This window comes from Streptomyces mutabilis, from assembly GCF_014649815.1.
GTDB lineage: Bacteria > Actinomycetota > Actinomycetes > Streptomycetales > Streptomycetaceae > Streptomyces > Streptomyces mutabilis.
In genome coordinates this window covers 1-56135 of the sequence record NZ_BMTT01000005.1, presented here as the reverse complement: position 1 = coordinate 56135, position 56135 = coordinate 1, and the positions used below count along the sequence as shown (strand labels likewise).

The following is a 56135-nucleotide window of genomic DNA, read 5'->3' as shown; positions in this document are numbered from 1 at the left end:
GTCGCACGACGGGGCGCCCTCGGTGGTGCTGGTCGACGCCCCGCCCGGACCGCTGCGGCCACCGCGCCGCACCTGGTGCTTCTGGGAGACGGGCCCCGGCCGCTACGACGCGGCGGCGACGGCGTCGTGGGAGTGGCTGCGGGTGCGCGGCCGGAACGGGGCGGTCGTGCGGCGACACATCGCGCCGGCGCGCTACAAGATGATCCGTTCGGACGACTTCGAGGCACTGGTGGGGCGGGACCTCGTGGACCGGCCGGGGCTGCGGCGTCTGGAGGGCACCGTCGGCGCGCCGACCACGCTGCATGACGGGACCGTCCGCGTCCCGGCCACGGACACCGACGGGACGCTGATCGACCTGCGCGCCCGCTGGGTCTTCGACTCCCGCCCGCCCGGACGTCTGCCGCCCGCCCGTTCCCTGCTCCTCCAGCACTTCCGCGGCTGGTTCGTCCGCGCCGAACGGCCGGTCTTCGACCCGTCGGTGGTCGATCTGATGGACTTCCGCACCGGGCAGCCGGGGCGCGGCCTGTCCTTCGGTTACGTCCTGCCGACCGGGCGGCACACCGCGCTGGTCGAGTACACCGAGTTCGGGCCGGCTCCGCTGCCCTCCGAGGCGTACGACCGGGCCCTGGAGGACTACACGCGCCGGGTCCTGCGCACCGGTGACGTGGAGGTCCTGTCCACGGAGCAGGGGGTGATCCCGATGACCGACGCCGTCTTCGAGCGGCGGGTGGGGGGCTCCGGCTCCGTCTTCCGGATCGGGGGTGCGGGCGGGGCGACGCGCGCGTCCACCGGTTACACGTTCGCCGCCGTGCAGCGGCAGTGCGACGCCGTCGCCCGTGCCGTGCTCGCGGGCCGCCGCCCGGAGCCGCCGCCCCCGCACCGGGCGCGGGCCCGGCTGATGGACGCGGTGCTGCTGCGGGCGCTGGACACCGGCCGGGTGGACGGGCCGGACCTGTTCTTCCGGCTCTTCGAGCGCGTACCCGCCGGGCGACTGCTGCGCTTCCTCGACGGACGGTCCCGGCTGTTCGAGGACCTCGCGGTCGGGGTGCGCACTCCCGTGCTGCCGATGCTGCGGACGGCGGCCGAACTGCCGTGGCTGCCGCGCCGCCCCTTGTCCTTCCGCTGACCACGTCCGTCGATAGATGCCGAGAGATCCGGGAGCGCCACATGTCCTTGCTGCGCGACACCGCGCTGGCCGACGCCTTCGACCACGGTTCCGGCCGCTACGACCGTCTGGTCTCGCTCAACCCGGGCTACCACGCCCAGTTGCGCCGCTCCGCCCGCCGGCTCGGTCTCCCGGACGGCGGCGCCGGCCGTCGTGTGCTGGACCTCGGCTGCGGTACGGGCGCTTCGACCGCGGCGCTGGCCGCGGCCTTCCCCGTCGCGGAGATCGTCGGGGTCGACGCCTCCGCGGGCATGCTGGAGCGGGCCCGGGCCAAGCACTGGCCGTCGGGGGTGCGTTTCGTGCACGCCCCCGCGGAGGAACTGCGACGTGCCGGGGTGCACGGCCCGTTCGACGCGGTCCTCGCCGCCTACCTCTTCCGGAACCTCACCGATCCCGACACCGTCCTGCGCACGGTGCGCGGGCTGCTGGTGCCCGGCGGCAGACTGGCGGTCCACGAGTACGCGCTCGGCGGGCGGCGCGCGGACCGGCTGATGTGGGACGCGGTGTGCCGGGGGGTCATCCTGCCGCTCGGCACGGTTACGGGCGATCGAACGCTGTACCGGCACCTGTGGCGCAGCGTCGCGGAGTTCGACACGGTGCCCGCCTTCGGCGCGCGGCTGGGCCGGGCCGGGTTCGAGGACGTGCGGGTACTGCCGCTGCCCGGCTGGCAGACGGGCATCACCCACACCTTCGTCGGCCGCCGGGCCGCCGGGGAGACGGACGGTGCGCGGTGAGCCGGCGCGGCGGGGCGCGGCCCCCGGGCCGGGACCGGCGGGCGTGGGCCGTGCCGCCCCGGCCGGGGCGGGAGCGGGTGGGTGGTGATCCGCCGTCCGTGGCGGTGGTCGGCGGGGGCATCGCTGGGCTGGCGGCGGCGACCGTCCTGGCGGAGCGCGGGGTGCGGGTGGTGCTGCACGAACGCGAGCCCGTGCTGGGCGGACGGGTCTCCGGATGGCCGATCACCCTGCCCGACGGCACGCCCGCCACGATGAGCCGTGGCTTCCACGCCTTCTTCCGCCAGTACTACAACCTGCGGGGCCTGCTGCGCCGCTGCGATCCGGCCCTGGGCATGCTGACGGGACTGCCGGACTACCCGCTGCAGCACCGCAGCGGACTGCGCGACGGGTTCCGCCGGGTGCCGCGCACTCCCCCGCTGAGCGCTCTCGGCTTCGTCGCGCTGAGCCCCAGCTTCGGGCTGCGCGACCTGCTGGCCATGCGGCCCGCCGCGGCCTTTCCCCTCCTGGACGTGAGCACGCGCGGCGTCCACGAACGTCTGGACGACGTCAGCGCCCACGACTTCCTCGACGCTCTGGGCTTCCCCGCCGCCGCCCGGCACCTGGCCTTCGAGGTGTTCTCCCGCAGCTTCTTCGCCGACCCGCGGGAACTGTCGGCTGCGGAGATGGCGCTGATGTTCCACATCTACTTCCTCGGCTCCAGCGAGGGGCTGCTGTTCGACGTCCCGCGCGAGCCGTTCCCCGAGGCCCTGTGGGATCCGCTGGCCGGGCACCTGACGCGGCTCGGGACCGAGGTGCGCACGGACACGCCCGTACGGTCCGTGCGGCCCGGGCCGTCCGGCGGTCACCTGGTGGTCGACGACGCCGGTGCCCGGCCGTACGACGCCGTGGTGCTCGCCCTGGACACCGGCGGTCTGCGCGGGCTGGTGGACCGCTCGCCGGGGTTGCGCGACACCGCCTGGCGGGACCGGGTGGCGCGGCTGCGGAACGCCCCGCCGTTCCTGGTGTCCCGGCTGTGGCTGGACCGTCCGGTCGCGTCCGGCCGACCCGGTTTCCTCGGCACCAGCGGCTACGGCTCGCTGGACAACGTCAGCGTGCTCTGCCGGTGGGACGGCGAGGCGGCCCGCTGGGCGGCGCGCACCGGCGGATCCGTCGTCGAGCTCCACGCCTACGCCGTGCCGGCCACGGCCGTCCGGGAGGTCGAGGAGAAGCGCGTCGTCGACCAGTTGCACCAGGTGTATCCCGAGACCCGTCAGGCGCGCGTCCTGGCCGCCCGGCACGAGTGGCGGGACGACTGCCCGTTGTTCCCCGTCGGCGGCTACCGCGACCGTCCGACGGTGCGCACCCCCGACCCGTCCGTCGTGGTCGCCGGGGACCTGGTCCGTACGGGCCTGCCCGTGGCCCTGATGGAACGCGCCGCCACCTCCGGGTTCCTCGCGGCCAACGCCCTGCTGGAACGGTGGGGGGTACGCGGCGAGACGCTGTGGACGGTGCCCGACCGGGGCCGGTCGGCGCTGCTGCGGACCCTGGCACGACGGTACGGGCCGCCGCACTGACACCCGCGGCACGCACGACGCGGGCACCTGGTGCCGTACGAGCCGAAGCACTCGCGGTTCCGTGCGGCGGCTAGGCCCCCCTGCCCTCCGCCTCCTGGTCCGCCCGCCCGCCCGCACCGAGCGGACCGGTCTGATCCATGGCCCCCTCGCTCTCCAACCGGGGCAGGTGGCGCCGGGCGACCCGCATGACCACGGGCGGCAGTGCCGCACGCCCCGCCTGGGCCAAACGCAGCCTGCGGGGCACGTACACGGCGGTGCGGCGGCGTTCCACGGCGCGGACCACCCGGTCGGCGACCGCGTCGGCGGGGAGGACACCGCGGACCGGAGCCGGCAGGTGCGCGCGCAGTTCGGGCAGGACCGCGTACCGGTCCGCGTCGCGGATCATGTCGGTGTCTATCCAGTTGAGGTAGGCGATGCCCACGGCGATTCCGTGGTGGGCGGTCTCGGCACGCAGCGCGTGGGTGAACGCCTCCACGCCCGCCTTCGAGGCGCAGTAGGCGCTCATCATGGGCGCGGCGCCCAGGGTGGCCAGCGAGGCGATCTGCAGGTGGTAACCGGCGGTGCGGCGCAGGTCCGGGAGGAAGGCGCGGGCCGTGTGCGCGCTGCCGGTCAGGTTGACCTCGACGACGCGGCGCCACTCGGCCGGGTCCGACGTGGCGAACGGTCCGGCCAGCGCGATGCCTGCGTTCGCGACGACGGCCGACGGCGGTCCGAGGCGCCTGCGCACCTCACGGGCCGCCTCGTCCAGCGCGGCGGGATCGGTGACGTCGGCCTCGACGGCGAGCGCCGGGCTCGGCAGGGCCGCCGCCAGGGCGTCCAGGAGCGGCTTCTCGTGGCCGAGCAGGGCGAGCCGGGCGCCCCGCAGGGCGCAGGCGTGGGCGAGGGCGGCGCCCAGTCCGCGTGCGGCGCCGGTCACCACGACGGTGCGGTCGCGCAGGGGAGAGTCCGTCACCGGTCGGCCCCTTTCTCCGGGTACTGGGGGCGGGTCACTTCTTGTCGCCGGCCCGGTCGCGGCGGGTGAGGGCGCGCTGCACCCGCGTCAGGTCGGCGAACCGGTGCCGGCGCAGGGCGGCGCGGGCCGCGTTGGCACCCGGCGCCCCGTGCACTCCGCCGCCCGGGTGGGCGCCCGCGGAGGCCAGGAAGAGACCGGCCACCGGGGTCTCGGGGCGCCCCGCGCCGGGCACGGGCCGGAAGAAGAGTTGCTGGTGCATGGCGGTGGTGCCGCCGTTGATCGCGCCGCCCTCCAGGTTGGCGTCCATGGCCTGCAGCGTCGGCGGGGCCAGAACCCGGCGGGCCCGGATCAGCGCGCGGAAGCCGGGCGCGAAGCGTTCCACCTGGCGCTCGACCCGGTCGGCCATGAGTTCTTGGTCCTTGGCGTCCCAGCTGCCGGTGATGCCCTCGTCGCCCGCGTCGGCCCGGATGTCGTGGGGGACGTGGGTGTAGGCCCAGGCGGACTCGGTGCCGCTCGGTGAGCGGGACGGGTCGGTGGTCGTCATCTGCCCGAACAGTGAGAAGGGACGGTCGGGGACCTGCCGCATGGCGATCTGGGCGGCGAACCGGGTCAGCTCGTCGAGGCCGTCGGCCAGGTGCACGGTGCCGGCCCGAGCCGCGTCCTCGCACCTCCAGGGCACGGGACCGTCCAGCGCCCAGTCCACCTTGAAGGTGGCGAAGTCCCACTGGAAGCGGCGCAGATCGGCGAGGACCTGGGCGGGCACATGCTCGGGGGCGACGAGATCGCCGTAGAGCGCGGGCACCGACACGTCCGCCAGGACCGCGCGGCGTGCGGCGACCGTCTCGCCGCCGGCCGTGCGGACGCCCACCGCGCGGCGGTCGCGGACCACGACCCGCTCGACGCGCTGTCCGCACCGCACGGTGCCGCCGCGGGCACGCAGCCGGTGGACCAGGGCGGCGGTGAGCGCGCCCGCGCCGCCGACCGGCACCGGGAAGCCGTAGGTCTGGCCGAGCATCGACATCAACCAGCCGAAGCCGCCGCTCCCGGCCGCCTCGGGGGCGAGGTCGGCGTGCAGCGCGTTGCCGGCCAGGAGCAGCTTGCCGCCCTCGCCGCGGAACTCCTCCTCGCCCAGCCGGCGCACCGGCAGCACCAGGCTGCGGGAAAGCCGGAGGCCGCCCCCGGCACGCAGCCGCAGGGCAAGCCGGGCGACGGCGCGGATCGGGGGGAAGGGCGTGAAGAGGGCGTCGAGGATGTCGGCCCGGTAGCGGTCCCACACCTCGTGCAGCCGGTCCCAGGCGGCGCCGTCACCGGGCGCGAAGGCGTCGAGCGAGGCGGCGGTGGTGCCGGCGTCACGGTCGAGGACGGCGCAGGTGCCGTCGGTCAGGGGGTGGGCGAGCACGTGCGGGGCGTGGGCCCAGCGCAGTCCGTGGTCGTGCAGCCGCAGTCCGGCGAGGACCGGGGAGGCGACGGCGAGCGGGTAGAAGGAGCTGAACAGGTCGCTGACGAAGGCGGGGGCGACCTCGCGGTCGTGGCGCACCGCGCCGCCCGGCTCGGGCTGCTCCTCGAGGACCTCGACGCTCCAGCCGGCGTCGGCCAGCAGGTTGGCCGCCACCAGCCCATTGGGGCCCGACCCGATGACCACGGCGTCAGGCACGGCCGGTTCCCGTTTCGAACCGCACCGACCCGCCCGTGTCCGCCGGGTCCGGCCGGCTTCCGTCGCCCGACTCGCAGAGTTTCGCGAGCCTGGCGAGCATCGCGCGGTGCCGCACCTGTATCAGGGCCTCGACGCCCACGTTGTGCACGAAGCCGCCGGGCCCGCGCAACGGGTGTTCGTCCACGATCACCAGGCACTGCTCGCCCCAGGAGCGCAGCTCGATGGCGATGCGGGCGGTGCCGATCCGGCCCGCCTTGGCCTCGATCTCCAGCTCGGAGCCCGCTACACAGCGCCTGACCACGGATTCGTTGTTCAGCCGCACCGGACCGAGCCGGACCTCGTAGGCGATCGTCGCGCCGACCTGCGGCCACTGCCCGGAGGTGGGGGTGACGTCGGAGGGCCCCACCACCCACTCGACGTACCGGTTGCCGTCCGCGAGGACGTCCCACACCGCCTGCGGGCTCGCCTGGATCAACCGATGCCGCACCGCCATGCGTGCCTCCCACGCCCGAAGCCGTCACTGCAAGGACGCAGCATTGAGTGCCCAGCCCTGCGCAGCCCAACCCGGGGGGGCGTGGCACGCGGCCGGACCAGCCGGGACCGCGGCACCGCGAAGGCGGGACCGGGACCGTTCACCTCGCGGTCGCCCGCAGGTCCCGGCGGGCTCTTCCGTCCCTCCACACCGTCTCCTAGCCTTGCCCCGCCCGAAGATCGTCCCGCGCCGCGGTCCCCCGCGGTGCCCCGGGTCCCTGTCCCGACTCGAAAGGCGACTTTCCCTATGCGTCGTCCTGACGTACGCGCACTGAGGCGTCTCGGCACCAGATCGGCCGCGGCCGTGATCGCCACCCTCCTGGCCGTGGGGGCCGCCCCGCTCCCGGCCGGTGCGGCGGACCGGTCCCCGGTCCGGCCGTCCTCGTTCGTCGACCCCCTGATCGGCTCGGCGAACGGCGGCAACACCTACCCCGGCGCCACCCTCCCCTTCGGCATGATCGCCTGGTCGCCCACCAGCACGGCGGGCGACCAGACCAACACGGCGGCGGCCAACGGCTACTCGTACGACACCACCCGCATCCGCGGACTGAGCCTGACCCACGTCAACGGGGCCGGCTGTCACCCCGGAGCCGCCGGCGACGTACCGATCATGCCGTTCGTCGGCGACGTCACCTCGTCCCCCTCGGCGGACACCGAGGACCAGGTGTACGCCTCGGACTTCAGCCACTCCGACGAGAAGGCAGTTCCCGGCCGCTACACCGTCGGCCTCGCCTCCGGCGCCGCCGCCGACCTGGCCGTCAGTGAGCGGGCCGGCGTGGCCGACTTCAGCTTCCCCGAGGACGAGCCGGCCAACCTGCTCTTCCGGGTCTCCAACTCGCTCAACGGCAGCGAGAACGCGCACGTCGACATCGACGCCGCCCACCGCAAGGTGACCGGCTGGGTGCACACGGGCGCCTTCTGCGGCCGACGGGCCAACGGCGGGGAGAACAACCGCAAGAGCTATTACAAGCTGTACTTCAGCGCCTCCTTCGACCGTGCCTTCACCGAGGTCGGCACCTGGAAGGACGACACGCTCTCCCCCGGCTCGACGAGCGCGTCCGGCGGCGAGGGCTACGCGACCGGCGCGGAGCGCGCGGGCCGGGGCTCCGGCGGCTGGGTCGGCTTCGACACCTCCTCCGACAACGATGTCCGGATGCGGATCGGCATCTCCTACGTCAGTGTCGCGGGCGCCGAGGCCAACCTGCGCGACGAGGTCCCGCCGCGCGCGAGCGTCGACCAAGTGGCGCGGGCGGGCTCCCGGGCCTGGGACCGCGAGCTGAACTCCGTGCGGGTGCAGGGCAGTACGCCGGAGCGCCGCACCGCCTTCTACACGGCGCTCTACCACTCCTTCATGCAGCCCAGCCTGATCAGCGACACCGACGGCCGGTACGTCGGCATGGACCAAGCCGTCCATCGCGTGGGGCGCGGCCAACGAGCGCAGTACAGCAACTTCTCGGGCTGGGACCAGTACCGGGCCCACGTCCAACTGCTCGCACTGCTCAAGCCGAAGGTGGCGGGGGACTTCGCCCAGTCGCTGTACAACTTCGCCCGGCAGAACGGCGGGGTGTGGGACCGCTGGATCCACGTCAGCGGCGCCACCCACGTGATGACCGGCGACCCGTCCGCGGCGACGCTGGCCACTTTCTACGCGATGGGCGTACGCGACTTCGACTACGAGGGCGCCTTCGACTCCCTGGTCCGGCAGGCCACCGTGCCGCACCCCGACGGGCTGTCCGAAGCGGGCTGCCCGGGCCAGTGCGAGGGGCAGCGGCCCAACCTGGAGCAGTACCTGGCCTCGCACTACGCGGCTCAGGACGCCTGCCACTGCTGGGGCGGCGCCGCCGAGACGCTGGAGGCCGCGGTGGCCGACTCGGCGCTCGCCGAGTGGGCGCGGCTGTTGGGCCGCGAGAAGGAGGCCGAGGTCTTCGCCGACCGTGCCGGGTGGTGGCGTAACGTCTTCAACCCGGACGCCACGCCCGAGGGCGGTTACGTCCAGGCGCGCAACCTCGACGGCTCCTGGGTGACGCCGTTCGGCCCGGGAACGGGCACCGGCTTCGCACAGGGCACCAGCGCCACTTACACGTGGATGGTGCCCCAGGACGTGCGGGGGCTGGCGGCGGCCATGGGCGGCCGAGACGTCGCGGCGGCCCGGCTGGACGGCTTCTTCCACAGGCCGGACGGTTCCTGGTCGGTGGGCGGCGGCGACGCCCTGCGCTACGACCCGACCAACGAGCCCGGCATCCATGCCCCGTGGCTGTACAACGCGCTCGGGCAGCCGTGGAAGACGCAGGCGACGGTGCGGCAGATCGTCGACACGGTGTACGGCACCGGGCCGTCCGGGCTCCCCGGCAACGACGACCTGGGCACCATGTCCGCCTGGTACGTCTTCGCCTGCCTCGGCCTGTATCCGCGCACGCCGGGCAGCGCCGATCTGCTCCTGGGCGCCCCGGTGTTCACCGAGGCGGTGCTCGACCGGCCGGGAGGCACCGACATCACGGTGACGGCGCCCGGAGCCGACGCCGAGCACCGTTACGTGGACTCCGTACGTCTGAACGGGCGCGCGCACGAGGCTTCGTGGACGGGCGCACGGCTGACGCTGCGCGGTGGCACGCTCGGGTTCGGACTGGCGGAGCGGCCCGACACGCGGTGGGGCACCGACCCGGCGGATCTGCCGAAGTGAGCCGGTGCCGGCCGGCACCCGCGGGAGCGCGCGGAGCCGGCCGGCCTTCCGCACGAAGCTCTCCCGGAAAGGCCTGCATTGGCATGGACCTGATCTTCCGTCCTGGCTAAGCTCGAAGCGACCTCGAAGAGAGCGCTCTCAGAACCGCGGTTGTTCCACCCAACAGTTCCACCCCCACCTTGCTGGAACGACGAAGGGCAACTCCCGTGAGACGCAGCAGACTCAGGCATCTCGGCCTGGCCACCCTCCTCGTGCTCGGCGGCCTCACCGCGACCGGCACGCTGCCGGCCTCGGCGGCCGGCACCACCACCGGCTCCGCCGACGAACAGGCTGCTTCCGCCGGTCTCCTGGACGCCATGCAGCGGGACTTCGGCCTCACCCGGGCCGAGGCCGAGGACCGGCTAGCGGCTGAACGCCGCGCCACCGACCTCGCGCCCACGGCACGCCGGGCCGCCGGGGACGCGTTCGGCGGCTCCTGGTTCGACGCCCGACGAGCGCGACTGACCGTGGCGGTCACCTCGGACGCGTCGCCCACGACGGTCCGGGCGGTGGCCGCCACCGGTGCGCGGGTGCGCACCGTCGAGCACAGCGCGCGGCAGCTCGACGCGGCCAAGAACCGTATCGACCGCATCGACGCCCCCGCGGGCGTCAGCAGCTGGCACGTCGACCCGGCCGCCAACTCGGTGATCGTGGACGTGGTCAGGAGCGAACGCGGCGACAACGATGTCCGACGCTTCCTGGAACGGGCCCGCGAGGCCGGCCCGGTCACGGTGCGCACGGTGACCTCGGCGCCGAGCACCTTCGCGGCCGGCACGGTCGGCGGAGACCCGTACTACACCGGCAACGTCCGCTGCTCCATCGGCTTCTCGGTGCACGGCGGATTCGTCACCGCCGGGCACTGCGGCGGGGCGGGCGCGGCGGTGCGCGGCTGGGACGGCTCGCACGTCGGGACGTTCCAGGGCTCCTCCTTCCCGGGCAACGACTACGCCTGGGTCAGCGTGGGCAGCGGCTGGTGGACGGTGCCGGTGGTCCTCGGCTGGGGCACGGTCTCCGACCAACTGGTGCGCGGCTCGAACGAGGCGCCCGTGGGCGCCTCGATCTGCCGCTCCGGCTCCACCACCCACTGGCACTGCGGCACCGTGCTGGCGAAGAACGAGACGGTCAACTACAGCCAGGGCGCCGTGCACCAGATGACGAAGACCAGTGTCTGCGCCGAGGGCGGTGACTCGGGCGGCTCCTTCATCAGCGGCGACCAGGCGCAGGGCGTCACGTCGGGCGGTTGGGGCAACTGCGCCAGCGGCGGGGAGACGTGGTTCCAGCCCGTCAACGAGATCCTGAACCGCTACGGGCTGACCCTGCACACGGCCTGACCCCCGGGAGCGGCAGGAGGCCTCACCGGGTGACCGGCGGGCGGGCGGCGGGTCGGCGGCGGAGCACTTCGCCGTTGACCCGCCGGTCCCGCGTCTTCCCGGCGGGCTCCGTCCGCCGGGCGCCGGTCGCTCACGGGCCGGCCGCGGCTCAGAAGTCCCCCGGCCCGGCAGCCCCGCCCGGCGCCTCGGGGCCGCTCGCCGTCGTCACTCGGCGGTAGGCGGCCCGAGCGTGCACCAGGCGGGCCAGCGCCGTGCCGGCGAGGGCCGCGCCGAGCAGGCAGGCCAGCCAGAACGCGTCCCGCCGGCCGCCCCAGGTGAGGGTGCCGGCCGGCGGGATGGCGAAGCCGTTGAGGGACAGCCAGCACAGGAGAGCCGTTCCGGGAGCGGCCGTGAACCGGGCGCACAGCCCGAGCAGCGCCGCCAGCAGCGTGAGCAGGAGCAGGACGAGTCCCGGACGGCCGTACCCCACGGTGCCGTTGACGAGCGCCACCAGGGCGAGGGCGCCGCCGAAGGCTCCCGCCCACACCAGCGGAGCGGCGACCGGCCGGGGAACGGGTCTGGGGCCGCTGCCGAAGGGCACCCACTCGATCATCTGACGGCTCCTTCCGGTCCCGGACGGCTCCGACCACGGCATCGGACACCGACCCTGCGGGCAGATTGTTCCACCGGGCGGTGAGTGACGCGGTGGTCTGAGTGACGACCCGGCCCCACCCGCCCGTCCGTACCGCCCGGGCTTCGGCACGGAGCACGCCGGCAACTCGATGCTCGCCCCGCGGCCGCTGGAGCTCTCGGTGACGATCGCGGAGGATGAAATGCCGAGCACGCCTGCGAGCACCAACGCCCCCGCACACCCCAGCCGAGGACGGCCCCGAAGCCGAGCCCTGCGCCGGCGTTCAGCAGCAGATCACCCCGTCCGGTACGACCCCCGTACGCCGTCCGCCCCGCCGCGGGATGCGACGGGGCGGACGGTTCGCGGACGGTCCGTCAGCACGGCGTGGTTGCCATGAGCTTCTCGAAGGAAGCCATGCAGTCCGGGCAGTGACGTGCCCGTTCGCCGTCGGATGCCTCGATACGTTCGCGGAGCTTTTCTCCGCACAGGGTGGCCGCTGCCTTTTTGGCCATCACGTGCCACACCAACGCTCCGCCCGCCTTCTCCGGGCCCACGCACATTTCGTACATGATCGGCCTCCCAGCCTGGACGCCGCTGACACACTCCAGGAGACACCGGATCGGCCCGCACCAGTAGCGAGCGGGGGCCATTCGGGTGACGGCCGCTTCGCCCCTCCGAGGTGGTGACACACCCGGACGGATAGAAACGATCAGCCAATCGGCCCCAACCGGGTGGGTGTGTGACGTGGCGTCGACGCAGGCGGCCGACGGTCGGCTGCTGTGGTCGGATGGCGACACAGACCGAACCGATCGCTCCGGTCCCGGCTGCGGGACGCCGCCACAAGGGGCGGGTGATCATCTCCTGGCTCACCACGACCGATCACAAGCGCATCGGCCACCTCTACCTCATCACGTCGTTCGCGTTCTTCCTGATCGCGGGGGTGCTGGCGATGCTGATCCGGGCGGAGCTGGCCCGTCCCGGGCTGCAGCTGGTCTCCAACGAGCAGTACAACCAGGCCTTCACGATGCACGGCACGATCATGCTGCTGCTCTTCGCCACCCCGACCTTCGCCGGATTCGCCAACGCCGTCATGCCGTTGCAGATCGGTTCCCCGGACGTGGCCTTCCCACGGTTGAACATGCTGTCGTACTGGCTCTTCCTCTTCGGCGGCCTGATCGTCCTGGCGAGCTTCCTCACCCCACAGGGCGCCGCCGACTTCGGCTGGACCGCCTACACACCGCTGAGCGGGCCCCTGCACTCCCCCCATCTCGGCGGTGACCTGTGGATCACGGGGCTGGCGCTGTCCGGCTTCGGCACCATCCTGGGAGCGGTCAACTTCATCACCACCATCATCTGCATGCGTGCGCCGGGACTGACCGTCTTCCGCATGTCGATCTTCGTCTGGAACGTCCTGCTGACCTCGGTCCTGGTGCTGCTGGCTTTCCCGGTACTGGCAGCGGCACTGCTGGTGCTGGAGGCGGACCGGCACTTCGGAGCACACGTGTTCGACGCCGCGAACGGCGGGGCGATCCTGTGGCAGCACCTGTTCTGGTTCTTCGGCCATCCCGAGGTGTACATCCTCGCGCTGCCGTTCTTCGGGGTGGTCACCGAAATCATCCCCGTCTTCGCCCGCAAGCCGGTCTTCGGTTACATGGGGCTGGTCGGTGCGACCATCGCCATCGCGGGACTGTCGGCCACGGTGTGGGCGCACCACATGTTCGCCACCGGTGCCGTGCTGTTGCCGTTCTTCTCGTTCCTGACGTATCTCATCGCCGTCCCCACGGGTGTGAAGTTCTTCAACTGGATCGGCACCATGTGGCGCGGGTCGCTGTCCTTCGAGCCGCCGATGCTGTGGGCGGCCGGGTTCCTGGTGACCTTCCTGTTCGGCGGCCTGACCGGGGTGATCCTCGGCTCACCGCCGCTGGACTGGCACGTCACCGACTCCTACTTCGTCGTCGCGCACTTCCACTACGTCCTGTTCGGCACGATCGTGTTCGCGATGTTCGGCGGCTTCAGCTTCTGGTGGCCGAAGATGACGGGCCGGATGCTCGACCACCGGTTGGAGAAGGCGCACTTCTGGACGCTGTTCGTGGGTTTCCACACGACGTTCCTGGTGCAGCACTGGCTCGGTGTGGAGGGCATGCCGCGCCGGTACGCGGACTATCTGGCCGTAGACGGTTTCACGGCCCTCAACACCGTCTCCTCCGTCGGCGCCTTCCTGCTGGGGCTGTCGACGCTGCCGTTCCTCTACAACGTCTGGAAGACCGCCAGGTACGGGCGGCCGGTCGGGGTCGACGACCCCTGGGGGTACGGGCGTTCACTGGAGTGGGCCACGTCCTGTCCCCCACCGCGCCACAACTTCCACGCGCTGCCGCGCGTGCGCTCCGAGTCGCCGGCCTTCGACCTGAACCACCCCGAGCTGGTCCGGATCGACCAGGCCGAGCAGACGGGGCGGCGCGACGCGGTGGAGCCGGGCGGAGGAGACAAGGGCGACCGCTCTTGACGGACCGTGTCAGGGCGCCCGTACGCCGGTGACGGCGAAGCCGCTGCGCGGCCGGGTCGGGATGCGGCGCAACGGGATGCGCAGGTCCTGCTCGGGGACCGTGTACTCCAGGCGGGCGAGTCGCACCGCCAGCGCCTCCAGCAGGCCCACGGTGATGCGCTCGCCGGGGCAGCGGTGGCCGGTGGCCGGGTCGCCGCCGCCCTGCGGGATCAGTTCGTCGGGGTCGGGGGGCCGGTGCAGGAACCGCTCGGGCCGGAAGACGTACGGGTCGCCCCAGAGCTCCTCGTCGTGGTTCTGGCCGTAGACGTCGAGCAGCAGGATCCCGCCGGGCGGGACGGACTCGCCGTGCCAGGTGAGCTCGGTGACGGTCCGTCCGCCGAGGAACGGGGCGAACGGGTAGAAGCGCCGGACCTCGTGCGCGAACGCGGTGGCGTACGCGCCGTCGCCGGCGCGCAGCCGCTCGCGGTGGGCAGGCCACCGGTGCAGGGCGTGGGCGGAGAAGGCCACGAACCAGCTGACGGCTGCCGTGGGGCGCAGCATGTTGAGCAGTTCCACCGCGGCGGTGCGGGCATCCAACGGGCCGGCCGGGGTGTCGCGGTGCCGGGAAATCCTTTCGAGCACCGAGCCCTCGGGGGCGGCGACCGCCTTGGACCGTACGTCCTCGATGAGGCGGGCCATCCGAGTCTCCTGCCGCGACCGGGCCCGGCGGGCCCGCAGATGGCGCGGTCCCGGGGTGGCGAAGCCGTCGACCATCGCGATCAGGTCCCGGGCGAGTTGCTCCGCGTCGACTGCCTCCCGCGGGAGCCCGGCCCAACGGCAGACCCCGCGGGTGAGCACCACGCCGGCCTCGTCGAACAGCACGACACGGGGGCGTTCGCTCCAGTCGTGCACGGCCTCGTCCCAGGCAGCGGTGACGTGCTCGGTGAGGCCGGTGACCCGGTCGGGGTCGAGCAGCGGCAGGAACAGTTCCTTGCGGGCACGGTGGGCGTCCCCGTCGAGGGTATGCACCGCGCCTTGTCCGAACAGGGTGTCCAGCACGGGAGCGGGAATCGCGCCGTGACGGTGGACGTGTGCCTCGTCGTAGAAGAAGCGCACGGCGTCCGGACCGCGCACGGCCAGCGCGGGCCTGCCGAGCAACCGGGTGCGCACCACGGAGTCGGCGCTGTCGCGCATCCGGTCGGGCAGCCAGGCGTACCCCTCGGTGAGCAGCGGCAGGGTGCGGTCCATGAACGGGCGGCGATGTGCGTCCATGGCCGGCGAGTGCCCTGGGCGGCGGCGGGGACACCCGGGGGGCGGGGCGGTGGTGCGGGTGGACGGGCTCGTATCGGCTCGGGGGTGGGCCGATCGCTCGTCGCGGAACGGCATGTGGCGGGCCCGGCGGTGGCCTGCTCATGCCGGGCGGTCGGGTGAGGGGCCACAGGAGGGGTACTCCGTCCTCCCACGAGGAGCCCGGCGCTCGGGCGGTCCGGGCGCCGCGTCCGTGACCGCAGCCACGCAGCCCCGCGGCCCCTCAGCCCCGGACAGAAATCGGACCAGTGCCATGTCCCCGTCCACGCCTGCGTCCCCGGCCCAGACCCCGGACGACTCCCTGCGGATCCACTTCATCGGCAACGCGACCGTACTCCTCCGGTACCGCGAGCTGAGTCTGCTCACCGATCCGAACTTCCTCCACCGCGGCGAGCGCGCCCACCTCGGCTACGGGCTGGTGAGCCGCCGCCTGACCGAGCCCGCGCTGAACCTGGGCGACTTGCCGCGGCTCGACGCCGTGGTGCTGTCACACCTGCACGGCGACCACTGGGACCGCAGGGCCCGGCGCCTGCTGTCCCGGTCGCTGCCGATCGTCACCACCCCGCACGCCTCCCGCCGACTGCAGGGCGTGCACGGGTTCCACCGGTCCGTGGGGCTGCGCACCTGGCAGGAGGAGACCGTGCGGCACGCGGACGCGCAGGTACGCATCACCTCACTGCCCGGACGGCACGCCGGGCATCCGGTACTGCGGCGCCTGCTGCCGCCGGTGATGGGCAGCCTCCTGGAGTTCGGCCCGGCCGCCGGTCCCCCGCGGCACCGGCTGTACGTCTCCGGCGACACCCTGCTCTTCGACGGCCTGGACGAGATCGCCCGGCGCTTCCCTGGTATCGATCTGGCCGTGCTGCACCTGGGCGGGACGACCCTGCCGGGCGGCTTCGTGGTGACCATGGACGGGCGCCAGGGCGCGGAACTCGCCCGGCGTCTCGGCCCCCGCCTGATCCTGCCGGTGCATTACGACGACTACACCGTCTTCCGTTCGCCGCTCGACGCGTTCCTGGCCGAGGCCGACCGTAAGGGGCTCGCCGACCGGCTCGTGCACTGCCGGCACGGTCAGCGGGCCGTACTGCGTCCGGACGGCGGACCGCCCGTCGTGACGTGACGGGCGGTCCGCCGGCGGGATCGTTCAGTGGAGCTTGTCGACGGCCGTGACCGTGGTCGCCCGGAAGTCGGGCACCTGCGCGTGCGCGAAGGTGCCCGTCTGGCCCCACTTCACGACCGTCACGGTCCCGCCGTCCCGCCCGACCGAGAACAGGTTGATGTCGGAGGCTCCCCACTCGGCGACCGTGTGGACGCCGTAGACGTGCGCGCCCTCCTCCACGACCAGCCGGCCGTAGTACTTCTGCGTGGCGGTGATGTCGGGGTACTGCTCCATCACCGTCCGCGCGCAGCCGGCCAGGTCCGCACGCAGCAGGGCGGCGAGTTCCCTGGCCGCTGCGCGCTTCGCTCGACCACCGTCACCTGCAGGGCACCCGTGTCGTACTCGGTCCGGTACCGGCGGTGGGACGCGGTGGACGGCAGAGCCTCGCCGACGCACATCGGCAGCGGGTCCGGCTGCCCGGCGGTCACCGGGCCGGCGTACCAGTCCGAGGAGGGGTGCGGCGGCAGTTAGGCCGGCTCCAGGAACGCGGGCGGGGCGGAGGGCGGTGCCGCGGCGGTCGCCCGGACCGCGGCCACGCCGAGGGCGGCGCGGGCCGCTCGGGCACGGACGTGCATGCTTGATTCCCCCATGTCGGTTCGTCGGTGTCGGTGTCGGTGTCGGTGTCGGCTGAGCCTTCCCGGTACGACCCGACCTGACCGCCATGGGTTGCCCTCGTCAGCCGGCCGCGTTGTCGGTGCGTATCCGCACCTGCTCCTCCAGACGCCGCAGGCTCCCGTCCAGGGCCTCGACCACCGCACGTTGCCCCGGGTCGTGGCCCTCGTCGAAGAACGACAGGTGCACCGTCACCTCACTGGCCCCGCTGTCCAGACCGGCGACCTGCAGCCAGCCGGCGTAGCTGCCCTGCTTGCGGGTGCCCCATTCGAGCCTCATCTGCTCGGGCCGGGCGCTCAGCAGCGCGGAGGTGTCCTGGTCGGTACGGTCTTCGTGCACGGTGACGGCCGGCGGTTCCTCCGGCTCCACGTGCAGGTCCCGGGGCAGCCATGTGTCCAACTGCCCGACGTTCGCAGCTTGATCGAACACGTGTTCCGGCTGGGCGGGCATGGTGCGGGAGCGCTCGTACTCGGTCATGTGGCACCACTCCTCGGCGTTCGGGGTCCTACGACGTGCCGCGTGCCCCCTCTGCCCGGACCGAAGCGCCGCCCGGGCGACCGGCACGGCGGGCGGGCCGGGGCGCGCGGTGCCAGACTGCTGGCAACGTGCCCCGTACCGGCGGGTTTCTCGACGAGGGGAGACGAGGTGTCCACGTCAGAGGCGAGCGAAGCACTGCTGCGGGAGTTCCTCGCCGATCCTGCCCATCTGACACTCGACCTGGCCACCGCCGTGACCCGATGCGCCAAGGCGCTGGACCTGCAGCACGCCGTGGTCTACCTCGTCGACCTGCAACAGCGGTATCTCGTGCCGCAGACGGATGTGGCGCCTCCCATCCCCGTCGACGGTTCGCTCGCCGGCTGGGCCTACCGGACGCAGGCGCTGCGCGTAGAGGAGTCCGACACGGGCGGCGTCACGGCGTGGCTGCCCCTGCTCGACGGCGCCGAACGACTCGGCGTGCTGGGGGTGCACTCGTCGGCGCTCACCACCGCCACGCTGATCCGGAGCCGGGCGCTGGCCTCGCTGCTGGCCATGATGATCACGTCCAAGAGGGCCTTCGAGGACTCGTTCGTCCGGCACACGCGCACCGAGCCGATGCACCTCACCTCCGAGATGCTCCGTGCCTTCCTGCCGCCCCGCACCATCGGCAACGCGCACGTGGTGTCGACGGCCGTGCTGGAACCCGCGTACGAGCTCGGCGGCGACGCCTTCGACCACTCGCTCACCCAGACGACACTGCACGTGTCGGTCATCGACGCCATGGGGCACGACCTCGCATCCGGACTGACCAGCGCGGTGGCGCTGGCCGCCTGCCGCAACGCCCGGCGCAACGGGGCCGACCTGCCCGCGCTCGTGCGCCGTGTCGACGAAGCGCTGGCCGGGTGGCTGCCGGAGCAGTACTGCACCGCGGTCCTCGCCCAGCTGGAGTTCGAGACCGGACTGCTGCGGTGGAACAACTGCGGCCACCCCGCTCCGCTGCTGATCCGCGGTGACCAGTTGCTCGTCGACGCCCTGGAGCGGGAGGCCGACCCTCCGATGGGCGCGCCGGCCCAGTTGTCCGCCGAGCCGCGCCGGACCCACGAGATGCGGCTGGAGCCCGGTGACCGGGTCCTGATGTACACCGACGGGATCACCGAGGCGCGCACCCGGGAGGAGAAGCTGTTCGGGCTCGAACGGTTCGCCGACTACGTCATCCGGGCCACGGCCGGCGGCGAGCTGGCCCCGGAGACGCTGCGGCGGCTGATCCACTCGATCCTGGACTCGCAGTCCGGCGGGCAACTGCGGGACGACGCGACGATCCTGATGTTCGAGTGGCGGCCGCCGGACCGCTGACGTGCCGCGGCGCAGTGGTCCGGGGGGTCAGATCCGGTGCCCCCGCGCGCGCAGCCAGTCGTGCACGGTGTCCTTGTCGGCCGGGGTGATCCGTACGGGGCCTGCCACGTAGGGGCCCTCGTCCTCGGTGAATCCGGTGTCCGTGATCCTCGCCGTGACCCACGTGGCCAGGTCCTGGGCGGCCCGCTCGGACAGAGCTCCCCGGTCCCAGCCCGCGCGGGCCTCACGGGCCGCGGCACGGTCGTGGTGTTCGGTCTCCGCGAGCCACGCCGCCACCAGCCGTTCCACGGTCCGGCGGTCGTCGGATGCGGTCCGCCGCTGCGTCTGCTTGTCGTTCATGCCGCCCGGGTGCCCGCATTCGCCCAGCCGCCACAGCTCCGGGCACGGTCGTCGTGTCGGCGGTACCGCGCCGGGTACCCGCACCGACAGGGGACGACCGGCCGGGCCCGTACCGGCGCGGCGGTCCGTCCGGTCCGGCCCGCGAGGCAGCAGCCCGGAAAGGGGACAGCAATGACGCAGCCCGCCGACGACCACGCTCTCGACCGGCGCGCCGGCGTTTCCGAGCTCCGTCCGACGGTGGGGGACCCCGGACCGGTCCCCCCGCACGATGTCCACCCCGAAGACCTCCCGCTCGACCGCAACCAGGCGATCCTGCAGGCGGCCAAGCAGGTGGGCGCGATCCTCAAGCGCAACGAGCACCCGTTCGCGCTGGCGGGCAGCGTCGCCGTCTACGCACACGGCGGCACCCAGAACCTCCAGCACGACGTCGACTTCTGCGTCCGTCCCGACGACGCGACCGCCGTCGCCGAGACCCTGCGGGAAGCGGGCCTGACGGTGTACACGCCGCCCGAGGACTGGCTGCTGAAGGCGAACTGCCTGGGTCAGCAGGTCGACCTCATCTTCGAGCTGGCCCACCAACCCGTCACGACGGAGCTGCTGGCCCGGGCCCAGGACCTCTCGGTCGACTCGGTGCTCATGCCGGTGCTGGCACCGACCGATCTGCTGCGCGGTCTGCTGGCGGCCTTCTCCGAGCACCACTGCGACTTCGGGGCGGTGCTGCCGATCGCCCGTACGCTGCGGGAGAAGATCGACTGGGACGAGTTGCGCCGCGACTGCGGTGACGCCCCGATGCCCGCCGCGTTCTTCTTCATTCTCGAACGGCTGGAGATCATCTCCCCGGCCGCCCCCGCGGCCACCGCCTCGAAGGAGGAGCAGCGATGAGCGACCCCGTAGGCCACCAGGGCCCCGCGGCGAGCGGCCCCGCCTCCGCGGCCGGGCACGCCGGACGCCCCGAGAACGTCGAGTACCGCGTGGCCCACCTGCACGACCGGCTCGCCGCGGAGGAGCTGGGCGAACTCGGCGTACGTGCCGAGATCCGGGCCGGGGCGATCGCGCTCACGGGCACGGTGCCCTCGGCGCAGTGCCGCGAGAGCGTCCTGCGGATCGCCCGCGAGGAGCTCGCAGGACTCACCGTGCACACCGACATCGTGGTGGCGGATACCACCCGTCCCGACCATGCGGAGGAGCTGTGATGATCCGCGTCGCCGCCGTCGGAGACATCCACATGGGGCCCGACAGCGAGGGGCTGCTGCGGCCCGCGTTCGAGACCCTGCCCGACTGCGCCGACCTGCTGCTGCTCGCCGGGGACCTCACGCGGCACGGCTCCCCCGAGGAGACTCGGGTGGTGGCACGGGAGGTGCGCGGCCTGCCGGTGCCGGTGGTGGCCGTCCTCGGCAACCACGACCACCACGACGAACAGCCCGAGAAGGTCACCGCCATCCTCCGGGAGGCCGGGGTGACCGTCTTGGAGGGCGAGGCCACGGTTGTGGAGTGCGCCGGGGGCCGAGTGGGGATCGCCGGGACCAAGGGGTTCGGCGGCGGGTTCGTCGGGCGCAACGCCGGCGAGTTCGGGGAGCCGGTGATGAAGGAGTTCGTGCGCACCACCCGCCGCTCGGCGGACAGTCTGCACGCCGCGCTGAAGGAGCTGGAGGAGGAGGGCTGCGCGGCGCGGGTGGCGCTGACCCACTTCTCCCCCGTCGCCGACACGCTCGCCGGGGAGCCGCCGGAGATCCATCCGTTCCTCGGCAGCTACCTGCTGGCCGAGGCGATCGACACGGCCGGCGCCGACCTGGCCGTCCACGGCCACGCCCATCTGGGCACCGAGCACGGGATGACGGCGGGCGGCGTACGGGTGCGCAACGTGGCCCAGCCGGTCATCCGCCGGGCCTTCAGCGTCTACCGGCTGGGCTCGGCCTGACCACCACGTGCCCCGCTCCCGTCGCCGCCGTCCTCGTCAGGACCGTTCCGGTTCCTGCGTCGTACGCCCGAGGCAGGTGACGTCGGCGGGGTCGAGTCCCGCCGCCTCGATCACGTGGAAGCCCAGGCGGTCGTAGAAGGCCCTGGCGGGTGTGTTGGCCGTGGCCATGACCAGGTGCACGGCCGGGACCCCGCGTTCGCGCAGCGCCCGCCAGAACGTCCGCATCAGCGCCCGGCCGTGTCCGCGGCCCTGCCACTCGGGCAGCAGGTCGATGTGCAGGTGAGCCGGGTAGGCGGCGAGTTCGGGGACGATCATCCGCTCCGGGTCGTGCAGCAGTCCGGCCATGACCTCGTCCGGTGTGCCGGGCGGGCCCGCGGGCGCCGGGTATCGGTCGGCGACACGCGGCAGCCACTTGGCGCGGAACTCCTCGGCGAAGCGCGGGGTGTCGGCCGTACCGAGGATGTAGCCGACCGCGCGTCCCGTCCCGTCGTCCAGCACGAAGGCCAGGTCCGGGTCCAGGTGGACGTAGGGGGCGGCGAAGATGGCGGGCAGGACGGTGGGGTCGGCGTACACCGGCCGGCTGTCCCGGCCGTTGTGCGCGGTGCGGATACAGATGTCGTCCAGGGCCGGGGCGTCGGCCGGACGGTACGGGCGTACGGCGGCAGTCGGGGTCACCGCAGCATCCTGCCCGATTGGGAGCGCTCTCACACGTGATTCGCTTCGATCGGCGGCACCCGGGTACCCGCCAGCCGGCAGTGTGGCGAACGTTGGCGGGAGGCCGGTAGATGGAGGACGCGACGGACCGGATCGCGCAGCCGTGGGGCGACAGGACGCCCTACGGACGGCACGACACCTGGCCGGCCCGGGTGGACACGTTCCTCAAGGCGGGGGTGGAACCCGGGGCGGTGGAGCGCTGGGTGCAGTCGGCGTCGATCCTGCACTCCGACGGCGACGCCATGGACATCGCGGTGGCCGACGGCCGGATGGTGGGCGTGCGTGGCCGCGACGTGGACCGGGTCAACCGGGGCCGTCTCGGTCCGAAGGACCTGTTCGGGTGGCAGGCGAACGCCTCCCGGGACCGGCTGACCCGGCCACTGGTCCGGCGCGACGGGCGACTGGTGGAGACGGACTGGGACACCGCGATGGACTTGGTGGCCGCCCGCTCGCGCGAGCTGCTCGAGGAGCGGGGCCCGGGTTCGATCGGCTTCTACACGTCCGGTCAGCTGTTCCTGGAGGAGTACTACACGCTCGCGGTCCTGGCCCGGGCCGGCATCGGTACCAACCACCTTGACGGCAACACCAGGCTGTGCACGTCGACGGCGGCGGAGGCGCTGAAGGAAACCTTCGGCTGCGACGGACAGCCCGGCAGCTACGACGACTTCGACCACGCCGACGTGGTCGCGCTGTTCGGCCACAACATCGCCGAGACCCAGCCCGTGCAGTGGATGCGGCTGCTGGACCGGCTGGAGGGGGCCGATCCGCCGCGCCTGCTGTGCGTGGACCCCCGGCCCACACAGGTCGCCCGGCACGCCGCCGTGCACCTCGCGCCGCGCGGCGGCACCAACGTCGCGCTGCTCAACGCCCTGCTGCACGAGACGATTCGGCACGACCGCGTCGACCGGGACTTCATCGCCGCGCACACCGTCGGCTTCGAGGAGCTGGCCGAGCGGGTCGCCGACTGCACGCCCAAGTGGGCGGCGGACATCTGCGACGTGCCGGCCGCCCGGATCGAGGAGGCCGCCGAACTGGTCGGCACCACCGACGCGTTGGTCTCCACCGTCCTCCAGGGCGTCTACCAGTCCCACCAGGCCACCGCGGCAGCGGTCCAGATCAACAACCTGCACCTGATCCGGGGCATGCTGGGCCGCCCGGGCGCCGGACTGCTCCAGATGAACGGCCAGCCCACCGCCCAGAACACGCGTGAGTGCGGCGCCAACGGCGACCTGCCGGGCTTCCGCAACTGGCAGAACGATTCCCACGTCGCCGACCTCGCGAAAGTGTGGAACGTCGAACCCGAGAAGATCCCGCACTACGCGCCGCCCACGCACGCGATGCAAATGTACCGGTACGCCGAGCAGGGCTCGATCCGCATGCTGTGGATCAGCGGCACCAACCCCGCCGTCTCGCTGCCCGAACTCTCCCGGATCCGCTCGATCCTGACGCAGAAGCGGCTGTTCACGGTGGTGCAGGACCTGTTCCTCACGGAGACGGCGCAGTTGGCCGACGTGGTGCTGCCGGCCGCCACCTGGGGCGAGAAGACCGGCGCGCTCACCAACGCCGACCGCACGGTGCACCTGTCCGAGAAGGCCGTCGAACCGCCCGGCGAGGCCAGGCCCGACCTCGACATCTTCTTGGATTACGCCCGGCGCATGGACTTCCGGGACAAGGACGGGGGCCGGCTGATCACCTGGGACGACCCCGAGTCGGCGTTCGAGGCGTGGAAGCACTGCAGCGCCGGCCGCCCCTGCGACTACACCGGCCTGACCTACGCCAAGCTGCGCGGCACCAGCGGCATCCAGTGGCCGTGCGTCGAGTCGGCCCCCGAGGGCACCGCCCGGCTCTACGCGGACGGCATCAGCTGGGCGCACCCGGACCTGTGCGAGAGCTACGGCAAGGACCTCGAGACCGGGGCGTCGCAGGAGGTCGTGGAGTACCGCTCCCTCAACCCTGACGGCAAGGCGATGCTGAAGGCAGCCGCCTACCGGCCGCCGCACGACGAGCCGGACGAGGAGTACCCGTTCCAGCTGACCACGGGCCGGACGGTCTACCACTTCCACACCCGTACGAAAACCGGACGGGCGCCGCAGCTCCGAGACGCCGCCCCGGACGTGTGGGTGGAGATCTCCACCGCGGACGCGGACCGGCTCGGCCTCGGCGAGGGCGACCTGGTCGAGGTCACCGGCAGGCGCGGTGCCCTACGCGGGCGGCTGCGGGTGACCGGTATCCGGCCCGGGCTGCTCTTCGTACCGTTCCACTACGGCTACTGGGACACCGGGAACGGGACGGGACCGGGACCGGACACGCCCGGGCGTGCCGCGAACGAGGCGACCGTCACCGACTGGGACCCGGTCTCCAAACAACCCCTCTTCAAGACGGCCACCGCGTCGCTCACCCTCGTCGAGCGCGGTGACGGCCGCCCGTCCCCGGCGCCGACCACCACCGCGTCGGCACCCGCCACCGTCGGCGCCGCACACCCCACCGCGGGCGGGGAGGCGGCACACACGACGCAGTCGCCGACAAAGTTCCCGCACGGCCGCGAGGAAGGCGCCCGGTGAACGGCATCACCCTGACCCTGCGCACGCTGCACCGCGGCGAGCGGCGCCTGGCGCACGACCTGATGACCGTCGCCGAGCGGCACCGCACCGAGCACGAGGTCCACCACGTCGCCACCGACCTCGCCGCCTGGTCCCGCGAACACGTCCGCCGTGTGGCCGAGGTCGCCGCGCACCATGGCGTGAAGCTCGGTGATCCGCCGGGCACCTCCCCGGACGGCTTCTTCGCGACGCTGCGCGAGGAGGCGTCGGCCGCGGTGGTGCACCGGCCCGAGCCCGGCCTGCTGCTCCTGCGCGACCTGCGCGAGCTGCACGTCGCCGCCGCGGAGAACTCGCTTCACTGGGAGATGCTCGCGCAGGCCGCGCAGGCCTCCGAGGACAGCGAGCTGCTGGGGCTCGCCTCCGCCTGCCATCCGCGGACACTGCGCCAGATGCGCTGGACCAACACCATGATCAAGATCTTGTCGCCGCAGATCCTGAACAGCCTGTGACCTGCGCCGGCACCTGGCGACGCGGCGCCCGCCCGCGCCCCGCGGAACCGGGCGCCGAATGGCGCCACCCGCCCCGGCCACCCGATGATCCCAGTGGGGCACCACACCCCCCTCCACCCCTGGCATTGCTCCGGTACCTCTTGGAGAGAGCGTCATGAGTCTTCTGCGTATCGCCGGCCGCCCGCTGCTCGCCTCGATGTTCGTCGCGGGCGGTCTGCAGTCCCTGCGGCGGCCCGAGGACCTGGCCCCAATCGCCGAGCCGATCGTGCGGCCGGTGACCGACCGCGTGCCCGTACTGCCGGACCGCACCGAACAACTCGTACGGCTCAACGGCGCCGTCCACGTCGTGGGCGGGCTCATGCTCGGCCTCGGCCGCCGTCCGCGCCTGGCCGCGCTGGCCCTCGCCGCGACGCTGGTCCCCACCACACTGGCGGCGCACCGCTACTGGGACGCGGAGGACCCCTCCGAACGCGCCCAGCAGCGTATCCACTTCCTGAAGAACCTGTCCATGATGGGCGGGCTGCTGATCGCGGCCGACGACACCGGCAGCGCCCCCTCGCTGCTGTGGCGCGGCCGGCACGCCGCCCAGGACCTGCGCCACGACGCCCACCTGGTGCGGCGTTCGGTCCCGGCCACGGCGCGTCCGGCGGCGACGGCGGCCGGCGTCAGGGCGAAGCTGAGCGCCTGCGCCGGGCGTTAGCCCACCGCCGCCGGGGGGACCCGACGCTCGTGGCGCGCCGGTCCCGGCCGCCACGACCTGGCTGGAGGTGAAACATGGGACACGGTGGAAACGTCATCGACGAGCTGACGACCGATCACCGTGAGGTCGAGGAGCTCTTCGGCAAGATCGAGGCGCTGCCGTCCGGACACAAGGACCGCAAGCTGTACGCCGAACAGGCGACGATCGAGCTGATCCGGCACTCGGTGGCGGAGGAGGCCTACCTCTACCCCGCCGTCCGTGAGCACGTGGCGGACGGGAACGCCCTCGCGGACAAGGAACTCGAAGATCACGCCGAGGCCGAGCAGATCATGAAGGACCTGGAGGGCTGCGCGGCGGACGACGCCGAGTTCGACCGGTTGATCGGCATGCTGATGAGCGAGATCCGTGAGCACGTCGCCGACGAGGAGGGCAACCTCTTCCCCCGGCTCCGCGAAGCGTGCCCCGCGGACGCCCTGAACGAGTTGGGCGACAAGGTCCGGCAGGCGAAGAAGACGGCGCCGACACGACCGCACCCGTCCGCCCCGGACAAGCCGCCGATGAACAAGCTGCTCGCACCCGGTGCGGGCATGGTCGACCGGGTGCGGGACGCCATGTCGGGTCGGGGCAAGTCCGGCTGACCGCGTCACCAGCGCCTACGAGGGCCCGTCGCCGTGGCGACGGGCCCTCGCGCACGCGATCAGTGGACGACACCCGGCAACCCCCGCACAGCCCGGGGCAGGTCCTGGGACGGGGCGGAGACCACCGGGGTGCCGACGGCGGTGGCCAGCCGGGCGGGTCCGCCGGACCCGGTGACGAGCGCGTCGGCGGCGCGCAGCACCCCCGCGAACGACCGCGGGTCGGTACGTCCCCCGAGGTCGACGCCCGTCTCGCCGGCGACCCGGCGGGTCAGCGCGGTCTCGTCCGGTCCGCCGGTGACGACGACGCGGTGCCCGGCGTCGGCGAGGTGCGCGGCCGCCGCCGCACCGCACTCGGCGTCCCAGGCACGGCGGAGGTCCCCCGCTCCCGGGTGGACGACGACGTACGGGCCGTTCCCGGTCAGTCCGGCGGTGTCGGGGGCCGGCCGCACGCGCAGTGCGCCGTCGTCGCCGCGCCGCAGCCCGAACCCCATCGCCGCGGCGGCGTCGAGGGCGGCCTCCTCCTCGGGGCGGCCGGCCGGGCCCACGGTGGCACCGATACGGCGCACTCGCGCCGCGCGCAGGAGGCTCATCGCGGACGAGGGAGCATGCCGCCCGCGAGCGAGGACGAGCGCGACGTCGTACGACTCCTCGCGCAGCCGGCGCACCAGGCCGTCGGTGTCGGCGCCGCCCGGTTCCGAGGGCGGGTCCCACTCCACGACGTCGTCGACGTGCGGCAGCAGCCGGGCGGCGGGCGCTCCGCGGGGGCCGCACAGCATGGTCACGCGGGTGGCCCGGGTGGCCACCGCGCGGACCGCCGGGCCCGCCAGGAGGACGTCGCCGAGTCCGCCGGGGCGGGCGACGAGCGCCTTCACGCCCACCACTCCCCCGTGCGCTCGGCCGGTGCCGCCGGGACCGGATCGGGTTGCTCCGCGAGGGCGGCGACGGTGCGTTCCAGGCCGTCCTGCCAGGTCACGCTCGGCAGCCAGCCGAAAATCTCGCGGGCGAAGCCGGTGACCGGCCGGGACTCCGCCGGTGGCACCCCCTCGACGAACTCCAGCGTCGATCCCGAGCCGGTCAGCTCGATCACCCGGCGGGCGATCTCCACCTCCGTGGGCTCCTCGTCGCCACCGATGTCCACGGGCCGTACCGACCGGCCGGCCGCGACCAGCAGCACGCCGTCGACCATGTCGTCGACGTAGCACAGCGGGTGCGTCAGGGCGCCGTCCCCGGTGACGGTGACCGGCCGGCCGGCGAGGGCCTGCTCGATGAAGGCGGCCGGCGTGCCCCCGTCGTCCGTCCGCATGCCGGGCCCGTAGCCGGTGAAGAGGCGGACGATCCCGGCGTTCGAACCGTGGGCGGCCGCGTGCGCGGCGACCAGGGCCTCGGAGAACCGGACGGCCTCGGCACGGGCCGTGTGCGGACCGACCGGATCGCCACCGTCACCGACAGGCGCCGGGGGCGAGGAGGCCAGCAGGAACCGGGCGCCGTCCCGCTCCGCGACGGCCAGCGCGGCCCGGGTCCCGAGGCTGCCGGTGTCGAGGATCTCCACGGGCCGCTCGGGCCAGGACGCCGGGGAGGTCCCCGGGCCCGCCAGGTGCAGGACCAGGTCGTAGGGGCCGGTGAGCAGATCGGCGCAGCCCTCTTGCGAGACGTCGTGTTCCAGGAAGCGGAAGCCGGGGCGGCCGGCGAGGTGGGCCACCTTCTCGGCGCGCCCGGTGGAGAGGTTGTCGAGGCAGTCGACTTCGACTCCCGAATCGAGCAGGCAGGTGCACAGATGTGACCCGAGGAACCCCGCGCCGCCGGTCACCAGGACTCGGTGCCAGGGCGGCCGGGCCTGCTCCCGCGGGCTGAACGCCGCCATCGGCATCATGAGGACGACCTTCCTTCCTCCGCAAGCGCTGACGAGCGTGCCCCGGGTGCCCCACCGAGCAGCTTTCATGCTCTGACGCCAGCCCGCGGCCCCTCCCGTACGGCCCGGACGTTGTGGCCACCGTCACGCCGGCCCGCATCCGTCGGCCCGGGCGGCCCGGCCCTGTGATCAAACCCACTCACGCCCCCAAGTCCCCTTCGGGACACCGGGACTTCGGTACTACTTTTCCTGGTACCGGAGATGGGTCGGCAAGGACTCACCGGAGCCTTCTGCCACGATGGTCGGCGCCGTCATCCGGCTCAGTGGAGCGGCCGCGCAGTGCAGCCGGCTTCTCGCTCCCGTCCTTTCCCCTTCCGGGTCCCCGACCCGTCTTCGAGTGGCGCACTGTGTCTTCTTCCCCTGCCTCCGCCCCGCCGGCCTCCCCGCCGCCTCCCACCCCCGCACCGTCCCGTTCGCCGTGGCGGTCACTGAGGTACCGCAGCATGCGCTGGTGGTCGGTCGCGAACTTCGTCTCGAACGCCGGTACGTGGATGCAGCTCACGGTGCAGAACCTGCTGGTCCTGCAGATCACCGGGTCGGCCGCCGCGACGGGTCTGTCCATGTCCGTCCAGGCCGCGCCGGCGCTGCTGATCAGCGTGTTCGGAGGTGCGGCCGTCGACCGCTTGCCGCGGAAGCTGACCGCCGCGGTCAGCCAGGCGATGCTCGGCGCGATCGCGTTCGTGACGGCGCTCATGGTGGCGCTCGACCGGCTGGACGTGACCTCCTTGATGGTGCTGGCCGCCGTCACAGGTGTCATCGCCACCGTCGACGGCCCGGCGTGCTCGCTGCTCGGCAACGACCTGGTCCCGGCCGAGGACGTGCCCTCCGCGATCGGGGTGGGCGCGCTGGTCCACCAGGCGGGCCGTCTCACGGGCGCCGCGCTGGCGGGGGTGACCGTTGGTTTTCTGGGCACGGCCGCCGCCTACGCCGCCAATGGCTTGTCGTTTCTGTTCGTCGCCTCGGTCATTCCCTTCCTGCGCCCTGCACGGGGCGCGGTCAAGCAGGTGGCGGCCGTGCGCCGCGAGGGCATGGGCGTGCGCGAGGGACTGGCCTTCTTCGCCCGCCGTCCCCGGCTGCTGGCGCTGGCCGGTGTCACGGGGGTCAGCGCGGTCTTCGGGCGCAACTACCAGCTGACCCTGGCGGTGCTCGTCACCGGGCCGCTCGCGGGCGGCGCCGGGTCGTTCGGCACGGTCTCCACGGTGCTGGCCGCCGGTGGCATCGTCGGCGCGGTCCTGGGGGCCCGGCTGCGGCGGCCCTCGGTGCGGGTCGTGGGCGCGCTGGCCGCGGTGGGCGGACTGCTGCAGGTGGTGGCCGGCCTGTCGCCGTCGCTGGCCGTCCTCCTGGTGATGGTGCTGCCCATGGCCGTTGTGGAGTCCGTCTCCGACACGGCCGGTACGGCGGTCCTCCAGACCGACCCTCCCGCGTCGATGCGGGGCCGGGTCCTCGGGGTGTGGGGCAGCATCGGCACGGTGTGGGGCCTGGGCGGCCCGCCGGCGCTGGGCCTGCTGATGGAACTGGCCGGCGCGCGCGGCGCCCTCATCGCGGGCGGCCTCATCATCGCCGGCACGATCGGCGCGGGGCACGTGCTGCGGGCTCGTCTGCCCGCAGGGGCGGTGCCCGTGCGGGGCGACAAGGAGGCGCCGGCACGGGCGGCGCTGGGGACGGCGGCCTGAGTCTCGCGGGGCGTGAGCCGAGCAGGGCCTTCTCGCGTCACGTGGGCCGAACAGCCCTCCCCGCGGCACGCAGGCCGAACCGGCACTTCCCACAGCGCGCAAGCCGAGCAGGCACCGGGGGAGGCACGGCGGGCCGCCGCGGGCACCGCACCCCGCCGCCCGTCAGGCGACGAGCGCCTGCCCCGGGCCCAGCCGAGCGACGAGTTCGGCGTGGTGCAGTTCGGCCACGGGCGCGACCAGGTCGGGGTGGCGCAGCAACGCCGCCGCCCGCCGGTCGCGGTCGTCGGGAGTGAGCAGGCGGCGGAACTCGACGGGCGTACCGCCCTCGGCCAGCGCGGCCACCGCGCGGGCGGCGAGTTGCGGGTCGGTCAGCAGGCAGGCGGCCCAGCTCACGACGACCTCGTCCACCCAGCTCCGCCAGGCCGCCTCCTCAACGTCCACGCTCCCCGCGCCGTCCGCGCCGGTGATCCAGTCGAGGCGGGCTGAACCCCCCGGACCGGACACGCCCATCAGGCCGACGTCCATCGCGGTCGGGTAGCGGAGTCGGGCGGCCACCGTCACCGCCTGCCGTGCCTGCGCCTCGGACAGGGCACAGGCCAGCGCCCCACCCGACGCCGGGTAGGCGCGGGTGAGCCACTGGGCGGTCGCCGCGATGACGGGAGAGAGATCTGCGTGCACTGCCGGGCCGTCCGAACTGCTCGTCGAGGGAGGACAGGGGAACGGCGAGAACCGTAGCCCGCGGCGCACCGAACGGAACATGGCCCGGCTCTCGTCCACGGCGTGGCCTCGGCCACATCCACCGGCCGGAAACCCGGGACCCGTGCCGCCGAGCCGAGCGCGCTCAGGACCGGAGCACGGGTGCTTCCGTCTCCTTCCTCGACAGCGCCTGGCGCGACGGTGCCGCTCACCAGGCCACGCTGGGGATCGCGGGACGGCGTACCGCTTCCGCGGCGTCCCGCAGGTGCAGGGCGACGGTGATCAGGGCGCGCAGGGCCGACGGGCGCAGGCTCTGCGCGCTCTCGGCCGCCAGCACCAGCAGACAGCCCGCTGCCTGCTCGACGACCGGGACCGAGAAGGCGAAATCGTCGCCGTCGGCCCCGCGGAAGGCGCGCCAGGGCGTCGCGGCCCCGTCGATGGCCTTGTGGACCGCCTGCTCGAGGTGGTGGGCGGCCTGTTCGCACACGGGGGCGGGCAGGGTGATGGTGCGATGGAACGCTGAACTGGTCATAATCCCACTGCTCCCCCGTGCCCGAGGCCTTCGATCGGCGTACCGGGCGATTTTCACCGGGTCGGCCGCAGTGGGCGCCGTGTGGCTAGTCTGTCGGCCGTGTACCCCGCCACCTCGCCCTCGGCCGCCGCGGCCCAGTTCACCGGCCGTTCGGTGACCGGTGAACGCCAGTTGTCCGGTTCGCTCACCGAGGTCGCCCTCGACGACGGGCGCACGGTGGTGGTCAAGCGCGGCGACAGTGCGGAGGCGGCGCGGGCCGAGGCCGCGGGGCTGCGCTGGCTGGCCGGCTCCGGCACGGTCCGGATCCCGGTGGTGCACGGTGACGACGAGCACTGGCTGGTCACCGACCGTGTGGCGCGGGGCCGGGCGAGTGCGGAGGCGGCGGCCCGTTTCGGCCGGGACCTGGCCGCCCTGCACGCCGCCGGGGCGCCGGCGTTCGGGGCGGCGCCGCCCGGCGGGCCCGAGGACGCGTACATCGGTCCCGCACCGATGCGCAACGAGCCTGGGGACGACTGGCCGCGCTGGTACGCCGAGCACCGTGTGCTGCCGTATCTGCGGTGCGCGGTGGACTCGGGCACCGTCCGGTCGGCCGAGGCGGCGGACGTCGAGCGGGTCTGCGAGCTGCTGCCCGCCCTGGCGGGGCCGGGCGAGCCGCCGGCCAGGCTGCACGGTGACCTGTGGAACGGGAACGTGCTGTGGGGTGCCGACGGGCAGGTGCACCTGATCGACCCGGCGGCGCACGGCGGGCACCGGGAGACCGACCTGGCGATGCTGCGCCTCTTCGGCTGCCCGCACCTGGAGCTGATCCTGGCGGCCTACGAGGAGGCGGCACCGCTCGCCGACGGCTGGGCCGACCGAGTGGGCGTGCACCAGCTCTTCCCGCTGCTGGTGCACGCCGTGCTGTTCGGACGCGGTCACGCCGAGCAGGCCCTCACGGCGGCCCGGGCGGCACTCCGGCGTGCCCGGTGAGGGTCACCGCGTGACGACGTGCCGCTCGTTCGGGACGCAGTGGGTCATCGTCAGGCCCTCGACGTCGCGCGGCGGATTCTTGCCGAGGTTGGCCAGCCGTTCGCGGTCCTCGTCGGTGAGGTCCTGGCTCGCCAGCGGTTCCAGGTGCTTCACGTCCTGCGGGCTGATGCCGATGCCCTCGCCGACCCGCAGACCGAGGTCGTTCTCGACCAGCAGGAAGTGCCACACCATGCGCTCCTGCACCGGCCGGTCGCACTGGGAGAGCAGGTTGACGAAGTTCGCCACCAAGTCGTCGCGCTCCCACTCCTCCAGCAGCAGGTAGCGCTGCCCGGCCTGCATGTAGTCGTTGGTGCGCGGGATGCGCTTGCGGGTGAGCCGCCCCTGGATCTCGGGTCCCTGCTCGTCGTGCGTGGGGTACTCGGCCTCGCGCAGGCCGCCGGTGATGGACGGCTCGTAGTTGACGATCGGGTTCTCGCCGCCGCCGTCCTGGTGGTAGGCCATCAGTCCGTCGCGCTGGTTGGTGCGCACATCGGCGTTCTTGGCCTGGTTGACGGGCAGCTGGAGGTAGTTCGGGCCGACCCGGTAGCGCTGGGTGTCGCTGTACGAGAAGGTGCGGCCGACCAGCATCTTGTCGTCGGAGAAGTCGAGACCGTCGACGAGGACGCCGGTGCCGAAGGAGATCTGCTCGTTCTCGGCGAAGTAGTTGTCCGGCATCCGGTCGAGCACCATCCGGCCGACCGGCTTCGCCGGGAACTCCTGCTCCGGCCAGGTCTTGGTGTCGTCGAGCGGGTCGAAGTCCAGCTCCGGGTGGTCGTGGTCGTCCATCATCTGGACGAGCAGTTCCCACTCGGGGTAGTCGCCGCGCGTGACGGCGTCGTAGAGGTCCTTGGTGGCGTGGCCGAGGTCGTGGGCCTGGACGTTGGCCGCGTCCTCCTCGGTCATGCTGCGGACGCCCTGCTTGGGCATCCAGTGGTACTTGACGAGCTTGGTCTCCCCCGCCGCGTTGACCCACTTGTAGGTGTTGACGCCGAAGCCCTGCTGGTGGCGGTAGTCCGCCGGGATGCCGCGCGGACTGAACAGGTTGATCAGCATGTGCATGGACTCCGGCGTCTGCGACATGAAGTCGAAGATGCGCCGGGGCTGCTGCGTGAAGGTCACGGGGTCCGGCTTGAGGGCGTGGATGACGTCCGGGAACTTGATCGCGTCGCGGATGAAGAAGACGGCGAGGTTGTTGCCGACGAGGTCCCAGTTGCCGTCCTCGGTGTAGAACTTCACCGCGAAGCCTCGGGGGTCGCGGGCCGTCTCGGCGGAGTCGCGTCCGCCGATGACGGTGGAGAACCGCACGGCGAGGTCGGTGCGCTTGCCCCGCTCCTGGAACAGCTTGGCCCGGGTGTAGCGGTCGATGGGCTCGTCGCCCCATGCCCCGTACGCTTCGAAGTAGCCGTAGGCGGTCACTCCGCGGGCGTGCACGACCCGCTCGGGGATGCGCTCGCGGTCGAAGTGGCTGATCTTCTCCAGGAACTGGTAGTTCTCCAGCGTGGCGGGGCCGCGCGCGCCGACCGTGCGCTGGTTCTGGTTGTCGTAGACGGGGTGCCCTTGTCGGTTGGTGAGCACCTTGCGGTCGTCGCCGGGGGCGGGTCCCTGGCTCGATACGTCCGTCATGTTCGTGGGCTCCTTCGACTCGTGGCCGCCCTCGGACGCGGCCCTGAGCTGCGAGGCGGCCGTAAGCCGCGCACATGGGCGCCCCGGGTACCCCACCCCGGAGCGTCCGACACATGCCGGTCACCCGTTTCGCGGCAGTCCGCACGCCGGGGCCCGGCCACCCGGCTCATCGGGTGCCCGGGCCCCGGCGGATGGCGGGGCTGGTCAGCCGGCGTTGAGACGCGCGCGCAGCAGCCCCTTGCCCAGTTCGGCGCCCTTGCGGCTGTCCGCCTGCGCCTTGCGGAACAGTTCCGCGACCTCGGTGTCCTTGTTGCGCTCGGCGTCCTGGATGTACGTCTCCAGGCGCAGCGCGTTGTTCAGGCACGACTCGACGTACCAGATCAGGTTGTAGTCCTTGTCCTGCGTGCCGGTCACGCCGCCGGTCTCCGTGCCGCTGGTCATGCGGTCCTCCTCCTCGAGGTGTTCGGTCCGAACTGCGGGCCGGGTACCCGTGGCGCCGCGTGGCACACGACCCCGGAACAGCGTCCGACGCACCAGTCAACATGTCCCATTGGGTCACATGTCCCGATGGGACATTTTCGGGTGTACGCTCGGAGGCATGACGGCAACGAAGCCCTCCCCCGCCTCCGGCGACCGGCGGCAGCGCAAGGCGCTGCGGACCCGCGACGCGCTCGCCACCGCCGCCTGCGACCTGATCCTGGAGCGCGGATCGGCCGCGACCACGGTGGAGGCCATCGCCGAGCGCGCCGACGTCACGCGCCGCACGTTCAGCCGGCACTTCGCCGGCAAGGAGGACGCCGCACTCGACTTCGTCCGCCGGGACGGCGACCGCATCAACGCGTTGCTGCGGTCCCGGCCCGCCGACGAGCCGCCCCTGCTCGCCTACCGCAGGGCGGTGCGCGACTGGTTGACCGACCCGGGCGACCCGGCCTGGCACGTCCGTCCCAGGATGCGCCGGCTGTTGGCCCTGGCCGACAGCGAGCCCGACCTGTTCGCCGCCTACCAGCGGATCCGGGTCGACGCCCAGGAGGAGTCGATCCGCATCGTCGCCGACCGGCTCGGCACCGACGACGCGCGGGACATACGCCCGGCAGCCCTCGTCGACGCCGCCGCCGGAGTCCTGATCGCCGCCATGCGTCTGTGGGCGCGCGGCGACGAGCGGGACTCGGGAGCCGCAGACCTCGCCGCCCTCGTGGAGCGGGCCTACGACGCCCTGACTACGGAGGCCGCGGCCGCGACCCCCGACAGCACCACCGAAGAGTGAGAACCACACCATGAGCACCACCAGCACCACCCCCACCGCCGACGCCGCCGAGTTCACCGGCCGCACCGCCCTCGTCACCGGCGCGGCCTCCGGAATCGGCCTGGCCACCGCCCGCCGCCTCGGCGCCGGCGGCGCGAACGTCGTCGTCGCCGACTACAACGCCGAGGGCGCCGAGAAGGCCGCAGCCGAGCTGGCGGCGGCGGGCATCCGCGCGGCGGCCGTCGAGCTGGACGTGACCCGTCCGGAGTCCGTCGAGGCCGCCGTGAAGTTCGCCGTCGACACCTACGGCGGCCTGGACCTCGCCGTGAACAACGCCGGGATCGGCGGCCCGAGCGCCCCGACCGGCGAGTACGACGTGGACGCGTACAACCGCGTCGTACGCACCAACCTCGACGGCGTCTTCCACTCGATGCGCTACGAACTGCCCGCCATGGAGGCGGCCGGCGACGGCGGCGCCATCGTCAACGTCGCCTCCATCCTCGGCTCGGTCGGCTTCGCCGGCTCCCCCGCCTACGTCGCCGCCAAGCACGGCGTGGTCGGGCTGACGAAGGCCGCGGCCGCCGAATACGCCGCCAAGGGCATCCGGGTCAACGCGGTCGGCCCCGGCTTCATCGACACCCCGCTGCTGAAGACCATGGACGAGGCCGCCTACAACGGTCTGGTCGCCCTGCACCCGGCCGGCCGGCTCGGACGCTCCGAGGAGGTGGCCGAGCTGATCGCCTTCCTGCTGTCGGACCGGGCGTCGTTCGTCGCCGGCAGCTACCACCTGGTCGACGGCGCCTACACCGCCGTCTGAGGTCATTCACCCACCCGGGGGAGGAACGAAGGAGTACGACCATGAAGGCACTTCAGTACCGCACCATCGGGGCCCCGCCCGAGGTGGTCACGGTCCGCGACCCCGAGCCCGGCCCCGGCCAAGTGCTGCTGGAGGTCACCGCCGCCGGCGTCTGCCACTCCGACATCGCGGTGATGGGCTGGCCCGCGGAGGGCTTCCCGTACGAGCTGCCGCTGACCCTCGGCCACGAGGGCGTCGGCACGGTGGCCGCGCTCGGCGACGGGGTGACCGGACTGAACGAGAGCGACGCGGTCGCCGTGTACGGCCCCTGGGGCTGCGGCGCCTGCGCCAAGTGCGCCGAGGGCAAGGAGAACTACTGCCTGCGCGCCGGCGAGCTGGGCATCCACCCGCCGGGGCTCGGGCGTCCCGGGTCCATGGCCGAGTACCTGCTCGTCGACGACCCCCGGCACCTGGTCCCGCTGGACGGACTGGACCCGGTCGCGGCGGTGCCGCTGACCGACGCCGGGCTGACGCCGTACCACGCCGTCAAGCGGTCGCTGCCCAAGCTGGTCCCCGGGTCGACCGCGGTGGTCATCGGCGCCGGCGGCCTCGGTCACGTCGCCATCCAGTTGCTGCGCGCGCTGACCTCCGCCCGGGTCGTCGCCCTCGACGTCAGCGAGGACAAGCTGCGTCTCGCCCGCGAGGTGGGCGCCCACGAGGCGGTGCTGTCGGACGAGAAGGCGGCGGACGCGGTGCGTGAACTCACCGGCGGTCTCGGCGCCGAGGCCGTGTTCGACTTCGTCGGTGCGGCGCCGACCGTCAGGACCGCGGGCGCCGTCGCGGCCGTGGAGGGCGATGTCACCCTGGTCGGCATCGGCGGCGGATCGATCCCCGTCGGCTTCGGCCTGCTGCCCTTCGAGGTGTCCGTCAGCGCCCCCTACTGGGGCAGCCGCGGCGAGCTGATCGAAGTGCTGAACCTGGCCCGCTCGGGTGCCGTGTCCGTGCACACCGAGACGTACTCCCTGGACGACGCACCGCTCGCGTACGAGCGGCTCCACGGAGGCAAGGTCAACGGCCGCGCGGTGATCCTGCCCCACGGCTGACCGCCGGACGTCCCGGACCACGGGGCGCGACCGGTCCCCCGTTCCGGTCGGCCCCCCGCGGCCCGTTGAACCTACGTGGACGGCTCCGCCGTTGTGAATCGTGCCGGTGCCCGCTGCCGGACCATCCGGACTCACCCGTGCACAGGTGAGTCCGGATGGTCCGTTTTCATCCTGTGCAGCGCGGGCTGGTCGAGGTCCCCCGCCACCAGGTGGGCGAGCACGACCTCGTACAGGTCGCTGCCGGCGGCGAGCAGTTCACGTTCGAGGACGGGCTCGGCGCTGCGGACGTGCTCGCGCACCGTCTGTGCGTGCACGCCGAGCGTCTGGGCGGCCCGCTCGGCGTTGCCGCCGACGGCGATCCAGGTGCGCAGCGTGCGCCGCAGGTTGCGGGTGTCCGGCTCCAGGCGGCCCAGCAGGTCCCCGGCCCAGGCACGCAGCGCGGGTCCGGCGAGCAGATCGGTGAGTCGGGCGGTGCCGACACGTCCGGCGTCGCCGTCGGCACGGACCTGGTCGGCGGCGGTCTGGGCGTTCACGGCGAGGTGGACGGCGGCGCGCACGGTCAGGTCGGTGAAGTCGGTGCGCAGCAGTGCCTCGACCCGGTCCATCCGGGCGCGGACCGTGTTGCGGCTGACGCCGAGGATCTTCGCGGTGTTGACGGCGGTGAACTCCAAGCCGAGCCGGGTGGTGGCGAGCAGTTCGGCACGGGTGTGGTGCGGCAGCGCGTCCAGGGGGCGCAGCAGGTGGGCCGTCCAGCCGTACAGGGCCGCCGGGTCCATCAGGCGTTCCGGGCGGGTGCGCTCGGCGTACACGGCCGCCTTCTGGGGCCGGAAGCGGGCCACGGCCAGGGCGCTCACGGCCTGGCCGTACGCCGTGGCGGTGCGGGCGAGGCTCTGCGGCGCGCTGCCGCCGAGGAAGACGCCGGGGATGCGGCCGACGAGCGAGCGCAGCTGCTGCCCGGCCGCGTCGCGGGGCGTCAGGACGATCACGTGACCGTCCATCGCCGGGCAGCGCACGACCAGCGCCCGGTCCCCCGTGACCGACAGGCATTCCTCGGCGAGACGGTCGCGCTCCCCCGGGTCGCTCTCGACGACGTACACGCACGCCACGTCGGTGTCGAGGAGACCCGGCCACAGTCCGGCGGCCACGCGGCGGGCGGAGACGGTGTCCTCCACCATCAGCAGTTGCAGGATCGCCAGGCGCAGGTCGGCGGTGGCGCGCCGCAGCCGGTGGCCGGCGGCGGTCGACTCGTGGCCGGCCAGCAGTAGTTCCAGGACCTGGGCGGTGTGCGTGACGATGTCAGAGGTCCGGCGGTCGAAGGGCGCGTCGCGGGTCACCGCGAGGACGGCGGGCGAGGCCGGATGGACCCGGTCCACGCGCACGAGCCGCAGATGGCGGCCCCGGTCTTCCAGGGCGGCGGTGGCGATCCGGCCCGAGGTGATGTCGGCCGCCAGTGACTCGTCCGGGCCGGTGCGGGTGCCGGCCAGCAGGCGGCCTGTGCCGTCCTGCAACGACACGGTCGCGTGCGCGGCCGAGGCCAGCCAGGTCACCACCCTGTGCACGTCGCGTCCGGCCGGCCGCAGGTGATCGAGCAGTTCCGCCGCCCAGTCGGCGTGCGCACCGGCTCCCGCCGTCCGCTGCCGCGTCCCGTCCTCTCGGCCCGCCACGTCGGCCTTCTCCTCGTCCTCGCCTCGACCCCGGCTCGAGTGCGGACGGTACCGCATGGCCCCCCGCGCGCACGGTGCCCCGGCCGGAGCGTGCCGTCGCCAGGGTCCCGCGTCGGTGCCACAGACCGGGCCTGCCGGTCGGTGCGCGCCGGCGGGCATAAGCTCGGTGAATGGCGAAGTACTTCGACGTGCACCCCGACAACCCCCAGCCGCGCAGCATCGCCCAGGTCGCCGACAGCGTCCGTTCCGGCGCGCTGATCGCGTACCCCACGGACTCCTGTTACGCGCTCGGCTGCCGGCTGGGCAGCCGTGACGGCACCGACCGCATCCGGTCGATCCGGCAACTGGACAATCGGCACCACTTCACGCTGGTCTGCCAGGACTTCGCGCAGCTCGGCCAGTTCGTGCAGATCGACAACGATGTGTTCCGGGCGATCAAGGCGTCCACGCCCGGCAGTTACACGTTCATCCTGCCCGCGACGCGGGAGGTGCCGCGCATGCTCCAGCACCCCAAGAAGAAGACCGTGGGCGTGCGCATCCCCGACCACGTCGTCGCCCAGGCCCTGCTCGCCGAACTCGGCGAGCCGCTGCTGTCCAGCACGCTGCTGCTGCCCGGTGAGGACGAGCCGATGACGCAGGGCTGGGAGATCAAGGACCGGCTCGACCACGTGCTGGACGCGGTGATCGACTCGGGCGACTGCGGCACCGAGCCGACCACGGTCGTCGACTTCTCCGGCGGTGAGGTGGAGATCGTGCGGCGGGGCGCGGGCGACACGGACCGGTTCGAGTAGCGGGTCGCCTGCCGTGCGGGGGCAGGGCGTCCCCCCGGGTCCGGCGTGCCAGGATGGCCATGATCCGCCGGTGCGGCCGGCGGGTCTCCCGCGAGCATCCGAACGAGAGGCAGCCCGCCGTGACCGCCGTACAGGGAACCGCCGTCGACATCCCCACCGAGGACGGCACCGCCGACGCCTACCTGACGCACCCCGCCGACGGTGGAGCACGTCCCGCGGTGCTGCTCTACATGGACGCCTTCGGGCTGCGCCCGCGGCTGCGGCAGATGGCCGACCGGCTGGCCGGCGCCGGGTACACCGTCCTGGTGCCGAACGTCTTCTACCGGAACGGGCGGGCGCCGGTCGTGCGGTTGCCCGAGTTCATCGACCCGGCGGCGCGGCCGGAGCTCTTCCGGCTCCTCGGACCGGCCTTCGAGGCGCTCACGCCCGACCGGGCGACGCGGGACGCGGACGCCTACCTGCGGTGGCTGGAGCGGTGTCCGGCGGCGGCCGACGGACCGGTCGCCCTGTCGGGGTACTGCATGGGTGCGGGTCTCGCCCTGCGCACGGCCGGCGCCCATCCGGGCCGGGTCGCCGCGGCGGCCGGCTTCCACGGCGCCAACCTGGCGACCGAGGCGCCGGACAGTCCGCACCTGGTGGCCGGCCGGATCACCGCCGAGGTGTACTTCGGCCACGCGGACCAGGACCGGGGCATGCCCGCCGAGCAGCAGGAGCGCCTGGCCGCGGCCCTGCACGAGGCCGGCGTCCGGCACCGCTGCGAGGTGTACGAGGGAGCCCACCACGGATACACGCAGGCCGACACCGCGGCGTACGACCCGGCGGCGACCGAGCGGCACTGGGATGCGTTGCTCGACCTGCTGAAGCGCACGTTCTGACCCGCTTCCTCTCGTAGCGGCCCCCGGGGGCGGGAAGCGGCGGGCCTCCTCTCCTCGGGCCGCCCCGGCGGCCGTCGTCGCCGTACCGGCGGCGGGCAGGCGGTCGGAACGAGACCCCGACCGCTCCTCCTTCCGGGAGGGCCTGCTGCGCCGCCACCATGGCAACCGGGGCAGGAGGTCGGCCCGCCGGTCGAGGACGGCGGGGCCGTCCCGCTCGCCTGCCGGGTGACCGTCCCGCTCGGCCGACGGTTCACCAGCGTCCCGGCTCGCTGCCGACGATCGCCTCGGAGGGGGAGCCGTCGACCCCGGCCGGTACGTCACCGGCGAGCATGACGCGGTGCATGGTCCGGGAATGGCCGAGGTGGACGTTGTCGCTCGGGGCCAGGTGGATGGTGGCCCGGTTGTCCCAGAACGCGACGCTGCCCGGCTCCCAGCGGAAGCGGACGGTGTACTCGGGCCGGGTCGCCTGCTCCAGCAGCAGCTTCAGGACCGCCGCGCTCTCGGGGCGGGAGAGGCCGGCGATCTGCTCGACGTAGTAGCCGTTGACGAACAGAACCCGCTCCCCCGTCTCCGGGTGGACGCGGACCAGCGGGTGCACGGTCGCCGTCTGGTGGTCCAGCAGGTGCCGGACGTAGGCGTCGTCGCCCGGCCGGGGCTGGTAGCCGACGCCGAGGCGGTGCTCGGCGCGCAGTCCGTCGGCGAACGCGCGCATCGGGGCGGACAGTCCGGCGTAGGCGGCGGCGAGGTTCGACCAGGTGGTGTCGCCGCCGTACGGCGGGACGGTCTCGGCGCGCAGGATCGTGAAGGCCGGCGGGTCGACGCGGGCGCCGTGGTCGCAGTGCCAGCCGCGCAGCAGGGTGTGCCGGCGCCGCCGCAGCCACTCCTCGTGGTCCATCCCGAACCGCCCGCCCAGCTCCAGTCGGTCGGCGGTCGTCTCGATCTCCGGGTGGCCGGCCGGCGAGGCCGTGCCGCGCCGGGGAAGCACGACCGGCTCGCCGAAGTGCCGCGCGAACGCGACGAGTCCGGCGTGCTCGAGGCGCTGGCCGCGGAAGAACACCACCTTCCAGCGCAGCACCGCCGCCCGGATCGCCGCGACCCGCGCCGCGTCGAGGCCGGCGGCCAGGTCGACGCCGTGGATCTCGGCGCCGATGTGCCCGGCCGCCGGTGCCACCCCGATCCCGGCCGCGTCCGCCGCCGTGCGTGCCGCCGTATCCCTGTCCGTCGTCATGCGCGCTCCCGTGGTCGGTCGTCCGTGTCGGCTCCGGGACTGATCGTGGCAGACGGACGGGCCGCGCCCGCCCCGTCCGGTTGATCACCACCGCCCGGCTGGGCGAGGCTGGACGGGCAGCACACCGCCGCGCAGATTCGAGGAAGGTCCCACGGTGATCAGTATCCCGACGCACACGCTCAACGACGGCACCGCGCTCCCCGCTCTGGGCCTCGGCACCTGGCCGATGACGGACGACGAGGCCCGGCGGGCGGTCCGCGAGTCCCTGGAGACGGGCTACCGCCTGATCGACACGGCGACCAACTACCGCAACGAGACCGGCGTCGGCCGTGGCGTGGCCGACAGCGGCGTCCCGCGCGAGGAGATCGTGGTGACGACCAAGCTGCCTGGCCGGCACCACGGTTACGAGGAGACGCTCGCCTCCTTCGAGGAGTCCCGTGCGCGGCTCGGCCTGGAGTACGTCGACCTGTACCTGATCCACTGGCCGCTGCCCCGGGTCGACAAGTACGCCGACTCCTGGAAGGCCATGGTCAAGCTGCGTGAGGACGGACTCGTGCGCTCGATCGGCGTCTCCAACTTCACCGCCGGGCACATCGAACGGCTGGAGGAGGAGACCGGCGTCCTGCCCTCCGTCAACCAGATCGAGCTGCACCCGCTCTTCCCGCAGGAGGAGCTGCGCGCCTTCCACGAGCGCAAAGGCATCCGCACGGAGAGCTGGAGCCCCCTGGGCCGCGGCAGCGACCTGCTGGACGATCCCGCCGTGGCGGCGGTCGCCGACGCCCACGACGTGACGCCCGCCCAGGCGGTCCTGCGCTGGCACACGCAGCTCGGCGCGGTGCCGATCCCCAAGTCCGCCGACCCCGCGCGTCAGCGGGCGAACCTGGACGTCTTCGGTTTCGAGCTGGACGACGCGCAGATGCGCGCGATCGCGGACCGCGCGCACCGTCGGATCGGTGGCGACCCGGAGGCGCACGAGGAGTTCTGACCGGCTACCCGGATCCGTCGGCGCGGATCCCCCGGGGAGGATTCGCAGGTGGGCACCCCGCGGGACGGCGGTTCACTCGGCGGGAAGCGACTGTTCCGCCCAGATCGTCTTGCCGGTGGTGGTCTGGCGGCTTCCCCAGCGCTCGGTGAGCTGGGCGACCAGGAGCAGGCCCCGGCCGCCCTCGTCGTAGGCGTGGGCCCTGCGCAGGTGCGGTGAGGTGGAGCTGCCGTCGGAGACCTCGCAGATGAGGGCGCCGTCGCGGATGAGGCGGAGCTGGATGGGCGGATCACCGTACCGGATGGCGTTGGTGACGAGTTCACTGACGACGAGTTCCATGACGAACGCCGTCTCGTCGAGTCCCCACGCCGCCAGCTGTTCGGTGGCGGACCGCCTCACGGCGGCGACGTGCGCGGGATCCGGGAGGATGTCCCAGGTGCGGATCTGGTGTGCGCCCAGCGCACGGGTGCGGGCCAGCAGCAGCGCCACGTCGTCGCTGGGCTCCTCCGGCAGGACGGCCTTGAGCACGGTGTCGCACAGGGCCTCCAGCGAGGCGGCCGGCGCGGTCAGCGCGTGGCGCAGTTCCGCGGTGGCGTGGTCGAGGTCGCGGTCGCGGTCCTCGATCAGGCCGTCGGTGTAGAGGGCGACGACGGAGCCCTCGGGCAGCTCCAGCTCGGTCGCCTCGAAGGGCAGCCCGCCGACGCCGAGCGGGGGCCCGGCGGTCATCGGGAACATGCGGGTGGTGCCGTCGGGCAGGACGACGGCCGGCGCGGGGTGGCCCGCGCCGGCCGCGGTGAGGCGGCGGCTGACCGGGTCGTAGACGGCGTAGAGGCAGGTGGCGCCCAGTTCCGCGACCTCGTTCCCGGTGTCGCCGGCCACGAGGTGGGTGACGAGGTCGTCGAGGTGGGTGAGGAGCTCGTCGGGCGGCAGGTCGACGTCGGCCAGGGTACGGACGGCCGTGCAGAGGCGGCCCATGGTCGCCGTGGACGGGATGCCGTGACCGACGACATCGCCGACGACGAGGGCGACCCGGCTGCCGGACAGCGGGATCACGTCGAACCAGTCACCGCCGATGCCGGCCGCGGAGGCGGAGGGCAGGTAGCGGTGGGCCACCTCGACCGCCGCGGGTCCGGGCAGGCCCCTGGGCAGCAGGCTGTGCTGGAGGGCCAGCGCGGTGGCACGCTCGCGGGCGAAGCGGCGGGCGTTGTCGATGCAGACGGCCGCCCGGCTGGCGAGTTCCTGGGCGAGGACGATGTCGTCGTCGACGTACGGTTCCTGGGGTGCTACGCGAACGGCCACCGCGACTCCCAGGGTGGTGCCGCGGGCCATCAGCGGCACGGCCAGGGCGGAGCGGACGCGTTCCCGGTAGGGGCGGTTGTGCGGGGCCTGTTGGTTGCGGACCCGCATCCACCGGTCGAAGTCGGGGTCCCCCGGTCCGGACAGCACCGGCCGCCCCTGGGCCAGCGCCCTGGCGGGTGCCGAGTACGGCGGGTAGACGTCGGTCTCACCCAGGTGCACGGAGGCCCGGGGGCTCCCCTCGTTCGCGGCGTCGTGGGCGACGCGGCGCAGGGCGATGCCCGCGGTCGGCGCCGCGATCGGTTCCTCCGTGCCGAGGACCCATTCGAGCAGGTCGGCGCTGGCGAAGTCGGCGAAGCGGGGGACGAGGAAGGCGATGAGCTCCTCGGCGGTGCGCACGACGTCCAGGGTGGTGCCGATACCGGCGGCGGCCTCGTTCAGCAGGGCCAGCCGCTGGCTCGCCCGGCGCTGGGCGGTGGTCTCGAAGCCCGCCACGGCCACGGCGGTCACCTGGTCGGACGCGTCGCGGACCGGCCACATCTCGACGGTCCAGGCGTGTTCGCCGAGCTGGGAGGAAGCGGGGGTGTAGGTCTCGTACCGCACGCTTCGACCGGATTCGGTGACCTCCCGCAGGTGCCGCATGAAGCCCTCCCCGTCGGCGTCGATCTCCTCCATGACGTCCGACAGCCGCCGTCCGATCACGTTCTCCCGCGGCAGTCCCAGCATGCGGCGGGCCGTGTCGTTGACCCTCAGGTAGCGCTGCCGGGTGTCGTGCACGGACATCGACAAGGACGCCTGCCGGAAGGTCTCCCCGGTCAGCAGGAGCGTCCCGTCGTCGGGCGGGCCCGCGGTCACCGCGTACCCCTGCGGGGTGCCGGCCGCCCCGAGCAGTGGCAGGGCGCGCACGGGCGCGGACACGGTCGAGCCGTCGCGGTGTCGGAGCAGCACCGTGGCGGACAGTTCGGACACGGCCTCGGGCGGCACGTCCCGGGCGAGCAGTTCTCGCGCGTCCCGCCCCACGACGTCTTCGGCGCAGTGGCCGGTCAGCCGCCGGGCGCCCTCGCTCCACCCCGTCACCGTGCCGCGGATGTCCAGGGTCGCCACGGCGGAGGCTTGCTCCATAGCGTCCAGGATTGACCCGTTGCGGCGGGGTTTCAACCGCAACGGGCACGGATGCCTACGCTCGGTGGGCGCGCAGTGCCGCCAGGGCGCGGTCGGCGTGCGCGTTCATCCGCAGCTCGCTGCGGACGACCTCCAGTAGGGTGCGGTCCTGACCGACGACGAAGGTGACCCGCTTGGTGGGGGCCAGGCTGAAGCCCCGTTTCACCCCGAACTGCTCACGCACGGCGCCGTCGGCGTCGGACAGCAGCGGCATGCCGAGGGTGTGGCGTCCGGCGAACTCCTGCTGCCGCTCGACGGGGTCGCCGCTGACGCCGACGGGGCGGGCGCCGGCCGCGGCGAACTCGGCGGCGAGGTCGCGGAAGTGACAGGCCTCCGCCGTGCAGCCGGGGGTCATGGCGGCGGGGTAGAAGAACAGCACGACCGGGCCGTCCGCGAGCAGCTCGGACAGGCGGCGCGGGGTGCCGGTCTCGTCCGGCAGTGTGAAGTCGTCGACCGTGTCACCGACGGCCGGCATCCGGCTCACGACCGGCCCTCGCTGCCCCTGGCGACGCCGCGGGCCCACAGGACGAGCGGCACCTGCACCGGCAGGCGTGCGTAGGCGGCGGCCTTCTGCGGCGCGGGGCGGTGCCGCCAGTCCACGGCCATCTTGACGTTGGCGGGGAACACCCCGACGAAGAAGGCCGCCGTGGTCAGCGCGGCGGCCCTGCGGGTGCGGGGCAGGGCGATGCCCGCGGCCAGCGCCAGTTCGGCGACGCCACTGGCGTACGTCCAGGCACGGGGCGTGCCGGGCAGGCCGCGCGGGACGATCGCGTCGAAGGTGCGGGGGCGCGCGAAGTGGGCGACGCCCGCGGTGGCCAGCAGGCCGGCGAGCAGCAGGGGTGAGCGTCGGGAACGGGACACGGTTCCTCCTCAAGGGGGCTGCCGCGCGATATTACTCGACGGTAGGAGGCGGGGGTGCGTCCGGCTGGGGTACGGCCGTAGGGGGAGCGCACCGTGCGGTGGGGGGTGACCTTGGCGAGGGCGACGGCGGTTGGCCCGGCAGCTCCGCGTGGTCACCGCGCCCTCACCTGCCCACGATCGCGTCGACGAGCCCGTCGGCGGCGTCCTGCCGACCGGCGCGTGGGGTGGGCCGCCCCTCGGCGAGGGCGCGCTACCGCTCGGCCGCCACGCGCACGATGAGACGGCGGGCCATGTCCCCCCGCTCGGCCCGGAGCTCGCCCGGCAGCGCGGGCATGCAGCGGTCCTGCAGTTGCCCGAGACGACCGGTTACGGCCCCGGCCGTCCCTGCTGGCCGCGGGCCCGGTCATGGCGCCGTCCGGCTGGTGATGATGGCGTTCGCCCCGGTCTCCGCCAAGGCCTCCAAGGCCAGGGGTCCGAAGGCGACCCTGACGACCGGCGCGCTGATCGTCGCGGCAGGCCACGGACTGAACATCTTGCTGATGGCCGAGGTGTGGCAGTTGGTGCCGGCCTCCTGTGTCATCAGCGCGGGCATCGGCTTCACCTAGGGCGCGGTGCCCGCCCTGATCATGGGTGCGTGCCGACGAGCGAGACGGCCGCCGCGAACAGCCGCAACACCCTCATGCGGTCCATCGGCACGTCCCTCGCCGGCGCGCTCGCGGGCGTGGTACCGGCCCAGATGACCATCAGCCTCGGCGGCTTCGCCCTGCCGTCCGAGAACGCCTTCAAGGTGGTCATGGGCATCGGGGCGGGCGCGGCCCTGCTCGCCTTCGTGATCGCCTCCGTCATCCCGCGGCACCGTCCCGCCGCCGGCGCGGCGCACCCGGCACCTGCCGGTGACGTCGACGCTCGGGCCGCCTCCGTGCGCTGACCGCGACGGCGCCGGCCCCGCGGGACCGGCGCCGTTCAGGCGAACCTGGCGGGCAACCCGCGTGAGGACGTGCGGGCACGTCGAAGACTGACCCGTGGAGTTGCCGCTGATCCCTCCGATGCTCGCCACCTCCGGCACCCTGCCGCCCGCCGTGCAGGACGCACGCTGGGCCTACGAGACCAAGCAGGACGGCCAGCGCGCGATCGTCTACCTGCCGGGCGACGGAAGCGTGCTGCTGCGGGCCCGTTCCGGACAGGACATCACGGCCGCCTATCCGGAACTGGCGCCGCTCGCCACCGCTCTCGGCCCCACTCCGGCCGTACTGGACGGGGAAGTACTGGCCCTGGACGAACAGGGTCGCGCCGACTTCCAGTTGCTGCAGTCCCGCATGGGCCTGGCGCACGCCCCGGGCCGGGCCGCGCACCGGGCGGCGAAGGCCCCCGTCCATCTGGTGCTCTTCGACGTCCTGCACGTGGCGGGCCAGTCCCTGCTCCGGCTTCCCTACACCCGCCGCCGCGAACGGCTGACGGACCTCGGCCTCGGCGGTCCGTCCTGGTCGACCCCGGCCGCGCTGGTCGGCCACGGAGACCAGGCCCTGCGGGCCACCCGGGAGCACGGTCTCGAGGGCCTGGTGTGCAAGCGGCTGGACTCGGTGTACGAGCCGGGGGTCCGCTCCCGTGCCTGGATCAAGATCCGCAACATGCGCAGCGAGGACGTCGTGGTCGGCGGTTGGCTGCCCGGCAGGGGACGGCTCAGCGGACTCCCGGGCGCCGTCCTGGTCGGCCAGCGCGCCGCGGGCCGACTCCGCTACGTCGGCGGGGTCGGCACCGGCTGGAACACGGCCGAGCGCACCGAACTGGCGGCGCTGCTGCGGGCCGCCGCGACGGACGTGTGCCCCTTCGACCCCGTGCCGCCCGTTCCGGGGGCGCGCTGGGTGGTGCCCCGGCTGGTCGGCGAGGTCCGCTACAGCACCCGCACCCGGGAGGGCATGCTGCGCCAGCCGTCCTGGCTGAGGCTCCGCCCGGATCTGGCTCCCGAGGAGTCGGCCGCCGACCTTCCGGACGACCTGATGTGACGTGTGATCAAGTATTGGGCCGGTCTTCACCACAGGGACGCCTGTGCGCCCTTGGCACGGAAGTGGAACGACGGCACCCTGAACTCCCCTGCCCCCCACAGCCGTTGGGCTGCGCCCGGATCCAGAGGAGGACGCGATGCCGTCGCGTGCCACCACCCCCGCCCGCCGCAAGAGATGGCTCACCGCACCGCTCGGTGCCCTCGCCCTAGTCGTCGCCTTCCCCGCCACCGCCTTCGCCGCCCCGCCCCCGGGGCTGCCCGGCAACGCCGACAGCCTGGAGCGGGCGTACCAGCCCGCCTACGACTACGACACCGACGGCTGCTACCCCACGCCGGCCATCGGTGCCGACGGGACGGTCAACGGCGGGCTCAACCCGACCGGCGCCCTCAACGGCAACTGCCGGGACGCAGCGGACCTGGACAACACCAACGGCTACGCGCGTGCCAAGTGCGACAACGGCTGGTGTGCCTACATGTACGGCCTCTACTTCGAGAAGGACCAGGCGCTGCCCGGCAGCAGCCTCGGCGGTCACCGGCACGACTGGGAGCACGTCGTGGTGTGGGTGCGCGACGGCGCCGTCGAGTACGTCTCGACGTCCAACCACGGCTCGTTCAGCGTGCACGCGAGGTCGGCGGTCCGTTTCGACGGCACCCATCCGAAGATCGTCTACCACAAGGACGGCATCGGCACCCACTGCTTCCGCCTGGCCACCGCCGGGGACGAGCCGCCGGAGAACCACAAGGGCGGATGGCAGTATCCGACCCTGGTCGGCTGGAACGGCTATCCCGCCGGAGTGCGCGACAAGCTGAGCTCCTACGACTTCGGCAGCGCCAACTTCGGCCTCAAGGACGGCAGTTTCGCCTCCCACCTGGCCGCCGCCAAGCCGGCCGGCATCCCCTTCGACCCGAACGCCTGAGGCGACCGGAGAGGACAGGGCCGGTCGAGCGAACCGCGACCCCAAACCTCCCCGCGCGCACTATCGTGTCCGCATGGCCGTCCCCGAACTGATCCGCATCGTGTCCCGCGACTCCCCCATGGCCCTGGCTCAGGTCGAGCGCGTCCGGGCCGAGTTGGCGGCCCTCCACCCCGGCGTGCGCACCGAGGTCGTACCGGTGAAGACCACCGGCGACAAGTGGCTCGGCGCCCTGTCCCAGGTGGAGGGCAAGGGCGCGTTCACCAAGGAGGTCGACGCCGCGCTGCTGTCGGGCGAGGCCGATCTCGCGGTGCACTGCGTCAAGGACGTGCCCGCCGACCGGCCGCTGCCGGCCGGCACGGTGTTCGCCGCCTTCCTCGAGCGGGACGACATCCGCGACGCCCTGGTCCACCCGGGCGGGCTCACCCTGGACGAGCTTCCGGCCGGGGCCCGCGTCGGCACCTCCTCGGTGCGCCGCGTCGCCCAGCTGGCCGCCACCCACCCGCACCTCACGTGCGTGCCGTTCCGCGGCAACGCCAACCGGCGGCTGGCCAAGCTCGCGGCCGGCGAGGCGGACGCCCTGCTGCTCGCGGTCTCGGGACTGGAGCGCATCGGCCGCCGCGACGTGATCAGCGAGGTCCTCTCACCCGAGACCATGATGCCGCCGATCGGTGCGGGCGTCCTCGCCCTGCAGTGCCGCGAGGGCGACAGCGACGTGATCGACGCGGTGAGCGGCCTCGGCCACCCGGAGACCCATCGGGAGGCGACGGCGGAGCGCATGTTCCTGCACGTCCTGCAGGGGCACTGCAACAGCCCGATCGCCGGGTTCGCCCGGGTGGGCCGCAGCGGGGAACTCTCCCTGCGGGCCTGCGTGTTCACCCCGGACGGCAAAACCCGGCTGAACGCCCACGAGTGGGCCGGACGGCTCGATCCGGCGACCCTGGGCACCTCGGTCGCCGTGGCGCTGCTGCGGCAAGGGGCCCGCGAGATCATCGACGGCATCGCGCACTGAGGGCCGCGCGCCGTGGGTCAGGCGGTGCCCTCCTCCGCCTGGTCCCGCAGGAAGGCGCTCACCTGGTGCGCCAGCCCGTCCTCGCGCACCGTACCGGGAAAGGCTCCGCACTCCCCGTCGGGCAGCCCCAGGCCGCCGGTCCACAGCCGGCGGTCGGCCCACTCCTCGTCCACCCGCAACTGCACCTGGACGTCCACCTGGCCGAGGCTCGCCTCGGGGCCGGCCGCGTAGAGCACGGCGGTGGCCCGGCGCAGCGGGTAGACGTCGAAGCCCTCGATGAACTGGGAGTTGCGCCAGTCGAGGAAGGCGCTCTCCCCGTCGGGGCCGATCCGTACGTCGATCTGGCCGTCCTCCAGGTGGACGGTGACGTGCCCGGCGCCCCGGTTCTCCACGGTCACCCGGACACAGAAATACGTCAGCCCCTCGGCTGCGTCGTCGCGCCCACGCGGCGGCTCGGCCGGCTCCAGACGGTGGACGCGGACCCGCAGCCCGGCGTGCCCGTCGTACTCCTGCCAGTCCCCGACCACGTTCGGCTCGTACACGGCGCCCCTCTCGACCTCTCGACGCTGCTTCCTATCTGTGCGCTCAGCGCACTGTCAAATGAGCGGAATGAGCTGTGGCCAGGGGATTCGCCCCTTTTGGTCGGCGATCAAGCGTTGCCCAGCAACGATCCGCCGTGGCCGGTCCGGGAAGATCGCCCGCGGCGTGCCGCACATCACGTCCGGCGGCTGCGGTGGCCCGGTCACCTGTCCGCCGCCGTTCGGGTGGCAGTCCGGGGCATTCGCGCTCAGTATCCATATATATGAGGACTTGCCAGCACCCCTGCTGAGGGAGGTGCGCCTGATGCGTATCGCCGGCAGAACCAAACCCCACCCCCACGACGACGCCCCCGACACGGCCGCGGCGTTCGACCGGCTCGCCGGGCTGCCCGAAGGCCCCGAGCGCCGGGCGCTGCGGGACGAGCTGATCCGGGTCTGGCTGCCCATGTCCGAGCGGATCGCGGTCCGCTTCCGGGGCCGCGGCGAGAACCTGGAGGACCTCTACCAGGTGGCGGCCCTTGGCCTGGTGAAGGCGGTCGATCACTACGATCCGCAGCGCGGCCACGCCTTCGAGGCGTACGCCGTGCCGACCGTGACCGGCGAGATCAAACGGCACTTCCGCGACCACATGTGGACCCTGCACGTGCCGCGCCGCATCCAGGACCTGCGCAACCGGGTCCGCAGATCCGCGAAGGAGCTGGCGCAGACCACACCGGGACGCGCGCCGACGGTCGAGGAGATCGCCGAGCACGCCCAGCTGACCACGGCCGAGGTGCGTACCGGGATGGAGGCCCTGGAGTGCTTCTCGGCGCTCTCCCTGGAGGCGGAGATGCCCGGCACCGACGGGTACGCCCTGGGGGACGCGCTCGGCGGCCCGGACCCGGCCTTCGACACGGTGGTGGACCGGGTGGCCGTACGACCGTGCCTGGAGGCGCTGCCCGAGCGGGAGCGCACCATCCTCTACCTGCGCTTCTTCGGCGGCATGACGCAGAGCCGCATCGCGCAGCAGCTCGGCATCTCCCAGATGCACGTCTCCCGGCTGCTCAGCGGCTGCTTCGACCGGATCCGTGAGGAGATCCTCACGGAGGCCCGCTGACCGTCAGCCGACCTGGGGCGGGGCCCCTGGGATCTGGGTCGGGCCGTGCCGGTCCAGGGCTTCCTCGAGCGCGGCCCGGATCTCCGCCGGCATCACTCCGGTGCGCCCCCAGATGAGTATCATTTCTGCCACATTGCGCAGTTTGATGTTCGTATGCTGGGAAACTTCCTTCAGTACGATCCACCCCTGGTCCGGGGTGACGCGGCCGAGGACGACGACCATTCCGATCGCCTGGTCGACGACGGCGTGCGAGACGACCGCCTCCTTCAGCTGCCTGACCTGTTCCTGCAGCTGGAAGATCTGGTCCGAGCCCCAGTCCGTGGGCATGGTCACCTCCGGATCCGGCGGTTCACCGCCGCCTGTGCCGCGCGGGACGGCTCCGACGCATCCATCGTGGTCACATGTGCCGCCCCGCGCCACTGGGCCGTCCGGGGCCGGAGCACCACCGTTTCGCCGCCGCGCCGCGGGTACTCGGCAGGCGCCCGCCGCACTCCCGGCCGGACACTGGTGTGGAGCCGGTGGCTGCCGGTGGACGAGACCAGGACGCGACTGCCATGAAACACGACATGCCCTTCCCCGCCGGCGGGGAGAGCCTTATGCCCACGCACTCCGTGTACGGGGCCCCCTGCTGGGTGAGCCTGACCGGCCGTGATCTCAAGGTCACCGAGGAGTTCTACACCGCCGTGCTGGGCTGGCGGTGGCGGCCCGCCAAGCTGGGCGAGCCGTTCCGCATCGCGCTGGCCGACGGGGCGCCCGTCGCCGGGATCGCCGCGGTCGCCGCGATGTGGCAGATGGCGGTGGCGTGGACGCCGTACTTCGCCGTGCGAAACGCGGACGAGGCGGTGTCTCGGGTGGCCGAGCGCGGCGGCACGGCCGCGGTCGGGCCGATCTCCCTGCCGCCCGGGCGGGCGGCCCTGCTGGCCGACCGGGACGGCGCGACCTTCGGCATCTGGGAGGGCGAGCTGTTCTCCGACTGGGAGACGTGGCGCGCCTCCCGGCCCGCCTTCATCCGGCTGCACACGCGGGACGCCTTCGACGCCGCCATCTTCTACGGCGAGATCTTCGACTGGGCGGGGCCCGACGGTTGCTGCGAGGTTCAGTACGAGGGCGACGAGGTGGTTCTGCGCAGCCAGGGGGACGTGGTGGCGCGCATCGAGTCGGGCGCTCTGGAAGCGGCGCCCGACCCGGCCATCCGGCCGCACTGGCAGGTGCACTTCGCGGTCGAGGATGTCGCTGCCTGTGCCCGCACGGCCGAGCGGCACGGCGGCAGCGTGCTGTCGCTGGGCGACGACGAGGCCGTGCTGCGGGACGCCGACGGCGCGCAGTTCACGGTGACCGCGCGCCGCTTCGGCGGCTGACCTCACGGGCTGCTCACCGGCCGCTGCGGGAGGGCCGGGAGAGCAGCACCAGGCTGCGCTGCTCGACGTGCACCACGGTGCCCGCCTTGTGTTCCGCCTCGTCGGGGACGCCCTCCGGGTCCGCGGTGTCGATCAGGGTCGTCCAGCGCTCGCCGTAGGTGGCGTCGGGCAGCCTGAAGCCGCCCGACTCCCAGTGGCTGTTGAGCAGGAGCAGGAAGGAGTCGTCGGTAACGGGCCGGCCCCGGGGGTCCGGTTCGGCGATGGCGTCGCCGTTGAGGAAGACGCCGACGGTGTGCGCGTCGCCGCGCCGCCAGTCGTCGTCGGTCATCTCCCGCGCGTCCGGTCGCAGCCACACGAGGTCGGGCAGCGGCTGGTCCGCATGGGTGACGGTCTCGCCGCGGAAGTAGCGGCGCCGGCGCAGCACGGGGTGGTCGGCGCGCAGCGCGATGAGGCGCCGGGTGAAGGCCAGCAGCGCGCGCTGCTCGTCGTTCATCCGCCAGTCGATCCAGGAGATCTCGTTGTCCTGGCAGTAGGCGTTGTTGTTGCCGCGCTGGGTGCGGCCGAGTTCGTCGCCGTGGCAGAGCATCGGGATGCCCTGCGAGAGCAGGAGCGTGGCGAGGAAGTTGCGCTGCTGGCGGCCGCGCAGCTCCCTGACGGCCGGGTCCTTGGTCTCGCCCTCGACGCCGCAGTTCCACGACCGGTTGTGGCTCTCGCCGTCCCGGTTGCCCTCGCCGTTGGCCTCGTTGTGCTTGTCGTTGTACGAGACGAGGTCGCGCAGGGTGAACCCGTCGTGCGCGGTGACGAAGTTGACGCTGGCGCGGGGGCGGCGCCGGCTGTGCTGGTAGAGGTCGGAGGAGCCGGTCAGCCGGGAGGCGAACTCGCCGAGCGTGTGGTCCTCGCCTCGCCAGAAGTCCCGTACCGCGTCCCGGTACATGCCGTTCCACTCCGACCACAGCTGCGGGAAGTTGCCCACCTGGTAGCCGCCCTCGCCGACGTCCCAGGGCTCGGCGATCAGCTTGACGCGGCTGATCACGGGGTCCTGCTGGATGAGGTCGAAGAACGCCGACAGCCGGTCCACCTCGTGGAACTGCCGGGCGAGTGTGGCCGCGAGGTCGAAGCGGAAGCCGTCGACGTGCATCTCGGTGACCCAGTACCGCAGCGAGTCCATGATCAGCTGGAGGACGTAGGGGTGCCGCATCAGCAGGCTGTTGCCGGTGCCGGTGGTGTCGTAGTAGTGCTGCCAGTCGCCGTCCACCAGGCGGTAGTAGGAGGCGTTGTCGATGCCGCGGAAGGAGAGGGTGGGGCCCTTCTCGTTGCCCTCGGCGGTGTGGTTGTAGACCACGTCGAGGATCACTTCGAGGCCGGCCTCGTGCAGGGTCTTCACCATCGACTTGAACTCGGTGACCTGCTGGCCGCGGGTGCCCAGGGCGGCGTAGCCGTTGTGGGGCGCGAAGAAGCCGATGGTGTTGTAGCCCCAGTAGTTGGACAGGCCCCGGTCCTGGAGGTGGCCGTCGTGCACGAACTGGTGCACCGGCATCAGCTCCACGGCGGTCACGCCGAGGGACTTCAGGTGGTCCACGATCGCGGGGTGCGCGAGCCCCGCGTAAGTGCCGCGCAGTTCCTCGGGCACGTCGGGGTGGGTGCGGCTGAGGCCGCGCACGTGGGCCTCGTAGATCACGGTCTCCGAGTACGGCTGCCGGGGCGGGCGGTCGTCGCCCCAGTCGAAGAAGGGGTCGGTGACCACGCCGAGCATGGTGTGCCCGGCGCTGTCGCCGGGGTCGGCCTTGCCCTGGGCCCGCTCGAAGAGGGAGGCGTGGTTGTCCACCTGACCGTCCACCGCGCGGGTGTAGGGGTCCAGGAGCAGTTTCTTCGGGTTGCACCGGTGGCCCACGGCCGGGGCCCACGGACCGTGGACCCGGTAGCCGTAGCGCTGCCCCGGGCCGACGCCGGGCAGGTAGCAGTGCCAGACGAAGCCGTCGACGTCGGGCAGCGGGATCGTGCTGTGGGTGCCGTCGTCGTCGACGAGGACGAGGTCGACGCGTTCGGCGACCTCGCTGAACAGGGCGAAGTTGGTGCCCTGCCCGTCGTACACGGCCCCCAGGGGATAGGGGAGCCCGCTCCACACGGGCGCCCCCTTCCAGTTCGGCCGGGAGCGGGTCACCGGGCCTCCTCCAGAACGCCGTTCACGATGTCGGCGGGACGGCCCAGCCGGGCCATCGGCATGATCTCTCGCGGCACTTCCAGCCCCTCCTGTGTGATCGGTTCCGGCCCCTTCGCGACCAACGGCACGCGCTCGCCGGCCCGGGCCCGCTGCGAGAACCAGATGACCTTGGCCCCCGTGTCGGCGGCGCAGCAGCCCCAGCCGTCGCTGGTCGCGGCGAGGTGCTCCAGGCAGGTGCGCAGGTCCTGGTCGGGACGGAGCGCGTGGTCGTTGCCCCCCACGGCCGTGATGAGGTGCTGGCGGTTCCACCACATCTCGATAGACGTGTGCTTGTCGCTCGCGTGCTCGTCGATCGCCCTGAGCAGCATCTCGGCGCCGGTGCACACGGGTTCGACGAGGTTCTCCAGGTCCCAGAACCGGAGGTGGGCGGCCAGGATGCGCCTGACCTGTCCGACCCGTTCCGGGCTCACTTCCACGTCGAGGTGGTAGTAGCAGGGCACTGCGGTCTTCATCGTCGTGGCTCCTCACCGCGAAGGCTCTCGCTCCTCCTCGTCCCGTGGGGGACGGGCTCCCCGATCACGAAGCGTGAGCATTGATCGCTTCTGAGTCACTCCAGAGTGGGAGCCGTAGTCCATTCGTGCAACACGAGAAAGTAGTTGAAGATCCAACAAGACGGTGAGTCACCACGCGTGCACCATGTGTGAAGAGCTCGATCGTCCGTACCGGACCGTCCGGAAGGTGACCGGCCATGCTGCTCCCTGCGAAGTCAGAGGTCGCCCGGCAGCTGCGGCGCTACCGCGCCTGGGAACGCTCCATGCTGGCGTCCCCCTCGGACGTAGCTGTCCGGGCGACCTTCGAGGACTCCGGCTACACCCTGTGCGTGCTGATGGGAAAGCGGTGCGCACGCGAGGCCGCGGAGGCGGCCGAACGGTACCTGCGGACGAACCTGGTCACCTGTGCGCAGGAGCAGCCGGAACTGCTCTCCCCGTCGGGGCGGAAGACCCCCTCCGGCGCGGCTTGACCCATTCGGCCGGGCCGGCGCCCGGCCCCGAGCACGGCGGAGGTGAGAACGGATGAGCACGACCGTGGAGATCGGGCGTATCCCGGTACGGGACGTCCACCCGGTGGTGGATCACGGCAGGCGGCCGGCGAAGGCGGTGGCGGGAGAGACGTTCCAGGTCACCGCCTCCGTGTTCCGCGAGGGGCATGACGCGGTGGCCGCCAATGTCGTGCTGAAGGACCCCGAGGGCCGGCCGGGGCCGTGGACCCCGATGCGGGAGCTGGCCCCGGGCAGCGACCGGTGGGGCGCCGAGGTGACCCCGGACGCCCCGGGCAACTGGACCTACCGGGTCGAGGCGTGGAGCGACCCGGTCACCACCTGGCAGCGACACGCCCGGATCAAGGTACCGGCCGGCATCGACACCGGACTGGTCCTGGAGGAGGGCGCCGAACTGTACCGGCGGGCCGCCACGGGGGTACCCGAGGACGACGGCCGTGCCGTGGTGCTGGCCGCCGCCGAGATGCTGCTCGACGACACGCTCCCCGTGGCCACCCGGTTGGCGGCGGCGTTGACGCCCGAGGTGGACGCGGTACTGGCCCGGCACCCGCTGCGGG

Annotated in this window: 54 protein-coding genes and 3 pseudogenes (1 of these 57 running past the window's edge); 31 read left to right on the top strand and 26 right to left on the bottom strand. The window is 73.1% G+C overall.

Annotated elements, in window-relative coordinates:
- The 3 genes in view from IE142_RS13165 to IE142_RS13155 are tightly spaced (at most 41 nt apart) and all read left to right on the top strand, a layout consistent with a single transcriptional unit that may run on beyond the window.
- Window positions 1-1126, top strand: the 3' portion of a protein-coding gene (locus IE142_RS13165) for a lycopene cyclase family protein (RefSeq protein WP_191885925.1). Its footprint begins 77 nt before the window's first position; 1126 of the gene's 1203 nt are visible here — the last part of the coding sequence; its start codon lies beyond the left edge, outside the window; the stop codon is at window positions 1124-1126.
- Window positions 1127-1167: 41 nt separating this feature from the next.
- Window positions 1168-1899, top strand: a complete 732-nt coding sequence (locus IE142_RS13160) for a class I SAM-dependent methyltransferase (RefSeq protein WP_191885924.1) — start codon at window positions 1168-1170, stop codon at window positions 1897-1899.
- Complete coding sequence (locus IE142_RS13155; protein WP_191885923.1) at window positions 1896-3452, top strand: FAD-dependent oxidoreductase; 1557 nt, start codon at window positions 1896-1898, stop codon at window positions 3450-3452. Before IE142_RS13160 ends, IE142_RS13155 begins: the two co-directional genes overlap by 4 nt.
- A 70-nt stretch (window positions 3453-3522) precedes the next feature.
- Here IE142_RS13155 and IE142_RS13150 read toward each other — a convergent pair whose 3' ends face one another.
- The 3 genes from IE142_RS13150 to IE142_RS13140 are packed head-to-tail and all read right to left on the bottom strand — an operon-like array spanning window position 3523 to window position 6551.
- Window positions 3523-4404: a short-chain dehydrogenase/reductase gene (locus IE142_RS13150; protein ID WP_191885922.1), complete on the bottom strand. Its 882-nt coding sequence runs from the start codon at window positions 4402-4404 to the stop codon at window positions 3523-3525.
- A 34-nt stretch (window positions 4405-4438) separates the two neighbouring features.
- Window positions 4439-6058 carry a phytoene desaturase family protein gene (locus IE142_RS13145; RefSeq protein ID WP_191885921.1) on the bottom strand — a complete coding sequence of 540 codons (1620 nt, stop codon included), beginning with the start codon at window positions 6056-6058 and terminating at the stop codon, window positions 4439-4441.
- The gene (locus IE142_RS13140) at window positions 6051-6551 is read right to left on the bottom strand and encodes an SRPBCC family protein (RefSeq protein ID WP_191885920.1); all 501 of its coding nucleotides are present in this window, start codon (window positions 6549-6551) and stop codon (window positions 6051-6053) included. The genes IE142_RS13145 and IE142_RS13140 overlap by 8 nt, the downstream gene beginning before the upstream one ends.
- A 285-nt stretch (window positions 6552-6836) precedes the next feature.
- Here IE142_RS13140 and IE142_RS13135 point away from each other — a divergent pair, with 285 nt between their 5' ends.
- Complete coding sequence (locus IE142_RS13135) at window positions 6837-9269, top strand: GH92 family glycosyl hydrolase (protein WP_191885919.1); 2433 nt, start codon at window positions 6837-6839, stop codon at window positions 9267-9269.
- 206 nt (window positions 9270-9475) lie between these two features.
- Complete coding sequence (locus IE142_RS13130) at window positions 9476-10639, top strand: S1 family peptidase (protein ID WP_191885918.1); 1164 nt, start codon at window positions 9476-9478, stop codon at window positions 10637-10639.
- Between the two features lie 148 nt (window positions 10640-10787).
- On the opposite strand, the gene IE142_RS13125 is transcribed toward IE142_RS13130, so the two are convergent.
- Together IE142_RS13125 and IE142_RS13120 are read right to left on the bottom strand one after the other, a co-directional pair.
- Window positions 10788-11231: a hypothetical protein gene (locus IE142_RS13125; protein WP_191885917.1), complete on the bottom strand. Its 444-nt coding sequence runs from the start codon at window positions 11229-11231 to the stop codon at window positions 10788-10790.
- 392 nt (window positions 11232-11623) lie between these two features.
- Window positions 11624-11809 carry a hypothetical protein gene (locus IE142_RS13120; RefSeq protein ID WP_229830492.1) on the bottom strand — a complete coding sequence of 62 codons (186 nt, stop codon included), beginning with the start codon at window positions 11807-11809 and terminating at the stop codon, window positions 11624-11626.
- Window positions 11810-12036: 227 nt separating this feature from the next.
- On the opposite strand from IE142_RS13120, the gene ctaD reads away from it, so the two are divergent.
- On the top strand, window positions 12037-13752 hold the full coding sequence (ctaD, locus tag IE142_RS13115) for an aa3-type cytochrome oxidase subunit I (RefSeq protein WP_191885916.1): 1716 nt from the start codon (window positions 12037-12039) through the stop codon (window positions 13750-13752).
- A gap of 9 nt (window positions 13753-13761) precedes the next feature.
- On the opposite strand, the gene IE142_RS13110 is transcribed toward ctaD, so the two are convergent.
- Window positions 13762-15003, bottom strand: a complete 1242-nt coding sequence (locus tag IE142_RS13110) for a cytochrome P450 (protein ID WP_191885915.1) — start codon at window positions 15001-15003, stop codon at window positions 13762-13764.
- Between the two features lie 289 nt (window positions 15004-15292).
- Here IE142_RS13110 and IE142_RS13105 point away from each other — a divergent pair, with 289 nt between their 5' ends.
- Window positions 15293-16159 (top strand): MBL fold metallo-hydrolase, encoded by an 867-nt coding sequence (locus IE142_RS13105; protein WP_191885914.1) that lies wholly within the window; start codon window positions 15293-15295, stop codon window positions 16157-16159.
- 24 nt (window positions 16160-16183) lie between these two features.
- Here IE142_RS13105 and IE142_RS13100 read toward each other — a convergent pair.
- Both IE142_RS13100 and IE142_RS13095 read right to left on the bottom strand, forming a co-directional pair.
- Window positions 16184-16773 (bottom strand): annotated as a pseudogene (locus IE142_RS13100) (hypothetical protein).
- A gap of 100 nt (window positions 16774-16873) precedes the next feature.
- Window positions 16874-17287: an SRPBCC family protein gene (locus IE142_RS13095; RefSeq protein ID WP_191885913.1), complete on the bottom strand. Its 414-nt coding sequence runs from the start codon at window positions 17285-17287 to the stop codon at window positions 16874-16876.
- 168 nt (window positions 17288-17455) lie between these two features.
- On the opposite strand from IE142_RS13095, the gene IE142_RS13090 reads away from it, so the two are divergent.
- Window positions 17456-18640 carry a PP2C family protein-serine/threonine phosphatase gene (locus IE142_RS13090; RefSeq protein ID WP_191885912.1) on the top strand — a complete coding sequence of 395 codons (1185 nt, stop codon included), beginning with the start codon at window positions 17456-17458 and terminating at the stop codon, window positions 18638-18640.
- 27 nt (window positions 18641-18667) lie between these two features.
- On the opposite strand, the gene IE142_RS13085 is transcribed toward IE142_RS13090, so the two are convergent.
- Window positions 18668-18979 carry a hypothetical protein gene (locus IE142_RS13085; RefSeq protein ID WP_191885911.1) on the bottom strand — a complete coding sequence of 104 codons (312 nt, stop codon included), beginning with the start codon at window positions 18977-18979 and terminating at the stop codon, window positions 18668-18670.
- A 171-nt stretch (window positions 18980-19150) separates the two neighbouring features.
- Here IE142_RS13085 and IE142_RS13080 point away from each other — a divergent pair, with 171 nt between their 5' ends.
- From IE142_RS13080 to IE142_RS13070, 3 genes are read left to right on the top strand one after another with little or no spacing between them, the layout of a single operon-like run.
- A complete protein-coding gene (locus tag IE142_RS13080; protein WP_191885910.1) occupies window positions 19151-19861 on the top strand; it encodes a nucleotidyltransferase family protein in 711 nt (236 codons plus the stop codon).
- Complete coding sequence (locus IE142_RS13075; protein WP_229830426.1) at window positions 19858-20172, top strand: BON domain-containing protein; 315 nt, start codon at window positions 19858-19860, stop codon at window positions 20170-20172. The genes IE142_RS13080 and IE142_RS13075 overlap by 4 nt, the downstream gene beginning before the upstream one ends.
- Window positions 20172-20897: a metallophosphoesterase family protein gene (locus IE142_RS13070; protein WP_191885909.1), complete on the top strand. Its 726-nt coding sequence runs from the start codon at window positions 20172-20174 to the stop codon at window positions 20895-20897. The genes IE142_RS13075 and IE142_RS13070 overlap by 1 nt, the downstream gene beginning before the upstream one ends.
- A gap of 36 nt (window positions 20898-20933) precedes the next feature.
- Here the strand turns inward: IE142_RS13070 and IE142_RS13065 are convergent, their stop codons facing one another.
- A complete protein-coding gene (locus tag IE142_RS13065) occupies window positions 20934-21572 on the bottom strand; it encodes a GNAT family N-acetyltransferase (protein WP_191885908.1) in 639 nt (212 codons plus the stop codon).
- 110 nt (window positions 21573-21682) lie between these two features.
- Between IE142_RS13065 and IE142_RS13060 the strand changes: the two genes are divergently transcribed.
- From IE142_RS13060 to IE142_RS13045, 4 genes are all read left to right on the top strand, one after another.
- Window positions 21683-24172, top strand: coding sequence for a molybdopterin oxidoreductase family protein (locus IE142_RS13060; RefSeq protein ID WP_191885907.1), 2490 nt, complete (start codon window positions 21683-21685; stop codon window positions 24170-24172).
- A complete protein-coding gene (locus tag IE142_RS13055) occupies window positions 24169-24660 on the top strand; it encodes a hypothetical protein (RefSeq protein WP_191885906.1) in 492 nt (163 codons plus the stop codon). Before IE142_RS13060 ends, IE142_RS13055 begins: the two co-directional genes overlap by 4 nt.
- A 154-nt stretch (window positions 24661-24814) precedes the next feature.
- On the top strand, window positions 24815-25360 hold the full coding sequence (locus tag IE142_RS13050) for a DoxX family protein (RefSeq protein ID WP_191885905.1): 546 nt from the start codon (window positions 24815-24817) through the stop codon (window positions 25358-25360).
- 74 nt (window positions 25361-25434) lie between these two features.
- Window positions 25435-25998, top strand: a complete 564-nt coding sequence (locus tag IE142_RS13045) for a hemerythrin domain-containing protein (protein ID WP_191885904.1) — start codon at window positions 25435-25437, stop codon at window positions 25996-25998.
- Between the two features lie 59 nt (window positions 25999-26057).
- Here the strand turns inward: IE142_RS13045 and IE142_RS13040 are convergent, their stop codons facing one another.
- Window positions 26058-26870, bottom strand: a complete 813-nt coding sequence (locus IE142_RS13040) for a glycosyltransferase family 9 protein (RefSeq protein ID WP_191885903.1) — start codon at window positions 26868-26870, stop codon at window positions 26058-26060.
- On the bottom strand, window positions 26867-27868 hold the full coding sequence (locus IE142_RS13035) for an NAD-dependent epimerase/dehydratase family protein (protein ID WP_191886173.1): 1002 nt from the start codon (window positions 27866-27868) through the stop codon (window positions 26867-26869). The genes IE142_RS13040 and IE142_RS13035 overlap by 4 nt, the downstream gene beginning before the upstream one ends.
- Window positions 27869-28254: 386 nt before the next feature.
- On the opposite strand from IE142_RS13035, the gene IE142_RS13030 reads away from it, so the two are divergent.
- The gene (locus IE142_RS13030) at window positions 28255-29580 is read left to right on the top strand and encodes an MFS transporter (RefSeq protein ID WP_191885902.1); all 1326 of its coding nucleotides are present in this window, start codon (window positions 28255-28257) and stop codon (window positions 29578-29580) included.
- A gap of 162 nt (window positions 29581-29742) precedes the next feature.
- Here IE142_RS13030 and IE142_RS13025 read toward each other — a convergent pair whose 3' ends face one another.
- A complete protein-coding gene (locus tag IE142_RS13025) occupies window positions 29743-30258 on the bottom strand; it encodes a hypothetical protein (RefSeq protein ID WP_191885901.1) in 516 nt (171 codons plus the stop codon).
- A 226-nt stretch (window positions 30259-30484) separates the two neighbouring features.
- Window positions 30485-30808 (bottom strand): hypothetical protein, encoded by a 324-nt coding sequence (locus IE142_RS13020; protein WP_043376270.1) that lies wholly within the window; start codon window positions 30806-30808, stop codon window positions 30485-30487.
- A 99-nt stretch (window positions 30809-30907) separates the two neighbouring features.
- On the opposite strand from IE142_RS13020, the gene IE142_RS13015 reads away from it, so the two are divergent.
- Complete coding sequence (locus tag IE142_RS13015) at window positions 30908-31777, top strand: fructosamine kinase family protein (RefSeq protein WP_370466342.1); 870 nt, start codon at window positions 30908-30910, stop codon at window positions 31775-31777.
- A 3-nt stretch (window positions 31778-31780) separates the two neighbouring features.
- Here the strand turns inward: IE142_RS13015 and IE142_RS13010 are convergent, their stop codons facing one another.
- Complete coding sequence (locus tag IE142_RS13010) at window positions 31781-33439, bottom strand: catalase (protein WP_191885900.1); 1659 nt, start codon at window positions 33437-33439, stop codon at window positions 31781-31783.
- A 204-nt stretch (window positions 33440-33643) separates the two neighbouring features.
- Window positions 33644-33880 (bottom strand): hypothetical protein, encoded by a 237-nt coding sequence (locus tag IE142_RS13005; protein WP_191885899.1) that lies wholly within the window; start codon window positions 33878-33880, stop codon window positions 33644-33646.
- A 157-nt stretch (window positions 33881-34037) separates the two neighbouring features.
- On the opposite strand from IE142_RS13005, the gene IE142_RS13000 reads away from it, so the two are divergent.
- Genes IE142_RS13000 through IE142_RS12990 form a run of 3 tightly spaced genes read left to right on the top strand, consistent with a single transcriptional unit; the run spans window position 34038 to window position 36581 of the window.
- Window positions 34038-34703 (top strand): TetR/AcrR family transcriptional regulator, encoded by a 666-nt coding sequence (locus IE142_RS13000; protein WP_191885898.1) that lies wholly within the window; start codon window positions 34038-34040, stop codon window positions 34701-34703.
- A 10-nt stretch (window positions 34704-34713) separates the two neighbouring features.
- Complete coding sequence (locus tag IE142_RS12995; protein ID WP_191885897.1) at window positions 34714-35499, top strand: SDR family NAD(P)-dependent oxidoreductase; 786 nt, start codon at window positions 34714-34716, stop codon at window positions 35497-35499.
- Window positions 35500-35540: 41 nt separating this feature from the next.
- On the top strand, window positions 35541-36581 hold the full coding sequence (locus IE142_RS12990) for an NAD(P)-dependent alcohol dehydrogenase (RefSeq protein WP_191885896.1): 1041 nt from the start codon (window positions 35541-35543) through the stop codon (window positions 36579-36581).
- Between the two features lie 131 nt (window positions 36582-36712).
- Here the strand turns inward: IE142_RS12990 and IE142_RS12985 are convergent, their stop codons facing one another.
- The gene (locus tag IE142_RS12985; protein ID WP_191885895.1) at window positions 36713-38245 is read right to left on the bottom strand and encodes a helix-turn-helix domain-containing protein; all 1533 of its coding nucleotides are present in this window, start codon (window positions 38243-38245) and stop codon (window positions 36713-36715) included.
- Between the two features lie 170 nt (window positions 38246-38415).
- Between IE142_RS12985 and IE142_RS12980 the strand changes: the two genes are divergently transcribed.
- Entirely contained in the window at window positions 38416-39036 is a 621-nt protein-coding gene (locus tag IE142_RS12980) for an L-threonylcarbamoyladenylate synthase (RefSeq protein WP_179350412.1), read from the top strand.
- Window positions 39037-39155: 119 nt separating this feature from the next.
- Complete coding sequence (locus IE142_RS12975; RefSeq protein WP_191885894.1) at window positions 39156-39911, top strand: dienelactone hydrolase family protein; 756 nt, start codon at window positions 39156-39158, stop codon at window positions 39909-39911.
- Window positions 39912-40161: 250 nt separating this feature from the next.
- Here IE142_RS12975 and IE142_RS12970 read toward each other — a convergent pair whose 3' ends face one another.
- Window positions 40162-41139, bottom strand: a complete 978-nt coding sequence (locus tag IE142_RS12970) for a TauD/TfdA dioxygenase family protein (RefSeq protein ID WP_191885893.1) — start codon at window positions 41137-41139, stop codon at window positions 40162-40164.
- A gap of 154 nt (window positions 41140-41293) precedes the next feature.
- Between IE142_RS12970 and IE142_RS12965 the strand changes: the two genes are divergently transcribed.
- A complete protein-coding gene (locus IE142_RS12965) occupies window positions 41294-42124 on the top strand; it encodes an aldo/keto reductase (protein WP_191885892.1) in 831 nt (276 codons plus the stop codon).
- A 72-nt stretch (window positions 42125-42196) separates the two neighbouring features.
- On the opposite strand, the gene IE142_RS12960 is transcribed toward IE142_RS12965, so the two are convergent.
- The 4 genes and pseudogenes from IE142_RS12960 to IE142_RS36545 form a co-directional block, all read right to left on the bottom strand.
- A complete protein-coding gene (locus IE142_RS12960; protein WP_191885891.1) occupies window positions 42197-44539 on the bottom strand; it encodes a SpoIIE family protein phosphatase in 2343 nt (780 codons plus the stop codon).
- Window positions 44540-44594: 55 nt separating this feature from the next.
- The gene (locus tag IE142_RS12955; RefSeq protein WP_191886171.1) at window positions 44595-45053 is read right to left on the bottom strand and encodes a peroxiredoxin; all 459 of its coding nucleotides are present in this window, start codon (window positions 45051-45053) and stop codon (window positions 44595-44597) included.
- A 5-nt stretch (window positions 45054-45058) separates the two neighbouring features.
- Window positions 45059-45439, bottom strand: a complete 381-nt coding sequence (locus tag IE142_RS12950) for a DoxX family protein (protein WP_191885890.1) — start codon at window positions 45437-45439, stop codon at window positions 45059-45061.
- Between the two features lie 163 nt (window positions 45440-45602).
- Window positions 45603-45785 (bottom strand): annotated as a pseudogene (locus IE142_RS36545) (TetR family transcriptional regulator); the annotation flags it as partial.
- Here IE142_RS36545 and IE142_RS12945 point away from each other — a divergent pair.
- The 4 genes and pseudogenes from IE142_RS12945 to hemC form a co-directional block, all read left to right on the top strand.
- Window positions 45780-46367, top strand: a pseudogene (locus IE142_RS12945) (MFS transporter); the annotation flags it as partial. The pseudogenes IE142_RS36545 and IE142_RS12945 overlap by 6 nt on opposite strands.
- Window positions 46368-46461: 94 nt before the next feature.
- Complete coding sequence (ligD, locus tag IE142_RS12940) at window positions 46462-47442, top strand: non-homologous end-joining DNA ligase (protein ID WP_191885889.1); 981 nt, start codon at window positions 46462-46464, stop codon at window positions 47440-47442.
- A 136-nt stretch (window positions 47443-47578) separates the two neighbouring features.
- Window positions 47579-48358 (top strand): NPP1 family protein, encoded by a 780-nt coding sequence (locus IE142_RS12935; RefSeq protein WP_191885888.1) that lies wholly within the window; start codon window positions 47579-47581, stop codon window positions 48356-48358.
- Window positions 48359-48431: 73 nt separating this feature from the next.
- Complete coding sequence (gene hemC / locus IE142_RS12930) at window positions 48432-49367, top strand: hydroxymethylbilane synthase (protein WP_191885887.1); 936 nt, start codon at window positions 48432-48434, stop codon at window positions 49365-49367.
- 17 nt (window positions 49368-49384) lie between these two features.
- Here the strand turns inward: hemC and IE142_RS12925 are convergent, their stop codons facing one another.
- A complete protein-coding gene (locus tag IE142_RS12925) occupies window positions 49385-49909 on the bottom strand; it encodes a hypothetical protein (protein ID WP_043376240.1) in 525 nt (174 codons plus the stop codon).
- A 301-nt stretch (window positions 49910-50210) separates the two neighbouring features.
- Here IE142_RS12925 and IE142_RS12920 point away from each other — a divergent pair, with 301 nt between their 5' ends.
- The gene (locus IE142_RS12920; protein ID WP_191886170.1) at window positions 50211-51002 is read left to right on the top strand and encodes a SigB/SigF/SigG family RNA polymerase sigma factor; all 792 of its coding nucleotides are present in this window, start codon (window positions 50211-50213) and stop codon (window positions 51000-51002) included.
- A gap of 3 nt (window positions 51003-51005) precedes the next feature.
- Here the strand turns inward: IE142_RS12920 and IE142_RS12915 are convergent, their stop codons facing one another.
- Window positions 51006-51329, bottom strand: coding sequence for an ANTAR domain-containing protein (locus IE142_RS12915; protein ID WP_191885886.1), 324 nt, complete (start codon window positions 51327-51329; stop codon window positions 51006-51008).
- Window positions 51330-51556: 227 nt separating this feature from the next.
- Between IE142_RS12915 and IE142_RS12910 the strand changes: the two genes are divergently transcribed.
- Window positions 51557-52360 carry a VOC family protein gene (locus tag IE142_RS12910; RefSeq protein WP_191885885.1) on the top strand — a complete coding sequence of 268 codons (804 nt, stop codon included), beginning with the start codon at window positions 51557-51559 and terminating at the stop codon, window positions 52358-52360.
- Between the two features lie 13 nt (window positions 52361-52373).
- Here the strand turns inward: IE142_RS12910 and glgX are convergent, their stop codons facing one another.
- Entirely contained in the window at window positions 52374-54521 is a 2148-nt protein-coding gene (gene glgX / locus IE142_RS12905) for a glycogen debranching protein GlgX (protein WP_191885884.1), read from the bottom strand.
- Window positions 54518-55033 carry a pep a2 gene (locus IE142_RS12900; protein WP_191885883.1) on the bottom strand — a complete coding sequence of 172 codons (516 nt, stop codon included), beginning with the start codon at window positions 55031-55033 and terminating at the stop codon, window positions 54518-54520. Before IE142_RS12900 ends, glgX begins: the two co-directional genes overlap by 4 nt.
- A 236-nt stretch (window positions 55034-55269) precedes the next feature.
- Between IE142_RS12900 and IE142_RS12895 the strand changes: the two genes are divergently transcribed.
- Entirely contained in the window at window positions 55270-55542 is a 273-nt protein-coding gene (locus IE142_RS12895) for a DUF5133 domain-containing protein (protein ID WP_191885882.1), read from the top strand.
- A gap of 52 nt (window positions 55543-55594) precedes the next feature.
- On the top strand, window positions 55595-56135 hold a 541-nt coding region (locus IE142_RS12890), incomplete at its 3' end, for a maltotransferase domain-containing protein (RefSeq protein ID WP_191885881.1).

Bases quoted from the DNA above. Each gene is read 5' to 3' on its own strand.
- IE142_RS13160 (WP_191885924.1), top strand. From the start codon at position 1,168: ATGTCCTTGCTGCGCGACACCGCGCTGGCCGACGCCTTCGACCACGGT.
- IE142_RS13140 (WP_191885920.1), bottom strand. From the start codon at position 6,551: ATGGCGGTGCGGCATCGGTTGATCCAGGCGAGCCCGCAGGCGGTGTGG.
- IE142_RS13135 (WP_191885919.1), top strand. From the start codon at position 6,837: ATGCGTCGTCCTGACGTACGCGCACTGAGGCGTCTCGGCACCAGATCG.
- IE142_RS13125 (WP_191885917.1), bottom strand. From the start codon at position 11,231: ATGATCGAGTGGGTGCCCTTCGGCAGCGGCCCCAGACCCGTTCCCCGG.
- IE142_RS13120 (WP_229830492.1), bottom strand. From the start codon at position 11,809: ATGTGCGTGGGCCCGGAGAAGGCGGGCGGAGCGTTGGTGTGGCACGTG.
- ctaD (WP_191885916.1), top strand. From the start codon at position 12,037: ATGGCGACACAGACCGAACCGATCGCTCCGGTCCCGGCTGCGGGACGC.
- IE142_RS13110 (WP_191885915.1), bottom strand. From the start codon at position 15,003: ATGGACGCACATCGCCGCCCGTTCATGGACCGCACCCTGCCGCTGCTC.
- IE142_RS13105 (WP_191885914.1), top strand. From the start codon at position 15,293: ATGTCCCCGTCCACGCCTGCGTCCCCGGCCCAGACCCCGGACGACTCC.
- IE142_RS13095 (WP_191885913.1), bottom strand. From the start codon at position 17,287: ATGACCGAGTACGAGCGCTCCCGCACCATGCCCGCCCAGCCGGAACAC.
- IE142_RS13085 (WP_191885911.1), bottom strand. From the start codon at position 18,979: ATGAACGACAAGCAGACGCAGCGGCGGACCGCATCCGACGACCGCCGG.
- IE142_RS13080 (WP_191885910.1), top strand. From the start codon at position 19,151: ATGACGCAGCCCGCCGACGACCACGCTCTCGACCGGCGCGCCGGCGTT.
- IE142_RS13075 (WP_229830426.1), top strand. From the start codon at position 19,858: ATGAGCGACCCCGTAGGCCACCAGGGCCCCGCGGCGAGCGGCCCCGCC.
- IE142_RS13070 (WP_191885909.1), top strand. From the start codon at position 20,172: ATGATCCGCGTCGCCGCCGTCGGAGACATCCACATGGGGCCCGACAGC.
- IE142_RS13060 (WP_191885907.1), top strand. From the start codon at position 21,683: ATGGAGGACGCGACGGACCGGATCGCGCAGCCGTGGGGCGACAGGACG.
- IE142_RS13050 (WP_191885905.1), top strand. From the start codon at position 24,815: ATGAGTCTTCTGCGTATCGCCGGCCGCCCGCTGCTCGCCTCGATGTTC.
- IE142_RS13045 (WP_191885904.1), top strand. From the start codon at position 25,435: ATGGGACACGGTGGAAACGTCATCGACGAGCTGACGACCGATCACCGT.
- IE142_RS13035 (WP_191886173.1), bottom strand. From the start codon at position 27,868: ATGATGCCGATGGCGGCGTTCAGCCCGCGGGAGCAGGCCCGGCCGCCC.
- IE142_RS13020 (WP_043376270.1), bottom strand. From the start codon at position 30,808: ATGACCAGTTCAGCGTTCCATCGCACCATCACCCTGCCCGCCCCCGTG.
- IE142_RS13010 (WP_191885900.1), bottom strand. From the start codon at position 33,439: ATGACGGACGTATCGAGCCAGGGACCCGCCCCCGGCGACGACCGCAAG.
- IE142_RS13005 (WP_191885899.1), bottom strand. From the start codon at position 33,880: ATGACCAGCGGCACGGAGACCGGCGGCGTGACCGGCACGCAGGACAAG.
- IE142_RS13000 (WP_191885898.1), top strand. From the start codon at position 34,038: ATGACGGCAACGAAGCCCTCCCCCGCCTCCGGCGACCGGCGGCAGCGC.
- IE142_RS12995 (WP_191885897.1), top strand. From the start codon at position 34,714: ATGAGCACCACCAGCACCACCCCCACCGCCGACGCCGCCGAGTTCACC.
- IE142_RS12990 (WP_191885896.1), top strand. From the start codon at position 35,541: ATGAAGGCACTTCAGTACCGCACCATCGGGGCCCCGCCCGAGGTGGTC.
- IE142_RS12980 (WP_179350412.1), top strand. From the start codon at position 38,416: ATGGCGAAGTACTTCGACGTGCACCCCGACAACCCCCAGCCGCGCAGC.
- IE142_RS12970 (WP_191885893.1), bottom strand. From the start codon at position 41,139: ATGACGACGGACAGGGATACGGCGGCACGCACGGCGGCGGACGCGGCC.
- IE142_RS12960 (WP_191885891.1), bottom strand. From the start codon at position 44,539: ATGGAGCAAGCCTCCGCCGTGGCGACCCTGGACATCCGCGGCACGGTG.
- IE142_RS12955 (WP_191886171.1), bottom strand. From the start codon at position 45,053: ATGCCGGCCGTCGGTGACACGGTCGACGACTTCACACTGCCGGACGAG.
- IE142_RS12935 (WP_191885888.1), top strand. From the start codon at position 47,579: ATGCCGTCGCGTGCCACCACCCCCGCCCGCCGCAAGAGATGGCTCACC.
- hemC (WP_191885887.1), top strand. From the start codon at position 48,432: ATGGCCGTCCCCGAACTGATCCGCATCGTGTCCCGCGACTCCCCCATG.
- IE142_RS12920 (WP_191886170.1), top strand. From the start codon at position 50,211: ATGCGTATCGCCGGCAGAACCAAACCCCACCCCCACGACGACGCCCCC.
- IE142_RS12915 (WP_191885886.1), bottom strand. From the start codon at position 51,329: ATGCCCACGGACTGGGGCTCGGACCAGATCTTCCAGCTGCAGGAACAG.
- IE142_RS12910 (WP_191885885.1), top strand. From the start codon at position 51,557: ATGAAACACGACATGCCCTTCCCCGCCGGCGGGGAGAGCCTTATGCCC.
- IE142_RS12900 (WP_191885883.1), bottom strand. From the start codon at position 55,033: ATGAAGACCGCAGTGCCCTGCTACTACCACCTCGACGTGGAAGTGAGC.
- IE142_RS12895 (WP_191885882.1), top strand. From the start codon at position 55,270: ATGCTGCTCCCTGCGAAGTCAGAGGTCGCCCGGCAGCTGCGGCGCTAC.